Consider the following 56,133-nt stretch of genomic DNA (forward strand, 5'->3'; position numbering starts at 1 on the left):
CGGTTCGATGACCGATCCGCTGCCGGCCGCGTCGCTGGCCGGGATCGTGGCGTGGCAGTCTGTCATCCACCTGCCCGACGAGCTGCTCCCGGCTGTCCTCGCGAACTTCCGCCAAGCGCTGCGTCCCGGCGGATTGCTTCAACTGCTCTTCCACGTCGGCGACGAAACGCGGCTGAAAACCGAGGGCTACGGCGGCCACCCGATGAACGTCCAGGTGCACCGCCGCCCACGAGAACGCATGACGACATGGCTGCGCGACGCCGGGTTCACCGTCGAGGCCGAACTGCTCCTCAACCCGGAAACCCCGGCGCCGCAGGCACTTTTGACCGCCAGGAGCCGTTAGTGACCAGCCAGCAACTGCTCGAACGACACCGACGCGTACTCGTCGTCCGGCTTCGCCTCAGGCGCCGCTGCCACCAGCTGCGCCAGCTCGCGGCCAGCCCGCTCCACGCGCTGTTGCAACGCGCCCGTCGCCTCGACGCTGCCCCAGTCCGACGACGCCGCGTACACGCCTGTCGCAACCACGGTCGCGCGAAGGTAGGCGAAGAGCGGCCGCAGCGCGAAGTCGAGCGCGAGCGAATGCCGTTCGGTACCGCCCGTCGCGGCGAGCAGCACCGGCTTGCCGTCGAGCGCTTCCTTGTCCAGCACGTCGAAGAACGATTTGAACAGCCCGCTGTAGGAAGCGGTGAACACCGGCGTCACGGCGATCAAGCCGTCCGCGCGAGTCACGGTGTCGATCACTTCCCGCAGCTGGGGGCTGGGAAACCCGGTGAGCATGTTGTTGGTGATGTCCACCGCGATGTCGCGGAGTTCGAACACCTTCACCGTCACGTCGTCGTCGACGAGGGCGGCGCGGGCGGCCTCGGCCAGCCGGTCGGCCAGCAGCCGCGTCGACGACGGCTGGCTCAACCCCGCGGTGACCACGGCGATAGTGCGTGCAGTCATGACCTCTCCACTCGATCCGGGGTACCTGGGTCAGGCGTTGACAGCCTGGGCTGCCTTGAGCGATTCGTGCGTGGGCGCGTCCGGCACGTGCGCCGGGCGCTTCGCGTCCAGTTCCTTGCGCAGCACCGGCACGACCTCCTCGCCGAGCAGGTCGAGCTGCTCCAGCACGGTCTTCAGCGGCAGGCCGGCGTGGTCCATCAGGAACAGCTGGCGCTGGTAGTCGCCGAAGTGCTCGCGGAAGGTCAGCGTCTTGTCGATGACCTCCTGCGGGCTGCCGACGGTCAGCGGCGTCTGCTCGGTGAAGTCCTCCAGCGACGGGCCGTGCCCGTACACCGGCGCGTTGTCGAAGTACGGCCGGAACTCGTTCCACGCGTCCTGCGACTTCGGCCGGATGAACGCCTGCCCGCCGAGCCCGACGATGGCCTGGTCGGCCTTGCCGTGCCCGTAGTGCTCGAAGCGCTGCCGGTAGAACGCGATCAGCTGCTGGAAGTGCGAGGTCGGCCAGAAGATGTGGTTCGCGAAGAACCCGTCGCCGTAGTAGGCGGCCTGTTCGGCGATCTCCGGGCTGCGGATCGAACCGTGCCACACGAACGGCGGCACGCCGTCGAGCGGGCGCGGCGTCGAGGTGAAACCCTGCAGCGGGGTGCGGAACTTGCCCTGCCAGTCGACGACCTCCTCGCGCCAGAGCTGGTGCAGCAGCGCGTAGTTCTCGACGGCCAGCGGGATGCCCTCGCGGATGTCCTTGCCGAACCACGGGTAGACCGGGCCGGTGTTGCCGCGGCCCATCATGAGGTCGAGCCGCCCGTCGGCGAGGTGCTGCAGCATGGCGTAGTCCTCGGCCAGCCGCACCGGGTCGTTGGTGGTGATGAGGGTGGTCGACGTCGAGAGAACGATCTTCTCCGTCTGCGCCGCGATGTTCGAAAGCAGCACCGTCGGGTTCGCCGGCGCGGCGAACGGCGGGTTGTGGTGCTCTCCGACGGCGAAGACGTCGAGACCGACTTCTTCGGCCTTGAGCGCGATCTTGACCATCGCCTTGATGCGCTCGTGCTCCGAGGGCGTGGCGCCCGTGGTGGGGTCGGTCGTGACGTCGCCCACCGAGAAGATTCCGAACTGCATGACCGCTCCCTAGCCGGTTGCTTCGTACCTTGCTTGTCGGCACAACTACTCGCGTGGAAGATGTATTCCTACAGGACTATACCGGTGACCTGGGACACGCTTCCGGACGCCGTCGGAGGCGCAGCGGCCAGTTCCTGTCAGGGGGTGCGGATATCCTGCAGTACGGTGACGGCCCGGGGCCCCTGCTCCGGCCACCTGTTTGCCCACCGAACAGCACGCCTCGATCCGGGAGAACGACCTCGTGACCGCTGAGACTCTGTACGGGGCCGACGACCTGACCCACCTCGAGGGACTCGAGGCGGTCCGCAAGCGCCCCGGGATGTACATCGGCTCCACCGACAGCCGAGGCATCAACCACCTCTTCTCCGAGGTCGTCGACAACTCCACCGACGAGGGCGTGGCCGGCCACGCCTCGCGCATCGTCGTCACGCTGCACGCCGACGGCAGCGTCCAGGTGGACGACGACGGCCGCGGCATCCCCACCGGCGTCCACGCCAAATCCGGCCTTTCCGGCGTCGAACTGGTGCTGACCCGGCTGCACGCGGGCGGCAAGTTCGGCGGCTCCGGGTACAAGACGTCCGGCGGCCTGCACGGCGTCGGCGCTTCGGCGGTCAACGCCCTGTCGCACCGCTTCGACGTCACGGTGAAGCAGGACGGCAAGGTGCACCAGATGTCGTTCGCGCACGGCGTGCCCGGCGTGTTCGACGGCCCCGGCCCGAAGGCGAAGTTCACCCGCCGCTCCGGCCTCAACCTCGTCGGCAAGATGAAGCGCGGCGAACGCAGCGGCACGTCGATCCGCTACTGGTACGACGCGCGGTACTTCGAAACCGGCGCGGCGCTGGACGTCGAGGGCGTGCGCACGAAGCTGCGCAACACCGCGTTCCTCGTGCCGGGCGTCACGTACGTGCTGCGCACCACGTTCGAGGACACCATCAACGAGGAGACCTTCCACTTCCCGAACGGGCTGGCGGACATGGTCGACTTCCTCGCCCCGGACAGCGAAAAACCCGTCTGCGGCACGCTGATGATCACCGGCGAGGGCACGTACAAGGAAAACGCGGCGGACGCCAACGGCGTCATGCAGTCCAATGTGGAGCGACACGCCGAGGTCGAGGTCGCGCTGCGCTGGGGCACCGGCTACGAGCGCACCGTGGAATGCTTCACCAACACGATCCGCAACGTGCACGGCGGCACGCACCGGCGCGGCTTCGACCGCGCGGTCACCCGAGCGCTGCAGGACGTGATCGGCAAGACGCGCGGGCTGCTCAAGGCGAAGGAGGACCCGCCGACCACCGAGGACGTGCTGGAGGGCATGACCGCGGTGATCCACGTCCGGCTGCCGGAGCCGCAGTTCACCTCGCAGACCAAGGACGAACTGTCCACGGCGGGCATCACGCGCGTCCTCCAGGGCATCGTCGACAAGCAGGTGCGCGCCTGGACCGAGGACCGGAAAACCAAGTCCGAGGCCAAGATCGTGCTGCAGAAGGTGGTCGACGCGGCACGCGTGCGGCTCACCCAGAAACAGCAGAAGGACGCCGCCCGGCGCAAAACCGCGCTCGAGGGCGCGGCGATGCCGCCGAAGCTGGTCGACTGCCGCACCACCGGCGTCTCGCGCAGCGAACTGTTCCTGGTCGAGGGCGACAGCGCACTCGGCTCGGCGCGGATGGCGCGGGTGTCGGAATACCAGGCGCTGCTGCCGTTGCGCGGCAAGATCCTCAACGTGCAGAAGGCGTCGCTGGGCGACACGCTGAAGAACGCCGAGATCGCGTCGATCGTGCAGGTGCTCGGCGCGGGCACCGGCCGCACGTTCGACCTGTCGACGATGCGCTACGGCCGCGTGATCCTGATGGCGGACGCGGATGTCGACGGTTCGCACATCCGCACGCTGCTGATCACGCTGTTCGCGAAGTACATGCGCCCGGTGATCGAGGACGGCAGGCTGTACGCGGCCATGCCGCCGCTGCACAAGATCACCACCAAGGGCCGCGGTTCGGAGACCGTCTTCACCTTCACCCAGCGCGAGATGGAGCAGAAGGTCGCCGAACTCGAAGCGGCGGGCAAGACGGTCGTCACGCCGGTGCCGCGGTTCAAGGGCCTCGGCGAGATGGACGCCGACGAGCTGTGGGAAACCACGATGAACCCGGCGACGCGCTCGGTCCGGCGGATCACGCTCCAGGACGTCGAGGCCGCGGAGCTGGCGCTGGAACTGCTGATGGGCGAGAAGGTCGAGCCGCGGCGCAACTGGCTGGTCGAATCGTCCGACCGCGTCGACCGCGACGCCATCGACGTCTGAGTTTTCCGTTCGTTCCCAAGGAGTTGTGAGCCATGGCTCGCCGTAGCAAGACCCCGGTGACCCGGGTCGACCCGAGCGCGTTCGACTCGCCGGGCGCACAGGTCTTCGACAACCCGCTGAAGACGGAGATCGAAGACTCGTACCTGGAGTACGCGTACTCGGTGATCCACTCCCGCGCCCTCCCGGACGCACGGGACGGCCTGAAACCGGTACACCGCCGAATCCTGTTCTCGATGAACGAGAACGGCTACCGCCCGACACACGCGTACGTGAAGTCGTCACGCGTGGTCGGCGACTGCTTCGTGCGCGGCGCGCTGGTGTCGACCCCGGAGGGTCTCCGGCCGATCGAATCCATCGAAATCGGCGACCAGGTGCTGGACAGCCACGGCAAAGCCGTGCCGGTCGCCGAGGTTTACGAGAACCCGCCGGACGAACTCGTCCGCATCACCTGGTCGAACGGCCACACCATGACCGTCACCCCGGGACAGCGGTTCCGTACCGTGGCGGACGACTCGACGCTGGACTGGACGGCTGCGCGCGACCTGACCGGACGGCTAACCGTCGCCTACGGCGCCAGCCGGCGGGAATGCCTGCCGCGAGGCGGGGACCGGTACGCCTATCTGCTCGGCTTGATCACGGCCGAAGGGTTCGCCGTCGACCGGAATCGCCCCGCGGACGGGCGAGTCCGCATCCACATGTGCGACCTCGAACCGCTCGACGCCGTGCACGAGTGGGCGCAGGCCAACGGCGTGCGGGTGTCGCGCGGGAACCGGGCCGCGGCGAAACCGGAATGGCGCGACCAGCACATCCTCACCTTCGCCCGGCACGACGGCCTGCTCGCGGCGGGCGAACCGCTCAGCGACGCGAAGCACGTGCCCGCGGAAGTCCTCTCGGACCGGGCTTCCTGGGCTCCGTACCTCGCCGGTCTCTTCGACGGCGACGGCTACATCCGGAAGAACCACCGGGAGATCGTCTACGTCAGCACGAGCGAAAAGCTCGTCCGGCAGGTGTACGCGATGCTCGCGGACCTCGGCATCCACGGCCGCCACTGGAGCAACCCCAAGGAAACCGGTCACAAGACGCTCCTCGGCCTGTCCGTCAGCGGTTCTGACGCGGCGACGCTGTCCCGCATCTTGCTGCCGTGGATCACGATCGGCTACAAGAAGGACAGTCTCGAAAAGCTCGCCGAAATCGCTTACGAATACGGCGGAAAGCAAGGGAACGACCGGCTGCCCAACAAGGGAGTCATGGCCGAGTTCTCCGCCGCGCATCGCGGCGGCGGCTGGTTCCACGACACGTCCGGAACCGCGTTCCGGGCGTCGCTGTCGACGACGAGCGGTGCCGCGGTCCGCTACGGAAAGGACCGGCACGGCACCGCGCTGGCCGACCGTTCGTTCCGGCTTTCCCGGGCGCGGCAGGACGGCTGGATCGAGAAATTGCGCCGGATCGGTTCTCCGCTCGCCGAACGGCTCGACGCGCTGAACGGATTCTCGTTCCTGGAAGTGGTTTCCGTCGAGCCGGTCGAACCGGAAGCCACTTACGACATTCAGGTCGGCACGGACGAGCACGAATTCGCGGCCGAGGGTTTCGTCGTCCACAACTGCATGGGCAAGTACCACCCGCACGGCGACACGGCGATTTACGACGCCATGGTCCGGCTCGCCCAAGATTTCTCCTTGAACGCCCCGCTGATCGACGGGCACGGAAACTTCGGGAGCCCAGACGACGGACCGGCCGCTTCGCGATACACCGAAGCCCGGATGTCGAACGAAGCGATGCTGCTCGTCGGCGAACTCGGCGAGGACACCGTCGACTTCCGGCCGAACTACGACGGTTCGCTCGAGGAACCGTCGGTGCTGCCTGCGGCGTATCCGAACCTGCTGGTCAACGGCACGTCCGGGATCGCTGTCGGCATGGCGACCAACATGATCCCGCACAACCTCGGCGAGGTGATCGGCGCCGCGCGGTGGCTGATCAACCATCCGAACGCCACGCTCGACAAGCTGATGGAGTACGTCCCCGGCCCCGACCTGCCCACCGGCGGCAGCCTGCTGGGCCTGGACGAGGTCCGCAAGGCCTACGAAACCGGCCGCGGCGTGGTCCGGATGCGCGCGAACGTCGAGACCGGCCCGCTGGAAGGCAGCCGCGGCCGGCAGGCGATCACGGTCACCGAACTGCCGTACGGCGTCGGCCCGGAGAAGGTGATCGAGAAGATCACCGACGAGGTCAACAAATCCAAGCGGCTCACCGGAATCGCGGACGTCAAGGACCTCACCGACCGCGAGAACGGCACGCGGCTCGTCATCGAGTGCAAGGTGGGCGTCAACCCGCAGGCGCTGCTGGCGGATCTCTACCGCCTCACGCCGCTGGAGCAGTCGTTCGGCATCAACAACCTGGTGCTCGTCGACGGGCAGCCGCAGACGCTCGGCCTGAAGGCGCTGCTGGAAGTCTTCCTGAAGCACCGCTACGAGGTCGTCACGCAGCGCACGCGCTACCGCCGCCGCAAGCGCGAAGAGCGCCTGCACCTGGTGGACGGTCTGCTGATCGCGCTGCTGAACATCGACAAGGTCATCCGGCTGATCCGCGAAAGCGAAAACGCGGCCGCCGCGAAGGACGGCCTGATGACGAAGTTCAAGCTGTCCGAGATCCAGGCGACCTACATCCTGGACACCCCGCTGCGCCGCCTCACGAAGTACGACCGCCTGGAACTGGAAAACGAGCAGGACAAGCTGCGCGCGGAAATCGCCGAGCTGACCACGATCCTCGAGGACGAGTCGGTCCTGAAGAAGCTCGTGTCGACGGAACTGGCGAAGATCGCCAAGGACTTCCCCACCGACCGCCGCACCCGCCTGATCGACGGCGACCTGAAGGAAGTCCTGGCCGCGTCGAAGCCGTCCGGCCCGCTGGAGGTGGCGGACGACCCGTGCCAGGTGATCCTGTCGGCGACCGGCCTGGTCGCCCGCACCGCAGCGGAATCCGAAGAGGCGTCGGAAGTCCGCCGCCGAAACGGCCGCGTAAAACACGATGCCGTGTCAGCCGTCGTGCACACCACCGCACGCGGCCAGGTGCTGCTGGTGACCAGCCGAGGCCGCGCGTTCAAGACGGACGTGCTGCCCCTGCCAGTGCTCCCAGAACAAGCAGGCACAGTCTCGTTGCGCGGCGGTATGGCAGCGAAAGAGCTGGTACCGCTGGAAAAGGGTGAACGCGTCGTAGGAATCGCCCCGCTGGGCGAACAAGCAGGCGACTCACCAGGCCTGGCCATCGGCACCCGCGGCGGCGTAGTGAAGGTGTGTGCCCCGGATTGGCCCGTGCGCTCGGATGAATTCGAAGTCATCAGCCTCAAGGATGGTGACGAGATCGTAGGCGCGACCTGGCTGACCGACGGAAACGAAACCCTGGCGTTCATCTCGTCGGATTCCTCCCTGCTGCGCTTCGCCGCGAGCCTGATCCGCCCGCAAGGCACCAAGAGCGGCGGCATGGCGGGCGTGAAACTGTCCGCAAACGCCACCGCGATCTTCTTCGGCGCCATCCGCACCGACGACGAAGAACACGGCGAACCCATGGTCGTGACGGCAACGGGCCAGAGCGTCAAGGTGACACCCTTCAGCGAATACCCAGCGAAGGGCCGAGCCACCGGCGGCGTGCGAACCCACCGTTTCCTCAAGGGAGAAACCGAAGTCCAGGTCGCCTGGGTAGGCCCCCGCCCAGCAGGCGCGAGCCGCACCGGAGACCCAGTAGAACTCCCAGAAATCGACCTCCGCCGAGACGGCTCGGGCCACGCCCACCCAGGCCCAGAAGTAGTAGGCCACCTCATCGAACGCGGCTAACACCAGTACGTGAGGGGAACCCTGAGGGAATCAGAATTCCTCAGGGTTCCCCTCACTCACCCAGCCCACCCCAATTCGGCGGGGACAGGCACATTAATTTCTCTCAGCAGTTCGACAAGCAACGAATCCGCCGCGCCAGCATTCACCACAACAACGCAAAGCCCTAAACCGGCAGCGATGCACCCAACGAGCGAGGCACCCACCCCACCCCCAACCCCGATACGAAGCCAAAAACACGGCGCGGGGGTGCTTGTCAAGGCATCTTTCCCGCCTTGACAAGCACCCCCGCGCCGTAGTGACAATCAAACCTCGGGGTGCCCCACGCAACCACCACCCCCGAAGGGGGCGTCAGCCCCCGCCACTAAACGGACCTACCCGTCAGAAGCAGAAGCCCACAGCGTCGCAACTCACCAAATACCGAAGCCGCAACCACTCACCGATCCGACCGCAACGAAGCCGGATCAAAGTCCTCCCACTCATCCTCACCAGACTCAGCAGCAGCGGAAGCAGAAGCAGCGGCAGGAGCAGGAAACCGCCTCTCCCCAACCCTCTCCGCCCTCAACCGCTGAAACTCCTCCACCGTCATCCCAGGATCATCATCCGAAGACCGAGCCGGAGCCGCCCTCCCGGACAACGCCTCGACAAGCAACCCAGCCTCCTCCCCCAACAACAACCCCACGCGGTTGTAGCAATCCTGCTCAGCCTCAGCCATCGCAACCCGCACAACCTCAAGCACCAACGCCGAAATCCGAGAAGGATCCGCCGACGCCAACGAAGGCGCGAGCCACAACCGCTTCAACGCCCCCAACGCATCCACAGTCACCTCAACCGACCCATCCAACGCGTGAGCCGACCCCCGCGCCTCCCCCATCAACGAAGCGACCTGTCCCAAAGCAGCCTCGCGAGAACGAGCCAGCGAAATAAGCTCCCGAGTGTTCACAACACCACCGGCTCTTCGTCATAAAAATCGGGATCATCCTCAGCCAACGCCGCGTACCCCAACGCCGCCACAGCATCCGCCCCCAAAACCGGCGACAGCACCTGATACATCCGATCCCCGGCCCGTCGCTCAGCCCGCCGCGACAACTCCAGGATCTGCGCGGCGACAGCCTCCGACCCACCCCGCAACGCGGCCCGGGAAACCGTCAGCCCAGTCAGCAACCCGCCAGGCGCGACCTCGACGGAAACCCCGCCGGCAGCAGCCTTTCCGACCACCGGCCCAGCCCGCTCGAACCGAGCCGCGGCCGCCTCCCCGGTCCGGGAAGCCTCCTCCATCACCCGCGCCACCGCGCGATCCATGTCGAATTCAGCCACCACTCACCCCGTCGGCCGGTAAAACCCGATGAACTGCTGCCCGGCGTTGGTCGTCCGGATCTTGCTGATCTGCACCGGGTCCCCGGCCTCGACCATCTGCCCGTCGCCGATCACCATCGCGACGTGCCCGGACCACACCACCAAATCCCCGGGCAGCAACTGATCAATAGAAGGCACCTCGGCCCCGACTGTCTGCTGCTTCGCCGTCCGCGGCAACTGCAACCCAGCGTCCTGATAGGACGTCATGGTCAACCCGCTGCAGTCGAGCCCCTGCCCGCGCGCGGTCCCGCCCCACACATACGGCACGCCCAGCTGAGACAACGCCGCCCGCACCGCTTTGGCCGCGGTTTCGTTCGGCGCCATCACGGTTTTCCCGCCCGGCAGGTTGATCCCGACGCCGCTGCCCGGCTGCGGCGGAACGGCCACTGGCAACCGCGGCTTCCCGGCATACCCGCCGCCGCCTCCACCGCCGCCGCTGTCGCCGCCTCCGCCGCCACCGTGGCTGACGTGCGCGCCGTTGTTGTTGAACGCCTGCGGCACTGACGTCGTCGCGCTGCTCGCGGACGTCGACTCCGACCCGCCGAGCCGCTGCCCCAGTCCGGTCAGCTTTCCGAGCGTCTCCTCGGTGAACGTGGCCGCCTGCCCGGTCAGCTGGCCGATCTTCGTCTGCAGCTGCAGGAGAATCTGCCGAGCCGCGGCCGCCCGGCTCTCCGGCGGCTGAATCCCGTTGACCGCCGCCAGCGCCTTCATCGAAGACGCGATCTCCCGCAGGATCTGGTCCCGCACCTGGTCGTTGCGGATCTCGCCGACGTGCAGCGTCTCCGCCGCCTCCGCGACCGCCCGCTCGATTTCCGCGCTCTCGTCGAGAAGGTCCTGGACTTCCTTCTCCAGGTCCTTCGACGTCTGGACCGCGCGCTCCGAGGTCGCCCCGGAACTGGCGTGCGCCAGATTCACCCGCTGCGCGCCGGCGTGCTGATTGGCCTGGCCGACGGACGTCTGCAGCGCGACATGCCCGTCGCGCGCGCCGTGGATCGCCGACGGGTCGTGCTTCAGCTTCGCGGCGAACTGATTCGTGGTGTCCAGCCCGTTGCGGACCAGATGATCGACGGGAGCGTTCACGAAAGCCTGCGCATCGCGTCGCCGTGTTCCTGCTCGACCGCGGCGTAGTTGCCCTGCGTGCGCCGAGCGGCCTCGCCGACGTTGTGCCAGCCGCCGCCGAGCGCGTGCATCCGCTCCTCCAATGCCCGCATCCGCGCGCCGTACGCGCCGGCGAACCCGGACTCGTCCCCGATCGCGGAGAACCCGTCGCCGGACAGCGTCACGTGCGGACCGATGTGCGCTTTCGCCGCGGAACGCACCTCGTCGCCGAGTGGGTCGACCTGCTTCGCGTAGTTCTCGTACGCGCCGTCGTCGACATGAAAACCGGACACAACCCGCCCCTCCCCTGAACCCTGCGGCCCAGGTTAGCGGACGAGTTGTGCCCGGACAGGCGAATTGACCGGATCAGGTCAGCCGTTGAGAATCTTCGTCAGCCAGTCGCCCTGAGCCGGAACGGCCTTGCCGTCGACCGCGACGGTCGGCGTGCCGAAGCCGATCTGGCCGTTGCCGAAGTCCTGCTGCAGTTTCGGGTCGTTCTGGATCTGCTGGAACGCCGCCTGCAGCTGCTGGTCGTAGGCGCCGGAGTTGACCGCCTGCGCGAACTTCGGGTCGCTGATCCCGAGGTCCTGGCCGAGCTTGATCAGCTGGGCCTTGTCGTACCCGCGCCCGCCTTCCTGCGGCTGGTTCTTGAACAGCGCGTCGTGGAAGGCGGTGAACTTCTGCTGGTCGGCGGCGGCGAGCGCGGCGTTCGCCGAGTCGAGCGAGTAGCCCGGCGGGTCCGAGTTCTTGTTGAGCAGGATCACCATGTGGTAGCGCACGGTGAGCTGGCCGTCGTTGATCGCCTTCTCCATCCGCGGCCCGAAGTCCTGCTGCAGCTTCGCGCAGTACGGGCACAGGAAGTCGGCGTAGAGGTCCATGGTCTTCGGCGCGCCCGGCTTGCCGACGGTCACGACGGCCCCGTCGCGCTTCTCGACCACGCCCGGTCCGAGCGCCGAGGTCGTGCCCGGCTGGATCGCGCTGTCCTGCGTCGCGTTCTTGCTCGAGTTGATCCAGAGCACGCCGCCGATCACGAGCGCGGCGACCACCACGACGGCGACTGCGATCGCGATGATCTTGTTCCGGTCGCTCTTCGAGCCCCGCGCCTGGGCGACCGACCTCGCGGCCGCCGCCTGCTGACGGCTTTTCCGCGCGTTGCGCGCAGCTCCACCCACTGTTCCTAATTCCCTTCCGCGATGCCCTTGGGGTAGTCGTCCGAGGCCTCGCCCGAGTTCCCGGCGTTCCTGCCTTTGCCCCAGCCGAGCCAGCCGTCGACCGAAAGCCACGTGCGCGGCCGGACGAGCAGCCACACCGCGAGCAGGGCGAAACCGGTGTCGCGCAGGATCTCCTGCGGGTATTCGGTCTGCCCGGCGTCCACGCGCCCGCCGCCGCCGAAGCAGCCGCAGTCGATGCTCAGCCCGCGCGCCCACGACTGCGCGATGCCCGCGACGAGCACGGCCAGCAGCAGCAGCGACGCTCCCGCGACCCAGCGCGTGGCCAGCCCGGCGAGCAGCAGCAGCCCGAGCACCAGTTCCAGCAGCGGCAGCCCGGTGGCGACCGGGCGCACCAGCGCGTGCGGGAGCACGTCGTAGGCCTGCACGGCGATGTACGTCTGCCCCGGATCGGCGATCTTCAAGCCGCCGGACACGAGCCACACGGCAGCCAGCCCGAGCCGGGCGAGGGTGCCGATGGTGTCGAGTACAGGTTGGGGCAGTCGGCGCACGCGCTTAGGCTAGCCGTCTGACCTGAGAACCATGTGAGCAGCCAACCGGCGAAGCGGAGGCACCGATGCGGTTACGCGCAGCGTTCGCCGCCGTGTTTCTGCTGGTCAGCTGCGTCTCGTGCGGGTCGTCGGAGGTATCGAAGGACGATCCGCTTCCCACCCGGGCGCGTGACGGCAACCACCTGACCATCGGAATCCGGTTCGACGCGCCCGGGCTTTCGCAGCGGACCGTCGACGGCAGGCTCGCCGGTTTCGACGTCGATGTCGCTACTTTCGTCGCACGCGAACTGGGGGTCGAACCGGACCACATCACCTGGCACGAGACCACCCCGGCGCGCCGCGAAACGGACCTCACCTCGGGCGCGGTCGACCTGGTCGTGGCCACCTATTCGATCACCGACAAGCGGAAACAGCAGGTGGGCTTCGCCGGCCCGTACTTCGTCACCGGCCAGGACCTGCTGGTGCGGCTCACCTCGCCGGACATCACCGGCCCGGAAAGCCTCAACGGCAAGCGGCTCTGCTCGGTCACCGGCTCGACTCCCGCGCAGACGGTGAAGGACAAGTTCGCGCAGATGGTGAAGCTGGTCGAGTACCCGCGCTATCCGGACTGCGTGACCGCGCTGCTGGCGAACCAGGTCGACGCGGTCACCACGGACGCGGTGATCCTCGCCGGGTACGCCGCGCAGAACCCGGAGCTGCTGAAGGTGGTCGGCCGTCCATTCTCCACTGAGCGGTACGGCATCGGCCTGCGCAAGGGCGACACCGAGGGCCAGCACGCGGTCGACGATGCCATCCGGAAGATGGTGTCGACCGGGGCCTGGCGGAAGTCGCTGGAGACGAACATCGGGCCGTCGAACTACCCGTTGCCGAATCCACCGGAGATCACCGAGCAGTGACCGACCTAGCCTCGCTGCCGGACCTGCCCGTCCGCGCGGTGCTGCCGTCTGTGCTGAGTGCGCTCGACGACCACGGCGCCGCGGTGCTCGTCGCCCCGCCCGGCACCGGCAAGACCACTCTCGTGCCGCTCGCGCTGAACCGGGGCGAAGGACGCGTCGTGGTCGCCGAACCGCGTCGGCTGGCTGCCCGGGCCGCGGCCGGGCGGATGGCCGCGCTGCTGGGCGAACCGGTCGGCGAGACGGTCGGGTACGCCGTGCGCGGCGACCGGAAGGTGTCGTCGCGCACGCGGATCGAGGTGGTCACGTCGGGGCTGCTGGTGCGGCGGGTGCAGCACGATCCCGAGCTGGCCGGGGTGTCGACGGTCCTGCTGGACGAATGCCACGAACGCCATCTCGACGCTGACCTGCTGCTCGCCCTGCTCCTCGACGTCCGCGCCGGATTGCGCGACGACCTGCGGCTGCTCGCGACCTCGGCGACGGTCGCGTCCGGACGGCTGGCCGAACTGCTCGGCGACGCCCCGGTGATCACCGCGCACGCGCGCACGTATCCGGTCGAGCTGAGCTACCGCGCTCCGGCGCGCGGGGAAAGCCCGGAAGCCGCAGTCGCTTCGGCGGTCCGGAAAGCCCTCTCCGAAGGAGACGGCGACGTGCTCGCGTTCCTCCCGGGTGCCGGCGAAATCGCGCGTACGTCAGCGTTGCTGAGTTCGCTGGACGCGGACGTGCTGCCGCTGCACGGGCGGCTTTCCGCTGCCCGGCAAGACGAAGCATTGCGGCCACGAGACCGCCGCCGGGTAGTTCTCGCGACCGCCGTCGCCGAGTCGAGTCTGACCGTTCCCGGCGTTCGCGCGGTCGTGGACTCGGGTCTCGCACGCGTTCCGCGGGTGGACCATCGACGTGGTCTCGCCGGGCTCGCCACGGTGCGGGTTTCGGCAGCGGTGGCGGAACAACGCGCTGGTCGTGCGGGTCGCGAAGCGCCTGGCCGCGCTTACCGCTGCTGGCCGGAGCACGAGCAAGCGACGCTGCCCGCGTATCCGGAGCCGGAGATCCGTACCGCCGAGCTGGCACGGTTCGCGTTGGAACTCGCCTGCTGGTCCACTCCGGACGGAACCGGCCTCGCTTGGTGGGATCCGCCGGGTGAAGGTGCGCTCGCCGCCGCGCGAAGCCTGCTCGTCACGCTCGGCGCGACCACCTCGGAAGGCGCTGTCACGCCGCGCGGGCAGAAGATGGCCGACCTCGGTCTGCATCCCCGGCTGGCGCGCGCGTTGCTGGACGGCGCCGAGGCAGTCGGAGCCAGGGCCGCCGCGGAAGTGGTCGCGCTGCTCGATACCGGAGCGACGCTGACCGATGTCGAGGCCGAACTGCGCCGCCTCCGTTCCGCACACGACGACGCGGCCCGCCGATGGCAGCGGGACGCGAAACGGTTGGCCGCACTGGTCAATTCCCCGGCCAAAGCAGACCCGGACGCCGCGTTGGTCGTCGCCCTCGCCCATCCGGAACGCTTGGCGCGGCGGCGCGCGGGATCGGCCCCGGTGTATCTGATGGCCAGCGGCACCGCGGCGGAACTGCCCAGCGGCAGCGGTTTGGGCGACGCCGAATGGCTGGCCGTCGCCGAAGCCACCCGCGACCCAGGCCGCGTGCACGGCACCATCCGCCTCGCCGCGACCGCCGACGAAGCATTGGCGACCCGAGCCGCGCCGACCCTGGTGTCCGAAGTGGACGAAGTGCATTGGGACGGCGATGTCGTCGCCCGGCACGTCCATCGCCTGGGTGCGATCGTTCTGTCGGAAAAGCCGCTACGCAACCCAGATCCGCAGCTAGTCCACGACGCAATCGTCACCGGGCTCCGCGCCGAAGGCCTCGGTTTGCTCCGCTGGAGCCAGGACGGCACCCGCCTCCGCGACCGCCTTGCCTTCCTGCACCGGGTACTCGGCGATCCGTGGCCTTCGGTGGACGACGAGGCGCTGCTGTCCGAAGTAGACACTTGGCTGGACCTGTCGAGAGTCCGCCGCCGAGCCGATCTGGCGAACGTCGACGCCGGAACTGCCTTGCGCGGCCTGCTCCCCTGGCCCGAAGCCGCGCGGCTCGACGAACTCGCGCCGGACCGGCTCGAAGTCCCGTCCGGTTCGCACTACCGGGTGGACTACCACGGCGACCAGCCGGTGCTCGCGGTGAAGCTGCAGGAGACGTTCGGCTGGACCGAGACGCCGTCGCTCGCCGACGGCCGCGTCCCGGTGGTGCTGCACCTGCTTTCGCCCGCCGGCCGCCCGGCCGCGGTCACCGCCGATCTCGAATCCTTCTGGCGCACCGGATACGCCGCCGTCCGCGCGGACCTTCGCGGCCGCTATCCGAAACACCCGTGGCCGGAGGACCCCGCGACCGCCACCCCGACCCGGCACACCACCCGCAGGTCGCGCTGACCCCCTGCCGAAAGTCGGGGTCGGTCCGGGACGGTCGGCTGATGTCCGCGCACCCCGCGCGGGCGCAGACTTCGCCCTATGATCACGTTTCGCGGATTGACGAAGCGCTACGGCCAGAAGACAGTGGTCAACGGCCTCACCTCGGTCATCGAGCCGGGCACGGTGACCGGGTTCCTCGGCCCGAACGGCGCGGGCAAGTCCACCACCATGCGGATGACCGTCGGGCTCGACCGGCCGGACTCCGGCGACGCGCTGATCCGCGGCAAACCGTACGCAGAACTACGGTTTCCACTGCGGGAAGTCGGCGCACTGCTGGATGCGAAAGCCATGCATCCCGGCCGCAGTGCGGGCAAACACCTGCTCGCGATGGCGCACAGCAACGGAATCGCCGCGAGCCGCGTCGAGGAAGTGCTCGCGACGGTCGGGCTGAGCGACGTCGCGGGCAAGCGCGCCGGGACGTTCTCGCTCGGCATGAGCCAGCGGCTCGGCATCGCCGGCGCGCTCCTCGGCGACCCCGGCGTGCTGATGTTCGACGAGCCGGTCAACGGACTCGACCCGGACGGCGTCCGCTGGGTGCGGCAGCTGATGCGTTCGCTCGCCGCCGAAGGACGCACTGTGTTCGTGTCCAGCCATCTGATGAGCGAAATGCAGCTGACCGCGGACCGGCTGCTGGTCATCGGCAAGGGCTCGATCCTCGCCGACGCGGCGATCGGCGACTTCATCGCGGGCAACTCGAGCCGGTCGGTCGCGGTCCTCGCGCCGGATCCGGTGGAGCGCGCGAAACTCGCGGACTGGCTTCGGGGGAACGGCCGGTCGGTGCTGCCCGGGGAGGGCAGCGAACTGCTCGTCGACGAGGCGTCCGCGGCCGAGATCGGGGACCTGGCTTACGAACTGGGCGTCCGGTTGCACGGACTTGCCGAGCGGACCGCTTCGCTCGAGCAGGCGTACATGGAACTGACCGCCGGATCGGTGGAATACGGGGTTACGGCATGACGAAGCTGGCGATTTCGGCGGAGTGGACCAAGTTCTGGTCAGTGCGGGCGACGTGGTGGTCGCTGATCGGCGGAGTGCTGCTGATGGCGTTCTACTCCGTCGTCACCGGGATCTCGCAGCACGCGGGCGGCGAACGGCAGCAGACCGCGCACGGCATCGTCAACAGCGGTGCGATCTATCTGGTCGAGTTCTGCGTGCTCGCGGTCGCGACGCTGTTCGTGACCAGCGAGTACACCAGCGGGTCGATTCGCTCGACGCTGCAATGGGTTCCGGTGCGGGCGAGGGTCACCGCCGCCAAGGCCGCGGTGCTGGTGCCGGTGCTGTTCGTCTACGGCGTGGTCGTCGCCGTGCTGGGCATGGGGGTCGCCTCGGTGCTGATGCGTGGGGCTGGGGGTTCCACGTCGCTGTCGCAAGGGGCGGTCACCGCGCTGGGCATGGGTGCGTATTTCGCGCTGCTCGGCGTGCTGTGCCTGGGGATTTCGTTCGTGCTGCGCAGTGCGGCGGGCACGTTGGTGGTGGTGATCGTGCTGCTGCTGCCGATGCCGATGCTGATGTCGTCGTACGTGTTCCCTCCGGCGATGAACTACTTCCCGGCCTTCGCGGGCATGAACGCGATGGTGCCGCCTGGCGACCCGAACCCGTTGCTGGGCAGCCTGCCGCCGTACGGGCCTTGGGTCGGCGTGCTGGTCTGCCTCGCCTGGGCGGCCGCCGGGATCGCCGCGGGAACCGCGCTGCTGAACCGCCGCGACGCCTGATCAGGCGTGCGGCAGCCCCAATCCGGCGAGCACGGCACGGGCTCCGGCAACCAGTTCGGCCTCGGTCGGCGGGTTGACGGAGCCGGTGCCTGCCAGCGCGTCGAAGATCGATCCGTCGAGCCACCCGATGAGCACGCGAGTGTGGTCCTCGGGAGTCGGAGAACCGGCCGCGGCAAGCACTTCCGCGCACCGGCGGCGCAATTCCAGCCCGCCGGCGTCGTACCGAGCGCGCAACTCCGGCCGTCGGGTCGATTCGAGCGCGAATTCGTAGCGCGCGAGCATTCTGGTGCGCCCGGCGGTGATCGAGCGGTGGACCGTCGCGCCCAGGAACTCCGCGAGTTTCCCTTCCGGCGGGACGATTTCGGCCTGGTCCAGCGCGACCATCCGGTCCGCGGCCAGCGCCAGCAACGCGACGCGGGTGCGTGCGTAGTACGACGTCGAACCCGCGGGCAGCCCGGCCGCCCGATCGACGGCGCGGTGCGTCAGCCCGCGCATGCCCTCGGCCGCGATGACCTCGATGGCTGCGTCGCCGATCACAGCTGTCCGTTCCACCCTCGGCACACTACAGGTGTAGAGTCCTCTACAGACGTAGAGGAGGTCGGCATGGCTTCGCACCGCGCGGTCGTGGTCGGGGGCGGCATCGGCGGACTGGCCGCGGCGATCGGTTTGCGCCGGGTCGGCTGGGAGGTCACGGTGCTCGAACGGGCACCGGAGCTGACCGCCATCGGCGCGGGAATCTCGTTGTGGCCCAACGCGCAGCGGGCGCTGGCCGAACTCGGTGTCGAGCCGCGGATCTCCGCGCAGCGCGGTGGTGGCTTGGTCGACTGGCGCGGACGTCGGCTGGCGAGTTGGGACGCGGACCTCTTCGTCCGCAGTCACGGGCTGCCGCTGGGCGCGATCCACCGGGCGAATCTGATCGAAACGCTGCGGTCGGCACTGCCGGGCGAATACCTTAAGACCGGGGTCGAGGTGACGAGCGTCGAGCAGAACGGCGTGGTGCACCACGATTCCGGCTCGGTCGAGGCGGACCTGGTCGTGGCGGCCGACGGAATCAACAGCCCGATCCGGCAGGCGCTCTTCCCGGCCGCACGCGTGGAGTACAGCGGTGGCGCGGCGTTCCGCGGGATCGCCAAGCTGCCGCTGAAACCCACGTTGAGCACGACGTGGGCGGCGGGAATCGAAATCGGCGTCCTGCCGTTGCTGGACGACGAGGTCTACTGGTGGGTTTCCGAAGCTCGTCCGGCCGGGATCCGGCACGACGACATCCGCGCGTACCTGAGCGCGAAGTACGCCCGCTGGCACGACCCGATTCCACAGCTCATCGACGCCACGCCGGAAATCTTGCTGCACGACACGCATCACCTCGCCACGCCGCTGCCCAGCTACACCCGGGGCCGTATCGCGCTGCTCGGGGACGCCGCGCACGCCATGCCGCCGTTCCTCGGGCAAGGCGGCTGCCAGGCGTTGGAGGACGCGGTGGTGCTGGCCTCGCACGTCCAGAAGTCCACAGTGGACGAAGCGCTCCGATGTTATGACGCGGAACGCCGACCGCGCACGCAGAAGGTCGCGAAGGCGTCGATCCAGGCCGGTGCCAGCGGTCCGCTTCTCCGCAACCCGGCGGCGGTCGCACTGCGAGCGGCTTTCACCCGGCTGCTGCCCGCAGCGGTCACCACTCGCGTCGGAGCCGGCATCAGTCGCTGGCAACCGCCGAGGCTCACACCAGTCCAGCCTCGAACGCCGTGATCGCGGCCTGCACCCGGTTCCGTACGTCCAACCGGGTCAGGATCGTGCTCACGTGCGCCTTCACCGTGCCTTCCACCACGAACATCCGCGCCGCGATGTCCGCATTGGACAGTCCTTCGGCGAGCAGCACCAGCACCTCCCGCTCGCGGTTCGTCAAGACGCTCACCCGCTCGCGCGCGGTCGCGGCCCGGCTGAACCGGCTGCCGGACAAGCGCGTGATCACGCGGTGCGCGACCTTCGGCGAAAGGAACGCCGCGCCGTCTGCCACCGCGTGCACCCCGGCGAGCAGTTCGCGCGGATCGCCCGCCTTGAGCAGGAATCCGCTCGCGCCGAGGCCGAGCGCGCGTTCGATGTACTCGTCCTCCCCGAACGTCGTCAGCATGAGAACGCCGGTGTCCGGCAGCAGTTTGCGGATTTCCTCCGCCGCGGCCAGCCCGTCGAGCCCGGGCATGCGAATGTCGAGCAGCGCGACGTCCGGCCGGTTCGCACGCGCCAGTTCGACCGCCGCGCGTCCGTCCGCGGCCTCGGCCACCACCTCGATTTCCTTGTCCGAGGCCAGAATCGCGGCCACGCCGGCGCGGATCATCGCTTCGTCGTCGGCCAGCAGTACGCGAATCACGGTTCGTCCTCACTGTAAAGATCCTTGCTCGCCACTCGATCGTCCACAAAGCACAGTCGATAGACGGCATAGTTGAAGTTGAGCCAGCTCCGGCCGGCTCCGTAGTACTCGCAGGTGCTCCGGTAAGGCTGCGGCGGCACATTGATCGACGGCAGCGTCGTGCGCTGGCGGGCGGGCAGCAGCGGTTCGACGGCCGAGTGCGGCATGCCGATCTGGATCCGCGCGTACGAGTCCGGCGGCAGCTCCGACGACGACCACTGCACCAGGAAGGTCACGCCCGCCCCGCCGATGACCACTCCGAACAGCGCCAGCGGCACCACGATCGCCTGCACCAGGCTCGACCGCACGGCGCGACGGGCACGCTCCAGCTCGCGCGCGGCCTGTCCGATCCCGTCGTCCTGCTCCGGCGCGGGCGCCGAATCGTGCGGCAGACGGGCCGCCACCTCGAACCCGCCGTCCGCCGGGCCCGCGGTCAGGCTCCCGCCGACCAGCCGCACCCGCTCCTGCAGGCCGATCAACCCCCGCTGCCCGGACCGGCCGGGCAACGGTCCGGCGGGCGGCGGCGCGTTCCGGACCCGGACGTCGGTCGACTCATTGTTGCTGGTCACGACCACCGTGACGGCCGCGCCGGGCGCGTACTTCGCCGCGTTCGTGAGCCCTTCCTGCACCACGCGGTAGACCGCCCGCGCGACCATCGGCGGTGCGCCGTCCAGCTTGTCGATCCGCGCGCCGATCTCGATCCCAGACGCCCGCGCGCGGTCGATCAGCTCCCCCAGATCGCCCTGCACCGGCTCGATCGGCGCGGCGTCCTCGCGCAGCACGCCGATGATCTCGCGCAGCCGTTCCGTCGCCGTCGCCGCGCCCGCCCGAAGCTGTCCGGCGGCCTCGCGTTGCGCTTCGCCAAGCTCGCTGTCGACCTCCAGAGCCGCCGCGCGCACCGCGATCAGGCTCAGCTCGTGGCCGAGCGAATCGTGCATGTCGCTGGCGATCCGGGCCCGCTCCCGCAGCCGCGCCTCCTGCGCGACCAGCCGGTGCCTGCTCTCCATCTCCTCCGCGCGCCGCCACCCGTCCTGCGCGAGCTCGCGCCGCAGCCGCACGTGCCGGCCGAGCAGACACGGCGCGACCCCGGCGAACGCGAGCGTGCCGAGCACCGCGCCCCACGCGTCGAAGCCCGCCGTCGGCAGGAAAGCCAGCGGGATCCCGGCCACCGCGATGGCGAAGAAGCAGATCATCGCCACGCGTGCCCTGGCCAGTCGCAGCCCGGCCAGGTACGAGATCACGACGATCAGGAAGAACTCCCACACCGCCACCCGGCCGCCCCAGCCGAACGCGATGACGAGCGCCGTCGCCATCGCCACCGCCAGCGCGAACGCCGGGTAGACGCGGGCGGTGGCCATCGCCAGGGTGACCGACACCAGGCCGTAGACGAGTTCCCAGACGTTCGGGTCGAGCGGGCCGTCGAGCACGACGAACCCGCACAACGCGGCCCAGAGCAGCACGTCGAACGTCACGCGCCAGCGGACTCGCGTCGCCTCCTTCATTCCGCTGACGCTACAAGGGCCGCCCGATTCGTCACCACTGCCGAAAGTCAAGGTCGAGATCGTGAGGCATGATGGGTCACCATGGCTGAACGCACCCTGGCCGAGCAGCTCGGCGCTCCCTTGCCGGACGGCATCGAATCCCTGCCTGAGCAGCACAAACAGGATCTGTCGGCGGCCTTGCGGGACGCCCGGCACCGGCAGGCGCAGGCGCTCGCCCGCGCGGGTGAGGAAAGCCTGAAGTACGTGCCCGCGCTGCTGCGCGGCGCGGTGCGGAAAGCGGTCGGCCTGTGAACCCGGAAATCCTCAAACTCGCCCGGGTCCTCGACGTCGACCCCGCCCGGCTCGACTACCTCGCCGACGTCGACCAGGGCGAGGTCCGGCTGCTGCGCGAGCAGATGACGACCACGCTGTTCGACGCGAACCTCGTCGTGCTGGAGCGGATGGCGCTGGCGAGCAAACTGCTGCCGGCCGGGGTGACCGCGAAGATCGCGGAGAAGGTGTTCGGCCCGCTGCTGTGCGCGCGGATCGCCGGACTGGTCGACGTGTCACGCGGCGTCGACGTCGCGAAACGGCTGTCGCCGAAGTTCCTCGCCTCGGTCGCGGCGGAACTGGACCCGCGGCGGGCCACTTCGATCATCACCCGGATCCCGGTAACAACCGTCGTGGCGGTCGCCGAGGAACTGACCCGCCGCGAAGACTGGATCACGCTGGGCCGCTTCGTCGGCCACCTGCCGGACGACACGGTCCGCCGCTGCGTAGGCCTGCTGGACGATGCCGGTCTCCTGCACACCGCGTACGTGCTGGACGACCGGAGCCGGATCGACCACGTACTCAGCCTGGTCGGCGAGGACCGCCTGCCCGCACTGGTCCGCACCGCCGCGGCAAACGAGTCGCTGTGGGCCCCGGCGCTGGACGTCCTGGCCCACCTGAACGAAGCCCGCCGAGCGACGGTCCGACCGCTGCTCGACGAACTTCCGGAAGAACTGCGAACCCGCGCCGAGGCGGCACTCGCCTAAGCCACGATCAGATAGATCCCGTACCCGACCACCGCGGCACAAACCGCGAAACACACCACCACACCGGTCAGCTGAACCGTGCCACTGCCGCCGTGCGCCCGCGCCGTCACCCGCTCCGAGAGGCCGCGCACGCCGTACGCGAACAGCCCGGTCAGCACAACCGCCGCGGCCAGCGCCACCACGAAAACGATGCCCAGGGCACCCCAGTTGATCGCCATGTCGTGCTCCCTCAGGCCGCGACCGGGGCGGCCTCGGCGGCCTCCGGCTCGTTGTTGACGGTGGCCAGCGTGACCGGGTTGCGCCGCGACGCGAGCCAGATGCCCAGCGCGAGCAGCACTCCGACGCCGCCGACGAGGACGGTTCCCCAACTGCCCCGGGTGGAGACCGCGGCGGCGACGGCCCCGACGATCGCGGCGGCGGGCAGCGTGAGCGCCCAGGCGATCACCATCTTGCCCGCGACGCCCCAGCGGACCTCGGCGAGTTTCCGGCCGAGCCCGGAGCCGATGATGCCGCCCGAGGTGACGTGCGTGGTCGACAGCGCGAAGCCGAGGTGCGACGAGGCCAGGATGACCGCCGCGGAACTCGTCTCGGCGGCAAAGCCTTGCGGCGTCTGGATTTCGGTGAGCTTCTTGCCCATCGTCTGGATGATCCGCCAGCCGCCGAAGTAGGTGCCCAGCGCGATCGCCGCGCCGGAGGCGAGGATGACCCACACCGGCGGGTTCGACCCCGGCGCGAGCGAACCGCCCGCGATCAGCGCGAGCGTGATGACGCCCATCGTCTTCTGCGCGTCGTTGGTGCCGTGCGCGAGCGACACCAGGCTCGCCGAAAGCACCTGACCGGTCTTGAACCCCTTGCCGACCACGTCTTGCCGGGCCTTGGCGGTGATCCGGTAAACGAGGAAGGTGCCGACGATCGCGACGATTCCCGCCACCACCGGCGACGCGATCGCCGGGATCAGCACCTTTTCGACGACCTTCGCGAAGTGCACGGCGTCCGCGCCGGACGCGATCCAGGTCGCCCCGATCAGCCCGCCGAACAACGCGTGCGACGAGCTCGACGGCAGCCCGACCAGCCACGTCACGAGATTCCAGACGATGGCCCCGACCAATCCGGCGAAAATCACCACCGGCGTGACTTTGGTGTCGTCGACGATCCCGCCGGAAATGGTTTTCGCGACCTCGATCGAAAGGAACGCGCCGACGAGATTCAGCACCGCCGAGATCGCGACCGCGACCCGGGGCTTCAGCGCGCCGGTGGCGATCGAGGTGGCCATCGCGTTGGCCGTGTCGTGGAACCCGTTGGTGAAGTCGAAGGCCAGCGCCGCGACGATCACCACCAGGACGATGAGAGAAAAGTCCATGCCCGCTCTCCAGTCCGGAGTGTCCTGCGGGAGTGACGGTACCTACGCGGGCGGGGTCTCCAGATCCCTCAGCGAATGGCCAGTAGTTGAACTCTGAATGAACGAGATCTTGCCGACGCCGCCGGTTTTCCGCCGTTCACCTGCTGGTCCTTTTTCATCGTCGCCGTTGAGCTTCCGGACTGCGCGCGGGGCTGGGCGCGGGAGCAGGAACTCTGCCCCCGTACCCGGTCAGGAAAAGGACGCCGAAAACATTTCCGGCAAGGGGTTCTGCCCCAGATGCTGCGCCCCGTTCGCGGCGGATTCCCGGACCGCGGCGAAGCCATACCGGCGCATTTCCGCCTCGTATTCCCCGATCGCATCCGCCGAACCGCTGCTCAACGCGGCAGCGAGCGCGGCACCGTCGCGCATCGCGGTGTTGGCGCCCGCCCCGGCTGCCGGGCTCATCGCGTGGATCGCGTCGCCGACCAGGCACACCCGCGACGGCTCCCAGGGCCCGATCGGCACGCTGGTCCGGATCGAAACGAGGAACGGCGAGTCCGGAAGCCAGCTTTCGACCATCCGGCGAACGCGCGGGTTCCAATCCGCGACCCGGTCGAGCACGAGCTGCTGCATCTCGTCCGCGGACAGCGCGCGGAGTTCGTCGTCCGTCCGCCCGAAGACTTCCTGGCGCGCACCGAAAGCGCAGGTCATGTACGGCTCGTCCGGGCTGAGCCGGACCTGCGGCGCGAGCCGCGCGCAGGCGTCGGCGATCGGCTCCGGGTAGTCGACCGGCGCGAACCCGATCATCTGCTTGTGCGGCCCGGAAACGATGCTGAACACGGCGAACATCTCCGAGTCGAACAGTTCCCGGGTCGCCTCGGTGAGCGGGATCTTCGCGTACAGCTGGCGCAATCCGGTGTCGACGACCCGCGCGTGCGGGAGATATTGGCGGCGCACCGGCGAATTCACCCCGTCCGCGCCGACGAGAACCGCGCCGTGCGCCTGCGTGCCATCGGCGAAGTGCGCGATCACGCCGTTGTCGTGCTTCTCGTACCGGACGAACTCTTTGCCGAAATGGACGTTGTCGAGGCCCTCGAACAGAATCTGCCGCAGGGTGAACCGGTTGACGTTGCGCTGGACCTCGCCGTCGTCCAGCACGAACTCGGTGCGTGGCGTCAGCTGGCTGTCGTAGATCGTGGTGGCGTTGCGCGGCTGGCCCGAGGTAGCGAGGAACAACTCGTGCAGGTGCGGCGGCAGGACTTGCCGCAACGCCTGGTCGCCGCGGGAATCGATGTGCAGCCGATACCCCTGCCGACGCGCGTCCAGCGCGGAATCGCGTTCGTAGACCTCGCACGGGATCCCGGCTTTGCGCAGGCCCTGCGCGAGACACAACCCGCCGAGCCCGGCCCCGATCACGAGCACAGTGTTGTCCGCGTCGTTCACGTTATTCGCCATCAGCGAAGTCCCTTCCGTACCAACGTTCTGGTTCGAGAGGGACGCACTGGGCTCGGCCCGCCTTAGCCGGGCGCTCGGAAACAGAGCGAATGAGTCGTCCGGCCTAACCCATACCGGACAATGGTCTTTCGCGCGTCCTGTTCCCTTTCACGTTAGCGCAGCCGCGGACGCCGTCGCCACCGATTAACGCACCCTTGCCCCTTTCCGCCACACCGAGTGGGTCAACGGGACCCCGGGCCGATAAGCGAGATGCGTAGTCGACGGCGCGTCGAGTACGTGCACATCCGCCCGCGCACCCGGGCGCAAGTAGCCGACGTCGTCGCGGCGAAGTGCCCGCGCCCCGCCGGCGGTCGCCGACCACACCGCCTCGTCGACAGTCATCCGCAGCTGAAGCACGGCCGTCGTCACGCAGAACGCCACCGACGTGGTGTACGAGCTGCCGGGATTGGCGTTGCTGGCCAATGCGACCGTCGCGCCGGCGTCCAGCAGTCGACGCGCCGGTGCCAGCGCTTGCCTGGTGGACAGATCGCACGCGGGCAGGATCGTCGCGACCGTGTTGGACGACGCGAGCGCCTCGACGTCGGCATCACTCAGGTACGTGCAGTGGTCGACACTCGCCGCGTCCAGCTCCACCGCCAGCCGCACGCCCGGCCCTTCGCCGAGCTGATTGCCGTGCACCCGCAGCCCAAGCCCGCGCTCCGCCGCCGCTTTGAGCACGCGCGCCGACTGTGCCTCGTCGAACGCCCCGGTTTCGCAGAACACATCGGCCCACCGCACGTGCGGCGCGACCGCGTCCAGCATCTCGCCGCAGACCAAGTCCACATAGGACTCCGCGTCGGCACCCGGCGGCACTAGATGCGCTCCCAGGAAGGTCACCTCGTCCGCGACCTCGCCCGCGATCCGCGCCGACCGTGCCTCATCAGCGACCGTGAGGCCGTATCCCGTCTTCGTCTCCAGGCAGGTCGTGCCCTGTGCAGCCGCTTCCTCGACATGTCGACGCAGATTCGCCGCCAGCTGCTCGTCCGAAGCCGCCCGCGTCGCATCAACGGTGACCGCGATTCCGCCTGCCGCGTAAGCCTGTCCGGCCATCCGCGCCTCGAACTCGGCGGTACGGTCGCCCGCGAACACGAGATGGGTGTGGCTGTCGACCCATCCGGGCAGAACGGCGCGACCCTCGACGTCAACGCGCTCGTCGGCGTCCGGTGCCTGCGCAGCCGGACCCGCCCACGCGACGGTCTCGCCGTCGAGCACCAGCGCGGCGTCGCGGAGCTTGCCCAGCTCCGGGTCGTTCGTGGTGAGCTCCCCGATTCCGGTGATCAGAACTGCCACAGCGCCTCGATCTCCTTGGCCAGTAAGGTTTCCGGTCGTTCGATCAGCACGTGCGCACCGTCGCGCACCACTTCCCGTCCGGCCACCAGCACGGTACGGACGTCCGCGGCCGCGGCGGCGAACAGCACGCCGGACGGTTCGATCCCGGCCGTGCGCACCGTGTCCGTCGCGACCGTGACCAGGTCGGCTCCAGCACCAGCCGCGAGAGTGCCGGTCTCCGGCCAGCCCGCGGAGATGTGCTCGGTGCCGGCGGCGAGCAGTTCTTCCGCGGTGAACCGGCCGCGCTCCTCGCTGGCGAGCCGATCGTCCAGCTCCAGCGCCCGGGTCTCCTCGAACGCGTCGACCACCGCGTTGCTGTCGCTCCCGATGCCGAGCCGCGCGCCCGCGTCCAGCAGGCTCCGGGCCGGGCCGATGCCGTCGCCGAGGTCCCGTTCGGTGGTCGGGCAGAAGCACGCACCGCTTCGGGAATCACCCAGCCACTTGATGTCCTGCTCGGTCAGATGCGTCGCATGCACCGCGGTGAGCCGTTCGCCGAGCACGCCGTAATCCCAGAGCAACCCGGTCGGCGTCCAGCGATACGCGGCCTCGCACTGCTCGTTCTCCGCACGCTGTTCGGACAGGTGGATGTGCAACGGCCGGTCCTTCGGCACCGCGCTGTCCACCTTCGGCAGCTCGTACTCCGGCACCGCACGCACCGAGTGGATCGCCCCGCCAACGCGGAACAGGTCGTCTTCCTTCAGCAGCGCAACGCGTTCCGCCCACTTCTCGGCGGAACCGTCCGAAAACCGCTGCTGCACCTCGTCCGGCCGCACGCCGATGCCGCCCGCGAGATAACAGGTGTCGAGCAGAGTCATCCGGATCCCGGCGTCCCGCGCGGCCTGCCGCAACGCGTCGCCCATCGCGTTGGGCGACGCGTACGGCTTGCCGCCCGGACCGTGGTGCAGATAGTGGAACTCGGCGACGCTCGTGTACCCCGCCAGCACCATCTCGGCGTAAACGCCCCGGGCGAGCCGGTAGTACGAATCCGGATCGAGCCGGGCGGCAAGCGAGTACATCCGCTCCCGCCACGTCCAGAACGTGCCCCGCTCGTGGTGCGTCCGGCCCCGCAACGCGCGGTGGAACGCGTGCGAATGCCCGTTGGCGAACCCGGGGAGCGTCAGTCCATTGAGGATGGTCCCGGTCTTCTCCGCATTGGCGGTCACCGAAACGATCCGGCCGTCGGCGATCTCGATCCGGACCGCTTCCGCGACCCCGTCGGGCAGCCAGGCCCGTTCGCACCAGTACGTGGTCATCTCGCGAGCCGCTCCAGCACCTCGGCGAGCGCCCGCGCACCGGCCTCGACGTCGTCCGCCTCAGCGAATTCCTCCGGCGCGTGGCTGATCCCGGTCGGATTGCGGACGTACAACATCCCGGACGGCACGAATCCCGACAGGATCGCCGCGTCGTGCCCGGCACCGGTGGGCAGCTCGGGCGGATTGCCCAGCCACTCCCCCAGCGACCGCCGCAGCGTCTCGTCGAACACCACGTCGTCGGAGTACGACTCTCGTGTGACCGCCAGCTCGCACCCTTCCGCCTCGGCAGCGGCCCGCGCCGCCTGAGTGATCTCCTCGACCAGCGCCGGCGTCGCAGTGCCCGGAACGCGTGCGTCCAGCCACATGTCCACAGTGGACGCGATCACGTTCGTCCCGCCCGGCGTGGGCACCAGCCGTCCCACAGTCGCCCGCGCGTCCGACGTCTTCCGCGCCAGCCGCCGCACCGCGACCACGGTCTCCGCGGCGGGCAGCATCGGGTCGACCCGGTCCGCGAGCAAGGTCGCACCCGCGTGGTTTCCCTGTCCGGCAAAGGAGAATCGCCACCGGCCGTGCGCGATCACCGTGTTGCCGACCGCCACCGGCGACCCGAGGTCGATCAGCCCCCTGCCCTGTTCGACGTGCAGTTCCAGGAACTGCCCGATCATCCCGAGCCGGTCCGGATCCGCGCCGACCCGGTCCACGTCCAGCCCGGACTTCGCCGCGGCCTCGGCGAACGTGACGCCGGACGGATCCCGCAGCGCCCGCGCCCGGTCCGCGTCGATCGTCCCGGTAAGCAGCCGCGAACCGAGACACGGCACGCCGAAGCGCCCGCCCTCCTCTTCGGCGAAGACCACCACCGCGAACGGTTTGGCCGGACGGAAACCCTTGGCCTGCAACGCTTCCACCGCCGCCAGCGCACTCACCACGCCGAGCGGACCGTCGAACGCGCCGCCGCCCGGCACCGAGTCCAGATGGCTGCCGGTGACGACCGCGTCCGCACCAGGAGCGCCCCACCACGCCCACAGGTTGCCGTTGCGATCGGTCTCGACGTCGAGGCCCAGTTGCTGCGCCCGTTCGACGAACCACGTGCGCAGGTCGTGTTCCGGCGCATCGAACGCGTGCCGCGAGTAACCGCCGCGCCGGGCGTCGCGCCCGACGTCGGCGATCTCGCCGAGCAGCCCGGATGCGGTCACGCCTGCTCCCGCATCGGCACCCGCACGCCACGCTCGTCGGCGACCTCGGCCGCGCGGTCGTATCCGGCGTCGACGTGCCGGATGACGCCCATGCCCGGGTCGTTCGTGAGCACCCGCTCCAGCTTCTGCGCCGCCAGCGGCGTGCCGTCCGCGACGCTCACCTGCCCGGCGTGGATGGACCGGCCCATGCCGACCCCGCCGCCGTGGTGGATGGACACCCAGCTCGCCCCGGACGAGGTGTTGACCAGCGCGTTGAGCAGCGGCCAGTCGGCGATCGCGTCGGAGCCGTCGGCCATGCCCTCGGTCTCGCGGTACGGCGAGGCGACGCTGCCCGAGTCGAGGTGGTCGCGGCCGATCACGACCGGGGCCTTCAGCTCGCCGCTGGCCACCATCTCGTTGAAGCGCAGACCGGCCAGGTGCCGTTCGCCGTAGCCGAGCCAGCAGATCCGGGCGGGCAGGCCCTGGAACGCCACGCGCTCGCCGGCCATCTTGATCCAGCGGGCCAGCGATTCGTTCTCCGGGAACAGTTCGAGCATCGCGCGGTCGGTCGCGGCGATGTCCTCCGGGTCGCCAGAGAGCGCGGCCCAGCGGAACGGCCCGTTGCCCTCGCAGAACAGCGGCCGGATGTAGGCGGGCACGAAGCCCGGGAAGTCGAACGCGCGCTCGCAGCCGCCGAGTTTCGCCTCACCGCGCAGGGAGTTGCCGTAGTCGAAAACCTCGGCGCCGCGGTCGAGGAACCCGAGCATCGCGTCGACGTGCTCGGCCATCGACTCGCGCGCCCGGTCGGTGAACTCGTCCGGCTTCTTGGCCGCGTAGTCCTGCCAGTCGTCCACGCTGATGCCCTTGGGCAGGTAGGACAGCGGGTCGTGCGCCGACGTCTGGTCGGTGACGATGTCCACCTCGACGTCGCGGCGCAGCAGCTCCGGCAGCACCTCGGCGGCGTTGCCGACCACGCCGACCGACAGCGGCCGCCGCTCCTTCTTCGCCGCGGTGACCCGCCGGATCGCGTCGTCCAGGTCGTCGGCCACCTCGTCGAGGTAGCGGTGCTCGACGCGGCGGTGCGCGCGCTGGGCGTCGACCTCGATGCACAACGCCACGCCGTCGTTCATCGTGACCGCGAGCGGCTGCGCGCCGCCCATGCCGCCGAGCCCGGCGGTGACGGTGAGCGTGCCGCGCAAGGTTCCGCCGAAGCGCTTCTTCGCGACCGCGGCGAACGTCTCGTAGGTGCCCTGCAGAATGCCTTGCGTGCCAATGTAAATCCACGAACCGGCGGTCATCTGCCCGTACATGGTGAGGCCCTGCTGCTCGAGCCTGCGGAACTCCGGCCAGGTCGCCCAGTCGCCCACCAGGTTCGAGTTCGCGATCAGCACCCGCGGCGCCCATTCGTGCGTGCGGAACACGCCGACCGGCTTGCCGGACTGGACCAGCAGCGTCTCGTCCTGCTCCAGCGCGGTCAGCTCGCGGGTGATCGCGTCGAAGCTCGCCCAGTTGCGCGCGGCGCGGCCGGTGCCGCCGTAGACGACCAGGTCCTCGGGCCGCTCGGCGACCTCGGGGTCGAGGTTGTTGTGGAACATCCGCAGCGCGGCCTCGGTCTGCCAGTTCTTCGCGGTCAGCGAGGTGCCGCGGGCGGCGCGGACGGTACGGGCGGTGCTAGTCATGCTCAGGCCTCCAGTTCGGCCGCGGCCAGGACAGCGCCCGACCGCACGAGTTCTTCGGCGGCCGCGATCTCGGGCGCCAGGTGACGGTCGGGGCCAGGACCCTCGACCTTGGTGCGCAGCAGGTCCCGGACGCGTCCGGTGACCGGCGAGGGCTGCAGCGGCGCGCGGAAATCGAGCGCGCGGGCAGCGGTGAGCAGTTCGACGGCGAGCACGGTGGTCAGGCCGTCGACCGCCTTGCGCAGCTTGCGCGCGGCGGACCAGCCCATGGACACGTGGTCCTCCTGCATCGCGCTGCTCGGGATCGAGTCGACCGAGGCGGGCACCGCGAGCCGCTTCAGCTCGCTGACCACGGCGGCCTGCGTGTACTGCGCGATCATGTGCCCGGAGTCGACGCCGGGGTCGTGCGCGAGGAACGGCGGCAGCCCGTGCGAACGCGCCTGGTCGAGCATCCGGTCGGTGCGGCGTTCGGCGATGCTCGCCACGTCCGCCACCGGCACCGCGAGGAAGTCGAGCACGTACGCGACCGGCGCGCCGTGGAAGTTGCCGTTCGACTCCACCCGGCCGTCGGCCAGCACCACCGGGTTGTCCACCGCGGACCAGAGTTCCCGCTCCGCGACCAGTTCCGCGTGCGTCAGCGTGTCCCGCGCGGCGCCGTGCACCTGCGGCGCGCACCGCAGCGAGTACGCGTCCTGCACGCGGTTGCAGTCCGGGCCGCGGTGGCTCTCCACGATCTTCGACCCCTGCAACGCCGCGAACATCCGCGCCGCGCTGGTCGCCTGGCCGGGATGCGGGCGCAGCGCCTGCAGATCGGCGGCGAACGCGCGGTCGGTGCCCAACAGCGCCTCGACGCTCATCGCCGCGGTGAGGTCGGCGACGTCCAGCAGCCGGTGCAGGTCGGCGGCGGCGAGCAGCAGCATTCCGAGCATGCCGTCGGTGCCGTTGGTGAGCGCGAGGCCCTCCTTCTCGGCCAGCACGAGCGGCGTGATCCCGGCCGCCCGCAACGCGTCCGCGGCGGGCTTCCGCTCGCCCGCGTGGAACACCTCGCCCTCGCCCATCAACGCGAGCGCGACCGCGGCCAGCGGCGCGAGGTCGCCGGAGCAGCCGAGCGAACCGTACTCGTGCACGACCGGCGTGATGTCCGCGTTGAGCAGCGCCGCAAGCGTTTGCGCCGTCTGCGGGCGCACCCCGGTGTAACCGCTGGCCAGCGTGCGCAGGCGCAGCAGCATCAGGGCGCGCACCACCTCCGGCTCCACCGCGGGCCCGGCGCCCGCGGCGTGCGAACGGATCAGGCTGCGCTGCAGCGCGGTACGGCTCTCGACGGGAATGTGGCGCGTGGCGAGCGCGCCGAACCCGGTCGAGACCCCGTAGGTCGGCGACGTGGCGTCGGCGAGGTCTTCGATGTGCTGGCGGGTGGCGGCGAGGTTCTTCTCGACCGTCTCGGCGAGCCCGACGTGCGCGTGCCCACGGACGATGTCGACAACCTGCGCCGCGGTCATCGGCTTCGAGCTCAGGAGGACTGGTTCCGGCATGTCGCCATTGCACCTCCCGGCGGGCCCGCGCGACAGAGCGGAGTTCGCGGTAGTGTCTGGTATTCAAGACAACACGTGGCGAGAGCCTCGACCACCGGCGCGAAGGGACCCCTCATACTCCGTTCGGGCAGTGCGAGGGGTCCCCTCGCGCCACTTCCGGAGGAGGCCCAGTGAGCAGTTCCGACGTTCCCGCCCTGCGCAACGGCCTCTCCGTGCTGCGCCTGCTCGCCGGCCACGCGGGCCCGGTCTCGGCCGCGGCCATCGCGCGCGACCTGGAGTTGCCTCGGTCGACGACGTATCACCTGCTCAACGAACTGACTGCGGCCGGTTTCGTCACCCATCTGCCCGCCGAACGCCGCTACGGCCTCGGCATCGCCGCCTTCGAACTCGGCTCGGCCTACCTGCGCCACGACCCGCTGGAGCGCTTGGCCGGACCGCTGCTGCGCAAACTCGTCGACCGCATCGGCCACACCGCGCATTTGGGCGTCCTGCACGGCAACGAATCGCTGTACCTGATCAAGGAACGCCCAGCCCGCCCGGAAACCCTCGTCACCGATGTCGGCGTGCGACTGCCCGCGCACCTGACCGCGTCCGGCCGCGCGATGCTGCAACACCTGCCAGCCGCACACGTCCGCGCCCTGTTCCCGGCCGCCACGTCGTTCGTCCTGCGCACTCCGCGCGGCCCCAATTCGCTGGCCGCACTACGCCGCACCTTGGCGACCGAACGCCGCCTCGGCTGGTCAGTAGAAGACGGTCACGTGACAGCGGGCTTCGCCTCTGTCGCCGCCCCAGTGTTCGACCACGGCTCCAGGCCGATGGCCGCGATCAGCGTGACACTGCGCCACCTCTGCCCAGACGAGGGCCCTTGCGAAGAGACCTTCCCCGACCTAGCCGAAGCCGTCGCCGCAACAGCCGCAACCCTAACCACACACATCGGCGGCACCCGCCCAAAATGAGATCCGAGCTCCGCTCGCACGGCAACCGGTGGCACAGAAAGCTTCCCGCGATACTGAGGGCCGGTGCCGGACACCCATTCCGCCTAGGCAACCGCTTCCTTGATGCCGTCGGCCAACGCGGAAATAAGGTCCGGTGCCCGAACGAGGCGAACATCGTTGGCCAACCGGCCCAGCACGTCGTCATCGCCGACGATGTCGAGCAATACCTCAACCCCTTCGGCATCTAGCAGACCAGGCAAGTGCGTTCCCAAAAGCCAGGCTCCCGCGAGAGCGGGGTCGTAGTCCTGCCGTTCGAGGGCTTTGTTTTCCTCTCCATAGAGCCGTTCCAGATATGGCCCCGACGAGTACCAGCCGATCATCGTCCCGAGGTCGATGGCGTCGCGGGTGGTCTCGAAGCGACGATCCCACCAGGTCAGGAGCTTGAGCAAGGCCAACGCGGGCACTGCGGGAATCTTGACGACGAGCCCGCCGGGCAGCAGCACCTGCTCGGCCGACGCAACGGCTTCGCTCAGCCCCCGGACGTTCATCCGATGGTCGTCGGGCCAGAGTATGGTCCGGCCTTCCTCCTCGATGCCTCCGTAGGGCACCACGTCGACTTCGACGCCCTCTACCAGAAAAGAATGGACGCTTCTGCCACGCCGTTTCAGCCTGGCCGCAAATCGTTCGAAATCGTCCCAGTTGCCCATTGCAGCGGCGATGTCGATGTCCCGGGTGGCCCGTTCAGGCGGGCTGCCGACCAGTCCGACCGACAAGATCGTGCGTGCCGTTGCCCCGACCACGAGATAATCGACTTTCACCGCCTTGGCGACGGCGTCCACCCGAGTCAGTACTTTCGCGGCGAGATGAAGATCAGGTTCGGTCGATGCGCTTAAGTCGATCATCACTGCTCCGAATACGGTCTGCGTGCTCGCGCTGGCGCGGATCTCCGGAGGCAAGCATGTCGGCGTAGATCAGGGGAGAGGGCACGATCCAGGACTCCGACCACGGCTGGGGCGCGGGCTCCTTCCAGAACCGGGTCCGGATGTGCACGTTGCCGTCTTTTTCCGCCCGTGCCATGCGATGCTGACCGATGAGCCGGACAGGCAAGCTTTCGACGTAAAGCGTGAGTGAGGCGGGCCGCAAATGCGGATCGAGAAGGCTGGCCCCCGCTTCCCCGCCTACTTGGGCTTGCAGGGAAAAAAGTGCTTCCTGCGAATTCCGCCACCACGAAAGGTCTGCTGCCTCGAATTCGCCGAGGGCCAGCGCAGGTTCCAGAGTGATCGTGTACGCCTCCGACCACCGGTCAAGCAGTTCGGCTCCGCGGGCAAGCCGTCGCTTGTCTCCTGCCTGGTACAAGTAACCGGCATTAGTGAGTTCGTCGATGACCGTCTTGACCGTACCGAGCGACACACCGCTCAGCGCAGCCAGCAAACGGTAGGAAAAGCCAGTCACCTCCGGCCAGCTGAGCAGGACGAACAGAACCTGAAGGCCAGCTCGGCCAAAGGCTCCCGCGCCTCGCATCGAGGCTCGCCCTGCAGACGCGGCAGGCTTGCGGCGGCCTCGTACGTCGATCAGAACGTCATCCCACGCGAGGTGGGCATTGCCCGCAGTGTCCACGTAGTCGATCCCCCGGGCACGCAGCCGTTCGGCGACCGGATCACCGAGGTGCGCGGTGAACAACAGCGGCGGAAGCGCCGACGGGAAATGGACCGCCGTGGCCAGCTCCGCGGTCATCCGCCGCTTGATCTCGACCCCGTACGTCCGGACGGCACCAGACTCCGTGGTGAGCCGCACGACGGCATCCATCTGACGTCCGCGCGGGCCATCGGGAGCCGATGCCTCGGCGTCGAGCACCTCGACCCGCAAGCCAAGTTCCTCGAGCCTGGCTCGCACCTCAGCAGGCCAGCCCATCGCGTTCAGCAAACCCGCATGTTCATCTGAACTGAACATGCTCATATTTTGAACACACCCAACCCTCCCCGCAACCCACGCACCCAACCCACCCAACGCACCCAGCCCACGCAACGCAACCACCACGATGGGGGTCCAGGGGGCGCAGCCCCCTGGCGGGGGTTTGGGGGTCCGACCCCCAAAGGCAAGGACGAAGAAGAGCCCTGGCCAACGCGCAAGCGTTGGCAGGGCTCTCCCGCGAATCGAGTGGAGGTGCCGGGAATTGAACCCGGGTCCTCTAGCGCCTCCTCAAGGCTTCTCCGTGCGCAGTCCGCTATGTCTCTGCTTGGCCCCTTCAGTCACGCGAACAAGCTGAAGTGACGAGCCCAGCCACTGTTTGCTTCCCTACCGGGCCCCGTGGCCGGGACCGGCGGTAAGCCTCCTAGCTGATGCCGGCGACCGGGTCGGAGGCGACCCCGGGCCGACAGACTTGCTCTACTGCGATCAGGCAGCGAGAGCGAAGTCGCGCTGGCTATTGGCCTTGGCGCTTATTAGGTTGCGATGACGCTTACGGTGGTCTCTCGCCTGCACCGGCACGCTTCCCTTGATTCAACGTCCAGAGTCGAAACCGTTCACCCCCTTGTAGGTGCTTGTAACCTCACCATCATAACCCGCCCGGCAACCCGATAATTCCGGCACGGGGTAGGGCTGTCCCCACCTCGAAGATGCCCGCTCGCCCCCTGGTTGCCCGGTGCCGGTCCGGCCATGCTGAGCAGGTCAGTTTCCGCAGTGAGGGAGCCCCGCCATGGTCACCGTGCCCGCCGGTCGCAGTTTTGGGCGCCGCACTCCGCCGTTGGGCGGGGCGCTGGCGTATCTCCTGCTCAACCTGCCTATCGGGATCCTCTCGTTCACGCTGATCGTGACGCTGGGGTCGGCCGGGCTGGGGACGATCGTCGTGTGGCTCGGCGTTCCGCTGCTCGCGCTGCTGGTCTTGTTCGCGCGGACCGCGGGGCGGGTCGAGCGGGGGCGGGTGTTCGCGCTGCTCGACGTGTACATCGACGATCCGTATCTGCCGTTGCCGCCGTCGGGGCAGAAGCAGCGCTGGCTGACCCGGCTGAAGGACCCGGCGACCTGGCGCGACCTGTCCTACCTCTTCCTGCTCTTCCCGCTCGGCCTGGTGGAGTTCGTGCTGGTCGTGACGGTGTGGGCGGTCAGTCTCGGCCTGGTGACGCTGCCGATCTACTACCGCTTCCTTCCGGACGGGGTGTACGCCTTCCCGAGCTACGATGTGCAGTGGTTCGTCGTCGACTCGACGGTGGCCGCGCTGCCTTGGGCGGCGCTGGGGGTGCTGTTCGCCGCGATCGCCGTGGCCCTCACCAAGGGGCTGGCGGCCCTGCACGCCGCGTTCGCGGCCGGGTTCCTGCGGCCGACGGTCGCTCAGCGGCGGCGCATGGAGCGCTCCTGGAACGAGATCGACGGGATCACGGTGGCCGGATGACTGCGCAAGACCCGCCTCCGGAGCACCCTCGTCCGCATCCGGCTCGCACGATCGGGTACATGATTCCGACGTTCGTGCTGCGTCTGCTGCAGTTCATCCTGATCGTGGTCGGCGCGACCGTCGGCACGGCGACGCTGATCATCTGGGTCGGCTTCCCGATCCTGCTGGCCGTCACCGGCTTCATCCGCTGGTCCGGCGACCTCGAACGGCGCTGGGCCCGCCGGATGCTCGGCACCCCGCTGGGCCCGGTCGAGCGGCTGCCGCTGGAAGGGCAGCCGATGACCCGCCGCTGGCTCACCCGGCTGTCCGACCCGACGACCTGGCGCGACCTGGCTTATCTCCTGGCCGCGTTCCCGCTGTCGATCGTCGAGCTGCCGATCGCGCTCGCGTCGATCGTGTTGCTGCCGATGGCGATCTGGGTGACGCCGTGGCTGGGCTGGCTGCACGGCAACCTGGCGCTGTCGCTGCTGGGCCCGAACCGCACGAAGAAGCTGGAAAAGAAGGCCGAGCACCTGCAGGCGTCGCGGGCTCGGGGCGTGGACGCCGCGGAGGCCGAGCGCCGCCGGATCGAGCGCGACCTGCACGACGGCGCTCAGCAGCGGCTCGTGGCGGTCGCGATGAGCCTCGGCCGGGCGAAGTCGAAGTTCGACAACGACCCGAACGCGGTGCGCGACCTGATCGACGAGGCGCATTCGGACGCCAAGCTCGCCGTTTCCGAACTGCGCGACCTCGCCCGCGGCATCTACCCCGCCGTGCTGGGCGACCGCGGTCTCGACGCGGCTTTGTCCGCACAGGCCGCGAAATCGCCGATCCCGGTGGACGTGCACGTCGACGTCGAGCCCCGCCCGCCGGCCGCGGTCGAGACCACCGCGTACTTCATCGTCGGCGAGACCCTCACCAACATCGCCAAGCACTCCGGTGCGACCGAGGCGATGGTGAAGGTGTGGCGCTCGGACACGCACGTCATCACCGAAATCACCGACAATGGCCACGGCGGAGCCGAGGTACGCCCCGGCGGCGGGCTCGCCGGGCTGGCCGACCGAGCAGCGACCATCGACGGCGTGATCACCGTCGTGAGCCCGGTCGGCGGGCCGACGGTCATCAGGGCGGACCTGCCGTGTCAATGGTGACCCGTCCGTGAGTGAATAGCCTCCGGGAGCTTTTCACTCACGGACCTGGGGGCCTTGATGCGAGTAGTGATCGCCGAAGACGCCGTGTTGCTTCGGGCCGGGGTCACCCGGTTGCTCGCCGACGAGGGCATTGAGACCGTCGCCGCGGTCGACAACGGCGACGATCTGCTCGGCGCGATCACCGAACACCGTCCTGACCTGGCGATTGTCGACGTCCGGATGCCGCCGACGTTCACCGACGAGGGCTTGCGCGCAGCGTTGGCGGCCCGCAAGGAGATCGCCGGTCTGCCGGTGCTCGTGCTGTCCCAGTACGTCGAGGAAAGCTACGCGGTCGAGCTGCTGTCCGGTGGCGCCGGAGGCGTCGGCTACCTGCTGAAAGAGCGCGTCGCCGACGTGGACGAGTTCCTGGACGCGGTCCGTCGCGTCGCGGACGGCGGCACCGCCATCGACCCCGACGTCATCGCCCAATTGATGGCTCGCGGCCGCCGCAACCCTCTGGATGCGCTCACCGCGCGTGAGTCCGAGGTGCTCGGCCTGATGGCACAGGGCCTGTCGAACAACGCCATCGCGAACTCGCTGGTCGTGTCGCACGGAGCGGTCGAAAAGCACATCGGCAACATCTTCTCGAAGCTCGGTCTCGAGGCCAGTTCCGAGGAACATCGCCGGGTTCGCGCGGTGCTCACCTACCTCGGCCGCTGAAACCCCTCACTCGAACTGACGGCAGCCCCGGCGGCGGTCCCTCGCCTACCATGGACTGATGCCGAGCGAGGAGAACCCGATGTCCGACCGCAGCGTCCGCTTCTTCGGCGGCCCGCTCGACGGCCGGGTGCAGGAACTCGCCGACGAGGAACCGGTTCCGGGCACCGTCGTGCGGCACATTCATCTGCACGGCGGCCCGAAAATCGAGACGCGGTACGAACTCGGCCTCACCGAGGACGGCTGGGCGTACCGGGTGCAGGCGCACGAATCCGAACCGGAGCCGGACACCCTGTCCTAGCCCGGTAGGGCAAACCCCACCTTTCGCCTACTGCTGACCCAACCCCGTTTTCGGTGGTCTGCACCGCTGTCTCGGAGCCCGGAAACCGACAGGCTCTTCAGCATGACGACGAGCCAGCTGCAGACCCGCGGCACCAGGGCGACCCGGGACAAATTTCTCGACGTGGTACGCGCCGGAGCGATCCTCGCGGTGGTCGCGCAGCACTGGACGATGCCGGTGCTTTCCTTCTCCGGCAACACTCTCGCCACCGGAAACGCCCTCGCGACGCCTGGCTGGTGGATCATCACCTGGGCCTCGCAAGTAATGCCTCGCCGGTAGTCGTTTAGGCGTGGCCTGCCGGAACCTGGTGCCTGCCAACGGAAACGGCACCGCGGCAGCCCGCGAAGGGTGCCGCCCGCCCCAGGGTAGGAGGCCCAATGTCGTCACGCACCACTGCCTTGCCCACGCACGGACAGCAGCGTCCTCGTAACACCACCGTTGATCAGCGCGATTTGTCGGGTTGGGTCGAGGTGAGGGAGGACGCCACCATGAACGCGCGCAGACTATCGAGACCGTTGCTCGTCGTCCTCCTGGTCCTCGTCGGCGTGCTCGCCGCCGTTGCCCTCTTCGTCCACTCCGCACCGACGCACGAGGACGCGCACCCCGCGCCCAGCGAAGCAGCTCTGCCAGCGTCCGCGCAGGATGACGCTCGGCCAGCGTGGTGTTCGTATCCTGATTCGGCCGGCGCGGCCGCGCTCATGGACGAGGTCGACAAGCACGTGGAAACGATCGCGCGGTACTCGCCGGGCCAGCCCGTCGACCGGTTCACGCTGCAGCTCGACCTGATGACCCAATGCGCGACCGACGGCGACGTGGCGCGGTAGCTCAGCGCGACGCGCCGGAGTGCCGCATCTCTTCGTACGCGTCGCGCAGGTCGCGCGCCTCGCTCATCTTCCGCGCCTCGACCTGGTCCACCACTTCCTCGGCCCGCCAGTAGTTCGAGGGGACCACGCGGCCGGACGCCAGCGCTGAACGCGTCGCGCCGACCGCTTCGTCTAGCCGGTCCGTCGAGATCAGTGCCAGCGCCAGGTCGAGGTTCGCCGAGGCGACGCGCCGCGGCCATTTCCCGTCCGGAGTCTGGCGCTCTAGCCGTTTGATGATCTCGCGCGCGAAGGTCTCGGCGGCCGGGTCGCCAGCCCACGCGAGCGTCGTGGCCATGTAGGCGACGGACTTGTTCGGGTCGTACCGGTAGTGGTGCTCCGGCCGGTCCGGCACCTTCAGCGGCGACACGAGCGTGGCGACTCGGCTCAGCACGGTGTACATCTCGCGCCGGTCGCCGAGCCGCGCCAGCGCGCGCCCCTCCTGCGCGGACGCCTGGATCTCGATCGAGCTTCCGCGCGGCGCGAAGGCCTGCGCCTGCCGGGACAGGTCGAGCGCACCGACGTAGTCCTTGTCGGTGAGGAGGTGCCATGCCTCCGTCTCGTATCCCCACGCGCGGATCTCGTCGTGACCCGCGTCTTTGGCGAAATCGTGCGCGTTGCGGAGCCTCGCCCGCGCCGCCGCGGTTCGGTTGAGGTCGATGTTCACCGTCGCGGACAGCAGCGAGAACCAACCGCCGACAACGAGCAATCGCCGGTGCTCGGACAAGGTCATCCGGGCGTCCAGGAGCCGGGTCACGTAGTCGATGTAGCCGCGGATCCGCGGCGCGAGCAGCGACGGCGACGTGGTCGCGTAGGCGATCGCGACATCGTCCACGATGGCCTCCAGCTGGCACAGCGTCGCATTGCCGACGTCGCTCGCCGCGACGCGTTGCGACAGCTCCAGCGCGGATGCCTCGTCGTCCTCGGCGGAGCTGCCGCCGGGCCGCAGCGCGGAAGCGCTCGGCAACAGCTCGCGCGAAACCGGCACGCTGTCGCCGTTGATGTGCGACTCAAGCTCTGCCCGGGAGATCCCCAGTTCCTTCGCGAGCCGAGTCCGCACATGCAGCGCCGGAGCCGACTCTCCGCTTTCCCAGTAGCGCACGGTCCGCTCGGAGACCCGCACGCGCTCGGCCAGCTGCTCTTGCGTGATGCTCCTCGCTTCGCGCGCCCGCCGCAGGCCCGGCCGCCCCTCCGCCATGCGTAGTCCAATCGTGCGACATCTGCCCGCTTCTGCCCGCAACGTAACTGCTGGTCAAGCGTACCAATTGCCGATGGTTTGCCGGTCTTTGCCGGACTGATTCCTGGTCAATCTGCCGAGCGCGCCGCAAGGTCATCCGAGCTGTACGGGCCAGCCCCGTACGACTGACCTGGGGAGAAGGTGACGGCGCAGTGGAAGCGTGGACAGTGCAGCGACGCCACGGGCCGCATACGTCGGAGCTGGCGTTGCGGGTGCACTCCGACCCGACCGCCGGGAACCGGAAAACGACGCACCGCTACTGGAAGCGGGAGCTTGCCGACCCGTCGGTCCAGTGGCTGATCCCGTGGTGCTCGTTCGGCAACCCCTACCCGGAACGCCACGAGCGCAGCGAGATCGACATGAGCGGGTTCGTAGACGCCGAATGGTGCACCGGCTGCACAGGGTTGGCCGCGCAATGACCGCGGCAACGCCACAACGCCGAAGCAACGTCTACCGGCGCCGCCACCACGCGGACGACGAATGCGGGATCAATCCTCTGTTCCTCTTCGCGGACTGGCTGCGTCAAGCGCCGGGTTTCGCTCGGCCGGGCCCGCCGCGCCGGCCGACGCGGATACGCCTCACCTGCAAAGCGTGCCGAGCGACCGCCACGGCGACAGACCGCCGGTGCGGCGAATGCGGCGAGCCTTTCTGGGCCTGCGGCAAATAGACCCCCCGATGCCGCGACGGTAATCCCCCGACACGCCGCGGCACCGGGTGCGCCCCTGCCGGACGGGGCGCGGGGGCGGTGGCCTCTCCCGAAGACCACCGCCCCCATCCAACAGACTGCGAGGACAGGGACACCGGATGGAAACGCCGGACGAGGCGCGCGCGAAACGGATCGAGCGAAACCGCCGGATGATCGAATCCTGGCGTGCCGGTGAGTCGATCACTGAGATTGCTCGGGAGCACGGGCTGTCGCTGAGCTGGACCGGGCGGCTGCTGCGCCAAGAGGGCGCGGTGCTGCCGCCGATCCGTCAGGGCGTCAGGCGTGCCGACTTGCCTGTCGCGGAGATCATCCGTGAGTACGACAAGGGCGCTTCGATGCAGGCGCTAGCCGACAAAAACGGCGCGTCGTACGGCACCATCCGCCGCCTGCTGCTCCGCAACAAGGTGAGGATCCGGCCGCACGGCGGCCAGAACGCCATCGAGCTCTCGCCCCTGCTAACTCCTCGATCCCGCGGATAACAACCGTGACCCCATGCCGCCCGGCGGCGCGCTTCCCTCGACGAGGCGCGACGACCGGGCTATCGGGCTGCCCACTTTTCCACGACGGAATGAGGACAGTCAGATGGCGAAGGATCAGCCGCGCAACACCGCGGGCAAGAGCCCGACGAGTCAGGTATCGGGCAAGGATCACCGGTCGACCAACCCAACGGAGAAGAACCGCTCTCCGCAACCCAGGGCCATACAGCCCGATCGCCCCGACCCGAAGCGGAAGCAGTAGGCATGCCTGACCGCCGCGACGTGCGCAGCTGCCTGGCGGCCGGGCGGGAAGGCAATCGGGTCTACGGGTCTCCAGCGAGCCACCCGCCACGGCAGCCGACCGGGCCGAGCAGGCCCGGCGGTGGTTACCGGTCGACCCGGTTCAGGTGGATTCCAGACCCGCCGCCACCGGACGACGACGAGTAGAATCGCGGCCATGCGGACAGCTCGGGAGATGGACAAGCTGGCGAAGACGTTCCTCATCGGAGGCACCGACGCCCGCTTCACCGCTGCGGCCCTCCGGCAGGACACCGGGCTGCGCAGTTCCCGCATGCTGCCGCTGCTGGACGAGATGAAGAGGCTCGGTTGGATCGCCACCGAGTGGCCTGAAACCGACCCGACCCGGGCGCAGTGCTGGTACATGCTGACCGATCGCGGCCGGGAAGAACTGTCGGACTGGTAGCCAGCACAGCCGCCGCCCCGCCACGCGTCCCCTCCCTCAGGGCGCGCGTGGCGGGGCGGTTTCATGCCAGGGGATAGTCCTGGTCGAGCTTGGCGACCGGCACGACGCGGCGGCGGACGAGCACGCTGCTCGCGACGGACAGGACAGCGCCGACCGCGGACACGATCACGTTGATGGTCTGGTCCGGGATCACCCACCACCCAATGGCGACGACGGCGACGAGGACCAGGCGCACAGCCTCGGCGACGCTCACCGGCTCAGTGCCGACGCGCCTCGGCTGCTCCGGGGCGGTCACTGCGCGACCGCCGGTTTCGCGCCGAGCCGAGCGGCGATCGCCGCCACGATCTCGTCGGCCTGCTCGGCATTGTCCTCGCCGAGCACCGCCACGACGTCCGCGCGCAGCTGCGCGCGGAAATCGTCCAGTCCCGCGCCGACGGCCTTCTCGACGGCGGCCGTGATCGCGGTCTGGTCGACGCCGGAGCCGTACGCCGCTTTGGCGACCATCGACAGGATCGACGGCATCGGGCTGCCGTCCGGTGCCGCGATGTAGTTCGACGGGAAGAACAGCATCCCGTACACGTTGGCCAGCATGTCGTTGAGCGGCTTGGCGTTCGAGCGCGGGGCGATGCCATCCGCGTTCTTCGGCCCGATCTCCAGCGAAAGCGGGCTAAGCCAGGAATGCAGCTCGGCCAGCTGCCGGGCTTGGGTGGCGTCCATGTCGGGTACCTCCTGTGTCTGGGGGACGCGGTAAATTTCGTTGATGTCGCAGGGAACTCCCGCGACATTGATCACGGTGGGCGGCCTGTTGCGCTGCCATAAGTTGACCCACGCCCGCCGCGGATCGTTCTGCGCCAGCTCGGAACCGCAGAGCCAGTACCAACAACCGATCCCGGCGTCGTGCACAACGCCAAGCGTTTCGGAGAAGCCATAGACGCCACAACGGCCCTGCCCCACCACGTCACGGAAACCGCTGGCGTAGCGGACAACGTCATCAAGCTGAAACGCCTGCGCGTGCGCGTCGGCGGCGCACGCGAGACCAGCCCAATCCGGCACGCCCGCAGCTCGTGCGTCGGCCAGCGCGATCCGGCCGTACGCGACGCCACGGGCGTAGTCGTCGTCGGTGTCGGTGCCCCACGCGTCGGCGGTCCCGGCCTCGGCGACGAGCAGCACGTTGGCCGCGCCGAACTCGCCGACCAGGTCCCGATATTCGGCGGCAGTGAGCTGCTTCCCTTCGCGGCCAAGTCCGATGTACCTGACCACGCCGGAGAACCCGGCCCGGCGCAGCGCGGCACCGGACGGGCGTCCGGCGGAATAGTCGGCCCAGCGAGCCATGGTCAGCCTCCGATGATGAACGTCGCGAGCGCGCCAGCGGCACCGCCGAGCGTTGTTCCGCCGCCGAGTGCCATCCACACTTTCCTTTCCAGGGAACGGATTCGGGCCTCGTGGTCTAGGTCGCGGGTTTCGATTGCTTCGATTTTCTGCACGAGCTTTTCGGTGAGCGCCTTGGTTTGCAGCACCTGGTCGTAGATCTCCCGGTTGGTGATGGTGACGCCGTCGGCGCGGTGGTCGTCGTCGTGCGCGTTCATCCGTTCTCCCCCGCAACACGCACGAGGATCTGGCGCGCTGCGTCGCCTGCGCCCTTGACCGTCCAGGTTCCGCCGCCGTTCCCGGGCGTGATGAACGCGCACACGCGGACCGTCGCCGTCCCGGAACTAAGGCCCATTGCCGCGAGGTCGCTGCCCTTCACAGGGCAATTCACTTGCATGTAATGGAACTTCCCGGAACCCCAGACCGGCACCAGGTAGGTACGGATAATCGGGCTGCTGGTGTCCGCAGAGCTTCCGCTAGCGATCCGGAACCGGACGTTGAAATACGGATTCGGTGCCGACGCAACAACATTCGCCTGCCACTCGAACTCATATCGTTGGTTGACGTTGAGCTCGAACGTCTGCGCGTCGGCCGCAACCTCGGTAGCGCTGCCGGTCGCCCCGTCGTTCGTATAGAACGTCTGCGCCACGATGCCGCCCCGGAGCGCGTTCAGCTCCGACGCGCGAACCTTCTGCCCTGCGGTGAACACCATTCGTCTCCTCCTTTCCTCACAGCCCCAGCACGGGCGGGTCCCACACGTCCACCGCGGTCCCGGCCGGTTTGCTCACCGGCAACGGGTCGACGGTGAACGTCTGCTCTTGATCAGGTCCGGGCGCCGGCGCGGTGCACGCGGTCGCGCGCACCCGGAGCCCGCCGACGTCGAGCGCCAGCGGGTAGTCGTCGGGCCGGGTCGTCCACGGTGGGATCCCGCCGGGCGACTGCACGGCAAGGCTGGTGGTGCCCGCGGGCACGTCGCCCGCGGAAAAGATCACGATCGCGCCGCGGGACACGGCCGGGGATCCGCCGTTGACCTTGAACGAGTCGGGGAACACCTGCCCAGTGCCGCGGTCGGTCGCGACGACGTACACCCACGTGAAACCGAAACCCGGCGTGCCCTCTGTCGCGGCCTGCCCGATGTCCACGCATCCCGGGACGGGCTGGACACCGCTCCAGTCGGCGGCTTTCCAGCCCAGCGCCAGCAGCAGGGCCGGAGCTTCGTAGCGGTCGACGCCGGGCCATGCGATGTCCTGCGTCGAGGCGTTGGCCTGGTCGGTCCACGACTGCAGTGCGCCGACGTGACGGAACGCGCCGATCCGCGCGCCGAGCCCGGCACCGGTCGTCATGCCGGTGAACGCGACCGACGGCGCGGACTCGCCGCCGCCGAGCGTCTTGGAGTACAGGCGCATGTTCGGGGCCGGGCCGGACAGCAGCGTCCAGCCCGCCGGGGTAGCCGGTGAGCCGGTGCCGCTCCAGGCGACGAACAGCAACAGCGTGTCCCCGGCCGCGGCTGCTTCAGGGATCGCCGGTGACAGCGTGATGTCGGGCTCTTGCGTCGTGCCGAAAACCACCGTGCCGTCGACGTACGAGGGCAGTGGCAGCTTGCTGCCGTCGCTCCGGAGCCGGAACACGGTCGGGTCGGTGTCGCCGGTCTCGTCGGCGACGGTGGCGATATTCCAGGGCGCGGCCGGGCTGCATCGGCCGGTGAATATCCAGCTGCGCGGCGAGATCACGTGCTCGGTGCCTTCGACGAGCACGCCGACCGTGTCGTCCGGCAGTCCGGCGATGGTGTCGGCGACGTTGGCGACGGTCAGGTGGGCCGACGGCCGAAGCTCGAGGATTTGGCCGGCGAGCGCGGGCGCGGCTCGAAGGTTGACCGCGAGCGACGGATACCGGTAGCCCTCGACGGTGCCGAGGTGCACGGCCCAGCTGGCGTAGTCGCGCACCAGGCTCAGGTCATGGATGTTCACGTCGATGCTGTCGTCGTAGACGCCGATAGCGGCGGTGCCGAGCGGCCCTGTGCTGTCCTCGTGCGTGTACTTCGAGGACGCGCCGGTGATGCTCGCGGTCACGCGGTTGCGGTTGCGCTGGTCGTCGTCTGTCGGCTCGAACGGCGGGTAGAGCTGGTCCGCGGTGAGCGCCAGGTCCACCGGCGCGTTTTCCCGTTCGCCGCGCGTGATGTAGGTGAGCCCGGCGTCCAGGCCGTCGAGCAGCACGCCTTGGTCCGCGGTTTCGCACTCGCGCAGCAGTTCCACGACCGACTTCGGCTGCTGTGGGCCCATCTGCGCGCCGACTGTGCCGACCACGTTGACGTTGAACCCCTGCTCCGTGCCAAGCCGGATCATCCGCAGTCCGGCGTTCTCTCCGGCGTAGGCGTAGATCGCCTGCGCGTACTCGGCACCGAAAATCGGGTCGTGGTCCCAGATCGCGACGTGCCCGACCGTGACCGGGTCCTCGGTGTGGCCCGGGTCGGGACTGGAGTCGAACCGGATTTCGGACGGCACTCCGCGGGGCAGGAACGGGCTTTGGATCGTGAGCGCCAGCTGTCCGTTGCGGAAGATGTTCCATGTCGTGTTCGGGTTCGTCTGGTCCACAGTGATCTGCCACGAGTGCCAAACGTCGTCCCAGTAAACGAAATCGCCCTGCGACAGCGTGCCCCACTTGACGTCCGACACCCCGGGTTGAGTGACAAACACGTCCACCGAGCCGTCGGTGTAGAACTGCAGCGCGATGCCGAACCGGTTCGCACCGACCGTCTGAATGAACACGCGCGCACCGGAAATCGAGGTGTAGCGCATCAGCCACGACGCTGCCCAGATACCCGAATCGCCGCCGGGGAACTTCGACGGGTCCGCCACCTTGCAGTAGAGCGACGCACCAGCGGAGAACTTCACGGCGCGCGCTGTCGCGACGTTGTCCGTGTCGCCGCCCCAGTCCGATTTCCCGTAGCTCACACCGCCGGACACAAGCGGCACGATCCAGGCCGGAACCCCGCCGGTCTCCGAAATCCCGGCGGACGCGGTCTTGTCCTCTTCCAGCGGCCAGTACTCCACTGGCTTGTAGAGGATCGCGAGCGTGTGCCACCGGTACAGCGCGCTCCGGAGCGGGTCGGAGCCTTGCAGCAGCCGCCGCAGCAGCCCGGACGCGGACAGGCTCACGATTGGAATGCGGCCGGTGCCGTCGCGCCACTCCGGCGAGAATCCGTCCGCGTAGCCCTGCGCCACGGTCCGGAATCCTTTGCCGTCGGCCAGATCTATGCTCACCCGCACTGGCACGTTGCGCCGGACGTTCGGACTGTTCGGCGAGATCCCGCCGAGACTGTAGCGGTTCGCGCGGTTGTCCAGCTTGAGCTTGATCGACGTCGGTTGACTCGTGGATGCCTCGTCGTTGCGGCCGCTGGTCGTGGTGATGCCCTCGTCAAACAGAACGTCTTCGGTGACGTCGGACCACTGCCAGGAAAACCCGTTGTAGTCCAGCATGAGCGCACCCCACGCGATTTCCACGCGCACCTGCGAGCCGGGAATCTCCGGCAGAAAGTCAACGGCCATCACGACACCTGGATTGCGCCGGTTCGCACCAGGCGCATGAACGCCGACGCGAACGCACTGTCAGTGTTGCCGCGGAAGGACACTGTCGCACCGCTGCTGCGCACCGAACCGCCCGCCGGGATCACGGTTTCACCGGCCTGCAGAATCGCGAGCATTTCGGAACCCGGCGCGCCGGGAACCACGCCGCCGGTGTGGAATTTCGGGATGTAAGGAATGTCCGGGATCCCCGGAATCCCGACAATGCCCGTGACCTTGTTGACGCCGTGGATCAGGCCGTTAAGCAGCCGTACTCCGTCGTTCAGGCGATCGATCACCCAATTCAGGGCAGCTTTCGCACCGGTCTTCACGCCGTCCCACATTCCGCCGAGGAAATTTCCGATCTTCTCCGCGATCCCGCCAATCCAGCCGGTCGCGTCACGCCAGCGGGCCACGATCCAGTCGACCACGATCCCGACGACCTGCTTCACCTTGTCCCAGTGGGTGATCATCAGCACGATCGCCGCGATCAGCGCGGCGATCCCGATCACTACCCACGTGATCGGGTTCGCGAGCAGCGCGGCCGTGAAAGACCAGACCGCGGGAATGGCGCTGGTGAACAGCGACAGCCCGATTCCCTTGAACGCCAATGCCATCATGCCGATGTTCGAGGCCATGTCGAGCGCGGGCTGCCCGAACGCGACGAGCCCGCCCGCGATGTCGCCGAGCGGGCCGCGCGTGGACACGAGGTCATTGGTCCAGTTCTGGAAACCTCGTTGCAGCGCAGTGATTTTGTTCTGCGCGGTATCGTTCAGCGTGTCGTTCACCTGCTGTGCCGCGCCCTTCACGTTGCCCATCGCCGCAACGGCGCTCGACGGATCGAGCGCAAAGAGGGCGTTCCCGAGGTCTTCGGCCTGCGTGCCGAACAGCTCGACCGCGATCCTGGTTCGCTCGGCCGGATCCTGCACCGCGCGCAGCTTGTCCAGCAGCTGGTCGAGCGCACCAGACGCGGCCTGCCCGCCTTGCGCGAACCGGTCCCGCATCTGGTCCGCGCCGAAACCGAGTGACGTGAAAGCGTCCACAGTGGTCTTGCTGCCGTCGACCGCGCGGATGGACAGCTCTTTGAGCGCGTCGGCCACGATGTCAGCGTCACGCGCACCGGCTGAAAGCCCTTGCGACATAAGGCCAGTAGCGGCCGTCGCGTCCAAACCCAGCTTGCGGAACTGCGTCCCGTATTCGTTGAGCGTGTCCAGGAAGTCCCCGCCCTTGTCGACCCCCTGCTGGAAACCGCGGGTGATCACGTCCATGGCGGTCTCGGCGTCCGGCGCGAGCCCCGTGCGCATCAGCTGCGCGACGGCGTTCATCGAGCCCTGCACGTCGACGCCGAAGGCCTTCGACAGCGACAGCGCGTTGCCGGTGATTGACTGAATCTGCTCGTTCGAGGCGTCTTCCATCACCGCGCCGGACTGCAGCACGATCTTGACCGCGTCGTTCACCGACTCCAGGCTGTCGCCGTAGGCGTCGGCGTACAGGCTCCCGGCGATCTGCCCGGCGTCGGCCGCCATCTGGCTGCCCGCGCCGATCTGCGCTTCCAGCTTCGCGTTCGCTGCGCCGATGTCGAGGTTTTGCTCGAACGCGCTCGCGAGCCCGAGCGCGGCCGCGCCGCCCGCGACGGCGAGGCCGGCGCTTTTCAAGCTGAACTGCTTGACCATCTTGTCGCCGGAGTTGCCGACTTGCTCCATGGTCTTGTCGAGCTGCGACGCGTCCCCGGCGAACACCAGCTTGACCGTAGGCCCGAGGTTTCCCATTACTGCACCCCGATTCCGGCGCCCTCGACCACGCTCCGGAGCGCGTCATCGAGCTTCTGCGCCACCCGCTCTTGCTGGTCGGCGTAGCTCTTCCACAGGTACCGGCCGGTCTTCATGAACGGCCGCGACACGGCTTTCTTCCGGCCGACCTTCCCGCCGAAGTCCAACCACGGGTAGTAGGGATACTTCGCGCCGCCGCCCTGCACGCGCGCCGCGGTGCGAGTGGACGCGGCTTTGATCGAGGACGAGGCGTGCCCGCCCTTGCCGGGCCCGACCGGCACCCGCGGTTTCGCCTCGTTCACGACCAGCTGCGCGGCGGAGTTCGCGGCGAGCCGCAGCCCTTTCGGCAGCTCGGTGTTCACGCGCCGCAGCGAGCGGGACAGCTCCCGCCAGCCCTCGACCCGGATCGGTTCCTCGGCCACGACGCGCTCACCTCCGTTTCGCCGACTTCATCGCCATTTCCTGCCGCTGCGCTTTCCGTCCGAAGTAGACGCCCCACTCCATAAATTCCTTCTGCGACAGCGATTCCCGCAACTCCGCGACCGTCCGGCCGAGCCGGTCGGCGAGGTAGAACTCGAACTCGGCTTCGGAGTCAGTCTCCAGCCTCAGCCACGTCGCTTTTAGCCGCCTCCTTGTTCATGCCGGACAGGTCGAGGATCACCTCTTGCACCGTGTTCAGCTCTCCGGCGGGGGCGGCTTCCTGCCACTGCTTGACCTCGTCCTCGGTCAACCGCGGGTGCACCATCGCCAGGCTCAGCAACACGCGCTCCATCTTCACCGCGCCCATTTCCTTGCCGCGCAACGAGAGTGCTTCGGCACGCGACAGGCTCCGGACGCGGACAGTGCCGACTCCGGGGACGTCGACGTCCCGCTCTTCCAGACGCTTCGCGAACAGTGCTTGCTTGTCCATCATGGACAGTCCTTTCAGGGTCAGGCGGACTGATTGCTGGTCGCGAACGTGTCGGACAGCTGCAGCTCGGCCTTCCACGTGATCATGTCGGCGACCGGAGTGGTTTCCTCGTACGAGGTCACCACCGCGTCGCCGGACTGCTGCGGCTTGCCCGAGCCCGTTCCCTCCGGCTGGTAGACGAAATCGACGGTCTGGCCGAGCACGCTCTCCAGCGCGGTTTTCGGTCCGGTCGCGCCGCTCTCATAAAACCCTTCGAGCGACGCCGTTCCGTCCAGCAGCCCGCCCTGATACGTGTGGGCGCTCTTGCCGAACGTCGTGGTGTCGTGGGAGTCCGCGGATCGCTTGGACGACACCGAGTTGCAGTACTGGCTGATATCCGTCGTGTTGATCTTCACGACAGCGTTCTTGCCGTGCACAGCCATCAGGTACCTCCGGGTCCAATCACATCGGTCTGGAAAATCGCGCCGAGGTACTCGACCCCGGCCAGCGTCAAGGCGTCCACGGTCGCCTCGGTGACGCGCACCGAGTCGCACGAGGTGAACTCGTGGCGCTCCAGCACCGCCTTGACGCTGCGCTCGTCGGCGCCGTCGAGGTAGGCGGCGAGCCGGTTCCGCGCCGACAGCGCCTCGACGTTGCCGACGACCACGTACAGCGGGAACGTGAACCGGTCTTTGCCGCGCTGCATCGCCGCGTCGTAGGTGAGCGGATCCGGCCAGCCCACGATCGCCGCGGGCGGGGTGATCCGCTTCGCGCTGAAGGGGAACACGTTCAGGCCGTCGAGCGCGGCGAGCGCCTGGCCCATCTCGTCCATGACGGTCGCGAGGTTCACGCCCTCACCCCGTCTGCTTCGCGGTGCGGCGGTACGCGGCCACCATCACCTCGACGTCCGGATCGAGCCTCGCCAGCAGCCGCAGCTCCGAGCCGACGTCCGGCGAACCGGCCACGCCGAACGGGCTGTCTCGCCGGGCGAGCAGCCGCGACCCTTGCAGCAACGTCGCCTCTTTGATCGTGTCCGGCACCGCGACCCACCCGAACCGCGCAGTCACCCGCACCCCGTCCGGCGGAACCGCGTCCACCGTGCTCGGCAACTGCAGCCGCGTCCACGGCCGCCCTTCGGCCGGCGCGTTGGCGTCCAACAGCCGCGGGTTCGGCACGACCGACCAGACATCGCCTCCGGCGTTGGTCGCGACCTCGTCCGGCGCCACCATCACGTCGTCAATGCGGACCAGCCACGTGTCCCGGTAGGCCGACCACCGAGCGCTGTAGAACCGCGGCTCGACGGCATCGGACTGGCCGAACTGCCTGTGCGTGAACCGGTCGACCGCGCGGGAGGCAGCGTGGACGGCGAGCGCCAGCTGTGCGTCGTCCGCGACTTCGCCCGTGCCGGTGCGCACGTACTCCGCCAGCTCGGCCGCCGTCGCGTAATCCGGTTTCCACGCCATCCCCGCTCACCTCCCCTCTTACTTCTGCTGCCGCAGCGCGTGCTCCGGCACCCATCCGTCGTCCGTCGGCACCATCCACTCGGGACCCGGCGGCGGAGCCGCGGGCAGAGTGTCGGGATCCGACGGCGGTTCGTCGCTGGCGCCCGGCTCGACGGCCGCCGGTGGCGTCGCCGCGGCCGGTTCGACCGTCGCCGAGGCCTCGACGGCGGCCGGGTTCGCTGCCGCCGGTTCCTCGGCGGCGGGCACCGCCGCCGAGGACTGCTTCCGCGCGGACATCAGGCGGCCGTGGTGTCGTAGGCGATGCGGCGCACGCCGTCCACGCGGGTGCAGGCGAGCGCCTTGTAGCCCCACACGCCGATGTCGACGTACGCCACGCGGTACTCGAAGTCGAGCCGCTGCGGCGCGCTGGCCCAGCCGTGGACGTCCTCGCGGTCGTACAGGTACGAATTGCTCGGCGACCCGGCGGTGTACGGCAGGGCCCACGACGGAACGCCAGCGAGCCCGGCGATCGACAGCGCGGCGAACAACGGGGACGCGGTGCCGTCGGCGTTCTGCGCGTTGAGGATCGGGTACAGGGGACGGCCGTTGTCGTCCTTCGCGTCCGCGAGGTTGGTGTACAGGCCCTGCTCCAGCTTGAAATCCCGGAACCGGAACCCGCCGCGCACGAACTGCAGCGCCGCCAGCGCCTTCTTGACCTCCGACCCCAGCGCCTTGTCGACGGCACCAGCGGTCAGCGTGATCGTGGCAGGGGCGAGCGACTGCAGCAGCGCCGCCGACGCCTCTTCCAAAGCCTCGTAGTACTTCCGCACGATCTGCCGCCACAGAATGACCGACAGCTGCGGGTTGCCGCCCTGGTCCCACGCCTCCCGCGTGATCTCCACCTTGCCCGACACGGCGGACGGGGTGATGGTCTGCGAGGTGGTGGTGAACGTGCCGGTCGTGGGCTCGACGCCTTCGGTGTGGTCGTCGACCAGGTTCCCGGAGGCGGCGAACTTCGGGAGCACGAACGGGGTGTTGTCGTCCAGCGTGCCCTTGTTGATCGAGTCCCACAGCGGCGTCGGGTACTGCAGCTCGTCCACGTACAGGTCGGGCCGCTGGCGCGCCGGGTTCAGCGAACCGACGTCGCTCGACTTCACGAACGCGGCCGACGGCGCGAAGTTGTCCTTGATCCAGTCGACCACGCGCGCCTCTGCCTCGTGGTCCTTTTTCGACATGGCGATGACGTCGGTCGAGAAATCGTGCTCGCCGCGCGAGCCGTCGAACCGGTACAGCGGAGCCTCGTTCACGTGGAACTGCGCGGTCCGCTTCGTCGGGTCGATGACTTCGGGCCGCTCGCCGCCCTGCTGCTGCTCGACCAGGTTCGCGATCGCGTCGGCGAACTTGCCGTTCTGGTTGGTGAACGCCTCGACAGCGGCGGTGAAAGCCGCGACCGTCGCGGCATCCGGCGCGGCAGCCGGGGTCTCCTGCTTGCCCTTCGGCTCGCCAGTCATCTCGGTTCCCTTCCTGCTTGCTGCGACGCTCGTGACTCGGGCGTCATCGAATGCGGGGGCCGCGGTGATCGCCGTGCCCACCAGGCGCGCGCTCGACACGAGCCGCACCATGTCGTCGTCGGGGTCGCGCCCCCACGAGCCGTCCTCGAAATCGGCCTCGATCGAGAACCCGTCGAGCACCTTGTCCTCGGCCAGCGACAGCACTTCGTCACCGGCCGCGCCGCGTGCGATCTTGAACGTGCCCACCAAGCCCTCGTCGGTGGATTCGAGCTTGAGCGCGTAGCCGACGGCCTGCGCGCGGTCGTGCTCCCGGTTCAGCTTCACCCGGGACGCATCCGTCCACTTCAGACTGTCCTTCGAAAACGACCACTTGGCGTAGTTCGACCACGCCGTCTTGCTCCAGGGCACGAGCAGCCCGGACACCGTGCGCTTCTCCGCATCGACCGAGAACCGCGCCTCGGCGGCGGACACGTCGAACGTGATCCGCGTCGTGCCGCGATCTTCGTTGAAATGCGCGGTGATGCGCTCGCGGTTGACGTACTCGTCGATGCCTTTGGGGTAGGTGAGGGACATGCCGGTCTCCTGTGTCTCCTGCGGCGGTTGTGTCCTCTGTGGACTCGGTGCGGGCTCGACCGGAACAGCCGGAAGCCCCTCCATTTCGCGGACCTCCGGCACCGACAGCACGTGGTTCGCCAGCCCGGTCTGATAGGTGGCCCACCGTTCGGTCGGGTTCGACTTGAGGTAGTTGTCCAGGTCGAACGCGACCGTCTGGCCGCGCCGCGTGACGTCGTTCATCGTCAGCCGGTCCGTGATCGCGAGCATGTACGGCGCCAGCACGTCATTGATCCGGTCGCGGCGACGGTCGATGACGTTCGCGTACGACCGGCTGGTGGTCGACACCTGCAAGTCCTCGCTGTCCAGCCCGAACGCATTCGCGATCTCGACCGTCACCTGGCGCTGCAGCTCGACCAGCTGCAAGTCGGCAGGCGTCGGCGACTGGACAACCGAGTACGACAGCGCGGCCGGAACATAGGCGGTGGTGCGCGTCCGCCTCGCTTCCTGCCACTCCGACAGAAGTTCCTCGACCTCGTCGTCTTCGATCGGGTCCGCGCCGTCGGCCGGGGTGAAATAGTCGCTCGGCCGGGGGTCATTGGCGTACATCGCGGCGGCCTGCTCCAGCAGGATCGCGCGCCGGATCGCGCGCGCCGCGGCGACCAGGAACGGCGGGTTCGGCGAGTCGAACCGGATCACGTCCCGTCCGGACACCGCCTCGCCGTTGACCCACACCACCCCGCCCGGCAAGTGGACGCCGGACGGCAGGGTCCGGTCGAGCCGCGGGAACCCGGGCGGCGGCTGCATCGACACCGTGTCGTGGTCGAGGTGCACCGCCGAGCGCGGGAATCCGGCCGGGGTCCGGTCGAGGACCCGCCACCAGCTGATGCCCTCGAACACCAGGTCTTCGACCGTCTGCGCGAGCGTGACGACGTTCGCGGTGGCCGGGTCGATCTGCTCGAGCAACTGGGACCGGACCAGTCCGCGGTTCTTGTCGCGCGTCACCAGCGGCAGCGTCCCGATCGAACACAGCAGGTTCCGGCCGCGCAGCACGGCAGGCACCGACAGCGCCCGCGCCCGGCCCACCGGAGCCGACAGCCCGTCGACGCGCCGGAGCAGCGAGTCCAGCGGTGCCTTGGGGTCGATGGGCACCGAGAACCGCACCGCGGTCTCGTTCCGGTCCAGTGTCGGCGCTTGCGCCGCCCGGAACAGCGTTCGCCACCATCCCACGTCGCGCAGCCTATATGAACGCTTGCGTATATACGCAAGCGTGCAGGTTTACGTCGTGTCGCGCCTCGCCGTCAGCAGCCGCGGCTTGCCCACCGGCGGCGGCAGCGTGCGGGCCAAATGCACGGCGCCGGCCGCGGCGTAGACCCCGTCGCAATGGCCGGTGCCGCGCCGGACGAACACCCACGTGTCGCCGCGCCTCTGCCGCTCCGCCGAGACGGCGTGCGCGTTCAGCAGCGGGTCGTCCGAGTGCGCGATCTCGCCCGAGGTGACCTGCTCCGCGAAGCCCATGCACACCGCCGCGACCTCGCGCCGGATCGCCTCGACCGCCACGCCGGGCGGCGGCCATCCCTTGCGCTCGCCCAAATCGGCCGCCACGGACGCGGCGGGCCCGTCCGGGAACCACCCGACCTTGCGCGGCTTGATCCGCCGCACGAGCGCGGGCAGCTTCTGCCGCAGCGTCGCCGTGTCCGTCCACGTGTCCACGACCTCGATGCGCACCCGGCCGTCGGGCAGCACCCCCGCAGCGACGAGCGTCGCGTGCTTCCCGTCCTCCGACAGTTCCAGGCACAGCGCGATGTTCGAGCGCACGTCGGCGAGGTCGCCCGGGTCGTTGCACGCTGTCCACTCGTCCAGGTCGATCGCGGGGTCGAGCATGGGCACGCGCATGCACAGGATCTCGGTGAGGAACTGCGCCAGCTCCTCGCCGCCGTTGCGCTTCGCTCGGCGCGCGTCGGCCAGCAGCGAGCGCAGCCCGATGCCGCGGCGGCCGAGGTTCGGGTTTGCCGCGGCGAGCGCGTGCGGGTCGTCGGCCTCCGACCCGGGCGGCGCGGACCACTCGAACAGCCCCAGCTCGGGGTCGGCGTCCGGCCGCATCCGCTCGATGCCGTTCACCAACTCGACAGCGTCATTCCGCAGCGAGATCAGCACCACGGCGGTGTCGTCGCCCTGGTTGGTGATCGCGAACGCCTGCGCGGCCGCGATGGCGTTCATCGCGTTGTACGCGGCGTTCCACGCCTCCCACGACCGATGTTCCCGCAACTCGTCCAGGATCAGCCGCCAGACACTGAGCGACCGGCCGCCTTTCCGGTTGCTGGCAGCGATTTTGTACCGGCTCTTGTAGACCGTCCGGAGCGCCTGCTCGCCGTTCGTCCGGCGGATGGTGCGCACGTCCTCGTCGAGCTCGTCGATTTCCTCGATGAGTTCGACGGCCTTTT

General features: G+C 68.9%; 55 protein-coding genes, 1 other RNA gene and 1 pseudogene (2 of these 57 running past the window's edge). 20 read left to right on the forward strand and 37 right to left on the reverse strand.

The features are described from left to right. Positions 1–343, forward strand: partial view of a trans-aconitate 2-methyltransferase gene (locus tag FKO37_RS43310; RefSeq protein ID WP_238608139.1) — the 3' portion only. 278 nt of this gene lie to the left of the window's left edge; 343 of the gene's 621 nt are visible here — the last part of the coding sequence; its start codon lies beyond the left edge, outside the window; the stop codon is at positions 341–343. Here the strand turns inward: FKO37_RS43310 and FKO37_RS43315 are convergent. Together FKO37_RS43315 and FKO37_RS43320 are read right to left on the reverse strand one after the other, a co-directional pair. After that, entirely contained in the window at positions 340–945 is a 606-nt protein-coding gene (locus FKO37_RS43315; RefSeq protein WP_134663377.1) for an FMN reductase, read from the reverse strand. The two genes, FKO37_RS43310 and FKO37_RS43315, sit on opposite strands and share 4 nt — an antisense overlap. A gap of 30 nt (positions 946–975) precedes the next feature. Next, positions 976–2,061 (reverse strand): LLM class flavin-dependent oxidoreductase, encoded by a 1,086-nt coding sequence (locus FKO37_RS43320; protein WP_037818326.1) that lies wholly within the window; start codon positions 2,059–2,061, stop codon positions 976–978. Positions 2,062–2,302: 241 nt separating this feature from the next. Between FKO37_RS43320 and FKO37_RS43325 the strand changes: the two genes are divergently transcribed. Further along, entirely contained in the window at positions 2,303–4,354 is a 2,052-nt protein-coding gene (locus FKO37_RS43325) for a type IIA DNA topoisomerase subunit B (RefSeq protein ID WP_037818420.1), read from the forward strand. A 32-nt stretch (positions 4,355–4,386) separates the two neighbouring features. Then, the gene (locus tag FKO37_RS43330; RefSeq protein WP_238608140.1) at positions 4,387–8,181 is read left to right on the forward strand and encodes a DNA topoisomerase (ATP-hydrolyzing); all 3,795 of its coding nucleotides are present in this window, start codon (positions 4,387–4,389) and stop codon (positions 8,179–8,181) included. Positions 8,182–8,614: 433 nt separating this feature from the next. Here the strand turns inward: FKO37_RS43330 and FKO37_RS43335 are convergent, their stop codons facing one another. The 6 genes from FKO37_RS43335 to FKO37_RS43360 all read right to left on the reverse strand — a co-directional run bounded on the left by FKO37_RS43335 (position 8,615) and on the right by FKO37_RS43360 (position 12,319). Next, positions 8,615–9,121 carry a YbaB/EbfC family nucleoid-associated protein gene (locus FKO37_RS43335; RefSeq protein WP_238608141.1) on the reverse strand — a complete coding sequence of 169 codons (507 nt, stop codon included), beginning with the start codon at positions 9,119–9,121 and terminating at the stop codon, positions 8,615–8,617. Continuing rightward, complete coding sequence (locus tag FKO37_RS43340) at positions 9,118–9,498, reverse strand: hypothetical protein (protein ID WP_107051186.1); 381 nt, start codon at positions 9,496–9,498, stop codon at positions 9,118–9,120. Before FKO37_RS43340 ends, FKO37_RS43335 begins: the two co-directional genes overlap by 4 nt. Continuing rightward, complete coding sequence (locus FKO37_RS43345; RefSeq protein WP_043832359.1) at positions 9,499–10,614, reverse strand: C40 family peptidase; 1,116 nt, start codon at positions 10,612–10,614, stop codon at positions 9,499–9,501. Beyond that, entirely contained in the window at positions 10,611–10,925 is a 315-nt protein-coding gene (locus FKO37_RS43350; RefSeq protein WP_238608142.1) for a hypothetical protein, read from the reverse strand. The genes FKO37_RS43345 and FKO37_RS43350 overlap by 4 nt, the downstream gene beginning before the upstream one ends. A 78-nt stretch (positions 10,926–11,003) precedes the next feature. Further along, positions 11,004–11,804 (reverse strand): thioredoxin domain-containing protein, encoded by an 801-nt coding sequence (locus FKO37_RS43355; RefSeq protein WP_037818321.1) that lies wholly within the window; start codon positions 11,802–11,804, stop codon positions 11,004–11,006. A 5-nt stretch (positions 11,805–11,809) separates the two neighbouring features. After that, the gene (locus tag FKO37_RS43360) at positions 11,810–12,319 is read right to left on the reverse strand and encodes a MauE/DoxX family redox-associated membrane protein (RefSeq protein ID WP_037818418.1); all 510 of its coding nucleotides are present in this window, start codon (positions 12,317–12,319) and stop codon (positions 11,810–11,812) included. Between the two features lie 98 nt (positions 12,320–12,417). Here FKO37_RS43360 and FKO37_RS43365 point away from each other — a divergent pair, with 98 nt between their 5' ends. The 4 genes from FKO37_RS43365 (at position 12,418) to FKO37_RS43380 (ending at position 17,413) form a co-directional block, all read left to right on the forward strand. Beyond that, positions 12,418–13,248 (forward strand): glutamate ABC transporter substrate-binding protein, encoded by an 831-nt coding sequence (locus FKO37_RS43365; RefSeq protein ID WP_134732798.1) that lies wholly within the window; start codon positions 12,418–12,420, stop codon positions 13,246–13,248. Next, positions 13,245–15,665, forward strand: coding sequence for an ATP-dependent helicase HrpB (gene hrpB, locus FKO37_RS43370; RefSeq protein ID WP_238608143.1), 2,421 nt, complete (start codon positions 13,245–13,247; stop codon positions 15,663–15,665). The genes FKO37_RS43365 and hrpB overlap by 4 nt, the downstream gene beginning before the upstream one ends. Positions 15,666–15,743: 78 nt before the next feature. Next, complete coding sequence (locus FKO37_RS43375; protein WP_238608144.1) at positions 15,744–16,658, forward strand: ATP-binding cassette domain-containing protein; 915 nt, start codon at positions 15,744–15,746, stop codon at positions 16,656–16,658. After that, positions 16,655–17,413, forward strand: a complete 759-nt coding sequence (locus tag FKO37_RS43380; RefSeq protein WP_238608145.1) for an ABC transporter permease — start codon at positions 16,655–16,657, stop codon at positions 17,411–17,413. The genes FKO37_RS43375 and FKO37_RS43380 overlap by 4 nt, the downstream gene beginning before the upstream one ends. On the opposite strand, the gene FKO37_RS43385 is transcribed toward FKO37_RS43380, so the two are convergent. Then, the gene (locus FKO37_RS43385) at positions 17,414–17,908 is read right to left on the reverse strand and encodes a TetR/AcrR family transcriptional regulator (RefSeq protein ID WP_240016119.1); all 495 of its coding nucleotides are present in this window, start codon (positions 17,906–17,908) and stop codon (positions 17,414–17,416) included. Between the two features lie 108 nt (positions 17,909–18,016). Here FKO37_RS43385 and FKO37_RS43390 point away from each other — a divergent pair, with 108 nt between their 5' ends. Continuing rightward, positions 18,017–19,156, forward strand: a complete 1,140-nt coding sequence (locus tag FKO37_RS43390) for an FAD-dependent monooxygenase (protein ID WP_238608147.1) — start codon at positions 18,017–18,019, stop codon at positions 19,154–19,156. On the opposite strand, the gene FKO37_RS43395 is transcribed toward FKO37_RS43390, so the two are convergent. Then, complete coding sequence (locus tag FKO37_RS43395) at positions 19,128–19,775, reverse strand: response regulator transcription factor (protein WP_037818314.1); 648 nt, start codon at positions 19,773–19,775, stop codon at positions 19,128–19,130. The genes FKO37_RS43390 and FKO37_RS43395 overlap by 29 nt on opposite strands. Further along, positions 19,772–21,316 (reverse strand): sensor histidine kinase, encoded by a 1,545-nt coding sequence (locus FKO37_RS43400; RefSeq protein ID WP_238608148.1) that lies wholly within the window; start codon positions 21,314–21,316, stop codon positions 19,772–19,774. Before FKO37_RS43400 ends, FKO37_RS43395 begins: the two co-directional genes overlap by 4 nt. An 81-nt stretch (positions 21,317–21,397) precedes the next feature. Between FKO37_RS43400 and FKO37_RS43405 the strand changes: the two genes are divergently transcribed. Together FKO37_RS43405 and FKO37_RS43410 are read left to right on the forward strand one after the other, a co-directional pair. Next, on the forward strand, positions 21,398–21,607 hold the full coding sequence (locus tag FKO37_RS43405; protein WP_037818312.1) for a hypothetical protein: 210 nt from the start codon (positions 21,398–21,400) through the stop codon (positions 21,605–21,607). Next, on the forward strand, positions 21,604–22,332 hold the full coding sequence (locus tag FKO37_RS43410; RefSeq protein ID WP_037818311.1) for a hypothetical protein: 729 nt from the start codon (positions 21,604–21,606) through the stop codon (positions 22,330–22,332). Before FKO37_RS43405 ends, FKO37_RS43410 begins: the two co-directional genes overlap by 4 nt. On the opposite strand, the gene FKO37_RS43415 is transcribed toward FKO37_RS43410, so the two are convergent. The 8 genes from FKO37_RS43415 to hutH form a co-directional block, all read right to left on the reverse strand. Next, positions 22,329–22,550: a hypothetical protein gene (locus tag FKO37_RS43415; RefSeq protein ID WP_037818310.1), complete on the reverse strand. Its 222-nt coding sequence runs from the start codon at positions 22,548–22,550 to the stop codon at positions 22,329–22,331. The two genes, FKO37_RS43410 and FKO37_RS43415, sit on opposite strands and share 4 nt — an antisense overlap. A gap of 11 nt (positions 22,551–22,561) precedes the next feature. After that, the gene (locus FKO37_RS43420; protein WP_037818309.1) at positions 22,562–23,692 is read right to left on the reverse strand and encodes an inorganic phosphate transporter; all 1,131 of its coding nucleotides are present in this window, start codon (positions 23,690–23,692) and stop codon (positions 22,562–22,564) included. Positions 23,693–23,920: 228 nt separating this feature from the next. Continuing rightward, entirely contained in the window at positions 23,921–25,126 is a 1,206-nt protein-coding gene (locus FKO37_RS43425) for an NAD(P)/FAD-dependent oxidoreductase (protein ID WP_107051184.1), read from the reverse strand. Positions 25,127–25,309: 183 nt separating this feature from the next. Beyond that, positions 25,310–26,455 carry an imidazolonepropionase gene (gene hutI / locus FKO37_RS43430; RefSeq protein WP_037818308.1) on the reverse strand — a complete coding sequence of 382 codons (1,146 nt, stop codon included), beginning with the start codon at positions 26,453–26,455 and terminating at the stop codon, positions 25,310–25,312. After that, positions 26,443–27,747 (reverse strand): formimidoylglutamate deiminase, encoded by a 1,305-nt coding sequence (locus FKO37_RS43435; RefSeq protein WP_238608149.1) that lies wholly within the window; start codon positions 27,745–27,747, stop codon positions 26,443–26,445. The genes hutI and FKO37_RS43435 overlap by 13 nt, the downstream gene beginning before the upstream one ends. Next, positions 27,744–28,940 (reverse strand): allantoate amidohydrolase, encoded by a 1,197-nt coding sequence (locus tag FKO37_RS43440; protein WP_238608150.1) that lies wholly within the window; start codon positions 28,938–28,940, stop codon positions 27,744–27,746. The genes FKO37_RS43435 and FKO37_RS43440 overlap by 4 nt, the downstream gene beginning before the upstream one ends. Continuing rightward, positions 28,937–30,598: a urocanate hydratase gene (hutU, locus tag FKO37_RS43445; RefSeq protein ID WP_043832335.1), complete on the reverse strand. Its 1,662-nt coding sequence runs from the start codon at positions 30,596–30,598 to the stop codon at positions 28,937–28,939. Before hutU ends, FKO37_RS43440 begins: the two co-directional genes overlap by 4 nt. Positions 30,599–30,600: 2 nt before the next feature. Continuing rightward, complete coding sequence (gene hutH / locus FKO37_RS43450) at positions 30,601–32,127, reverse strand: histidine ammonia-lyase (protein WP_037818304.1); 1,527 nt, start codon at positions 32,125–32,127, stop codon at positions 30,601–30,603. Between the two features lie 170 nt (positions 32,128–32,297). Here hutH and FKO37_RS43455 point away from each other — a divergent pair, with 170 nt between their 5' ends. Continuing rightward, positions 32,298–33,083, forward strand: coding sequence for an IclR family transcriptional regulator (locus FKO37_RS43455; RefSeq protein ID WP_238608151.1), 786 nt, complete (start codon positions 32,298–32,300; stop codon positions 33,081–33,083). Positions 33,084–33,166: 83 nt separating this feature from the next. Here FKO37_RS43455 and FKO37_RS43460 read toward each other — a convergent pair whose 3' ends face one another. The 3 genes from FKO37_RS43460 to ssrA all read right to left on the reverse strand — a co-directional run bounded on the left by FKO37_RS43460 (position 33,167) and on the right by ssrA (position 35,592). Continuing rightward, on the reverse strand, positions 33,167–33,964 hold the full coding sequence (locus FKO37_RS43460) for a hypothetical protein (RefSeq protein WP_238608152.1): 798 nt from the start codon (positions 33,962–33,964) through the stop codon (positions 33,167–33,169). Continuing rightward, a complete protein-coding gene (locus FKO37_RS43465; RefSeq protein ID WP_238608153.1) occupies positions 33,933–35,012 on the reverse strand; it encodes a type IV toxin-antitoxin system AbiEi family antitoxin in 1,080 nt (359 codons plus the stop codon). The genes FKO37_RS43460 and FKO37_RS43465 overlap by 32 nt, the downstream gene beginning before the upstream one ends. A gap of 205 nt (positions 35,013–35,217) precedes the next feature. Further along, positions 35,218–35,592, reverse strand: a transfer-messenger RNA (tmRNA) gene (ssrA, locus tag FKO37_RS43470). A 165-nt stretch (positions 35,593–35,757) separates the two neighbouring features. Between ssrA and FKO37_RS43475 the strand changes: the two genes are divergently transcribed. The 6 genes and pseudogenes from FKO37_RS43475 (at position 35,758) to FKO37_RS43500 (ending at position 39,440) form a co-directional block, all read left to right on the forward strand. Beyond that, a complete protein-coding gene (locus tag FKO37_RS43475; RefSeq protein ID WP_238608154.1) occupies positions 35,758–36,450 on the forward strand; it encodes a sensor domain-containing protein in 693 nt (230 codons plus the stop codon). Then, a complete protein-coding gene (locus FKO37_RS43480; RefSeq protein WP_037818300.1) occupies positions 36,447–37,580 on the forward strand; it encodes a sensor histidine kinase in 1,134 nt (377 codons plus the stop codon). The genes FKO37_RS43475 and FKO37_RS43480 overlap by 4 nt, the downstream gene beginning before the upstream one ends. Positions 37,581–37,637: 57 nt before the next feature. Beyond that, complete coding sequence (locus tag FKO37_RS43485) at positions 37,638–38,279, forward strand: response regulator transcription factor (protein ID WP_037818299.1); 642 nt, start codon at positions 37,638–37,640, stop codon at positions 38,277–38,279. Positions 38,280–38,358: 79 nt separating this feature from the next. Then, entirely contained in the window at positions 38,359–38,577 is a 219-nt protein-coding gene (locus FKO37_RS43490) for a hypothetical protein (RefSeq protein WP_037818298.1), read from the forward strand. A gap of 102 nt (positions 38,578–38,679) precedes the next feature. After that, positions 38,680–38,886 (forward strand): annotated as a pseudogene (locus FKO37_RS43495) (acyltransferase); the annotation flags it as partial. 218 nt (positions 38,887–39,104) lie between these two features. Further along, positions 39,105–39,440: a hypothetical protein gene (locus tag FKO37_RS43500; RefSeq protein ID WP_238608155.1), complete on the forward strand. Its 336-nt coding sequence runs from the start codon at positions 39,105–39,107 to the stop codon at positions 39,438–39,440. A 1-nt stretch (position 39,441) separates the two neighbouring features. Here the strand turns inward: FKO37_RS43500 and FKO37_RS43505 are convergent, their stop codons facing one another. Beyond that, complete coding sequence (locus tag FKO37_RS43505; protein WP_238608156.1) at positions 39,442–40,674, reverse strand: helix-turn-helix transcriptional regulator; 1,233 nt, start codon at positions 40,672–40,674, stop codon at positions 39,442–39,444. A 191-nt stretch (positions 40,675–40,865) separates the two neighbouring features. On the opposite strand from FKO37_RS43505, the gene FKO37_RS43510 reads away from it, so the two are divergent. The 3 genes from FKO37_RS43510 to FKO37_RS43520 all read left to right on the forward strand — a co-directional run bounded on the left by FKO37_RS43510 (position 40,866) and on the right by FKO37_RS43520 (position 42,598). Next, positions 40,866–41,132 carry a hypothetical protein gene (locus FKO37_RS43510; protein WP_238608157.1) on the forward strand — a complete coding sequence of 89 codons (267 nt, stop codon included), beginning with the start codon at positions 40,866–40,868 and terminating at the stop codon, positions 41,130–41,132. Positions 41,133–41,517: 385 nt separating this feature from the next. Next, a complete protein-coding gene (locus FKO37_RS43515; RefSeq protein ID WP_238608158.1) occupies positions 41,518–41,898 on the forward strand; it encodes a helix-turn-helix domain-containing protein in 381 nt (126 codons plus the stop codon). 454 nt (positions 41,899–42,352) lie between these two features. Continuing rightward, on the forward strand, positions 42,353–42,598 hold the full coding sequence (locus FKO37_RS43520; RefSeq protein WP_238608159.1) for a helix-turn-helix transcriptional regulator: 246 nt from the start codon (positions 42,353–42,355) through the stop codon (positions 42,596–42,598). 61 nt (positions 42,599–42,659) lie between these two features. Here the strand turns inward: FKO37_RS43520 and FKO37_RS43525 are convergent, their stop codons facing one another. The 14 genes from FKO37_RS43525 to FKO37_RS43590 all read right to left on the reverse strand — a co-directional run. Next, positions 42,660–42,893 (reverse strand): hypothetical protein, encoded by a 234-nt coding sequence (locus tag FKO37_RS43525; RefSeq protein ID WP_238608160.1) that lies wholly within the window; start codon positions 42,891–42,893, stop codon positions 42,660–42,662. Beyond that, positions 42,890–43,930 (reverse strand): glycoside hydrolase domain-containing protein, encoded by a 1,041-nt coding sequence (locus tag FKO37_RS43530; protein WP_238608161.1) that lies wholly within the window; start codon positions 43,928–43,930, stop codon positions 42,890–42,892. The genes FKO37_RS43525 and FKO37_RS43530 overlap by 4 nt, the downstream gene beginning before the upstream one ends. 2 nt (positions 43,931–43,932) lie before the next feature. Continuing rightward, the gene (locus tag FKO37_RS43535) at positions 43,933–44,184 is read right to left on the reverse strand and encodes a hypothetical protein (RefSeq protein WP_238608162.1); all 252 of its coding nucleotides are present in this window, start codon (positions 44,182–44,184) and stop codon (positions 43,933–43,935) included. Beyond that, the gene (locus FKO37_RS43540; protein ID WP_238608163.1) at positions 44,181–44,678 is read right to left on the reverse strand and encodes a hypothetical protein; all 498 of its coding nucleotides are present in this window, start codon (positions 44,676–44,678) and stop codon (positions 44,181–44,183) included. Before FKO37_RS43540 ends, FKO37_RS43535 begins: the two co-directional genes overlap by 4 nt. A gap of 16 nt (positions 44,679–44,694) precedes the next feature. Then, on the reverse strand, positions 44,695–47,511 hold the full coding sequence (locus FKO37_RS43545) for a hypothetical protein (protein WP_238608164.1): 2,817 nt from the start codon (positions 47,509–47,511) through the stop codon (positions 44,695–44,697). Next, positions 47,511–49,295, reverse strand: coding sequence for a phage tail tape measure protein (locus FKO37_RS43550; RefSeq protein WP_238608165.1), 1,785 nt, complete (start codon positions 49,293–49,295; stop codon positions 47,511–47,513). The genes FKO37_RS43545 and FKO37_RS43550 overlap by 1 nt, the downstream gene beginning before the upstream one ends. Then, positions 49,295–49,717, reverse strand: coding sequence for a hypothetical protein (locus FKO37_RS43555; protein ID WP_238608166.1), 423 nt, complete (start codon positions 49,715–49,717; stop codon positions 49,295–49,297). The genes FKO37_RS43550 and FKO37_RS43555 overlap by 1 nt, the downstream gene beginning before the upstream one ends. A 170-nt stretch (positions 49,718–49,887) precedes the next feature. After that, a complete protein-coding gene (locus FKO37_RS43560) occupies positions 49,888–50,208 on the reverse strand; it encodes a hypothetical protein (protein WP_238608167.1) in 321 nt (106 codons plus the stop codon). Positions 50,209–50,225: 17 nt separating this feature from the next. Then, positions 50,226–50,627: a hypothetical protein gene (locus tag FKO37_RS43565; protein WP_238608168.1), complete on the reverse strand. Its 402-nt coding sequence runs from the start codon at positions 50,625–50,627 to the stop codon at positions 50,226–50,228. Continuing rightward, a complete protein-coding gene (locus FKO37_RS43570) occupies positions 50,627–51,034 on the reverse strand; it encodes a hypothetical protein (protein ID WP_238608169.1) in 408 nt (135 codons plus the stop codon). The genes FKO37_RS43565 and FKO37_RS43570 overlap by 1 nt, the downstream gene beginning before the upstream one ends. Before the next feature lie 4 nt (positions 51,035–51,038). After that, positions 51,039–51,647 carry a hypothetical protein gene (locus FKO37_RS43575; protein ID WP_238608170.1) on the reverse strand — a complete coding sequence of 203 codons (609 nt, stop codon included), beginning with the start codon at positions 51,645–51,647 and terminating at the stop codon, positions 51,039–51,041. A gap of 18 nt (positions 51,648–51,665) precedes the next feature. Continuing rightward, positions 51,666–51,923, reverse strand: a complete 258-nt coding sequence (locus FKO37_RS43580; RefSeq protein ID WP_238608171.1) for a hypothetical protein — start codon at positions 51,921–51,923, stop codon at positions 51,666–51,668. Then, complete coding sequence (locus FKO37_RS43585; RefSeq protein ID WP_238608172.1) at positions 51,923–54,919, reverse strand: phage portal protein; 2,997 nt, start codon at positions 54,917–54,919, stop codon at positions 51,923–51,925. Before FKO37_RS43585 ends, FKO37_RS43580 begins: the two co-directional genes overlap by 1 nt. 48 nt (positions 54,920–54,967) lie before the next feature. After that, on the reverse strand, positions 54,968–56,133 hold the 3' portion of the coding sequence (locus FKO37_RS43590) for a terminase (protein ID WP_238608173.1). 424 nt of this gene lie beyond the right edge of the window; only the last 1,166 of its 1,590 coding nucleotides appear in the window; its start codon lies off the right edge, out of view; the stop codon is at positions 54,968–54,970.

It is taken from the genome of Amycolatopsis sp. Poz14, from assembly GCF_006704225.1.
Taxonomy (GTDB): Bacteria; Actinomycetota; Actinomycetes; order Mycobacteriales; family Pseudonocardiaceae; genus Amycolatopsis; species Amycolatopsis nivea.

Bases quoted from the DNA above. Each gene is read 5' to 3' on its own strand.
- FKO37_RS43315 (WP_134663377.1), bottom strand. From the start codon at position 945: ATGACTGCACGCACTATCGCCGTGGTCACCGCGGGGTTGAGCCAGCCG.
- FKO37_RS43320 (WP_037818326.1), bottom strand. From the start codon at position 2,061: ATGCAGTTCGGAATCTTCTCGGTGGGCGACGTCACGACCGACCCCACC.
- FKO37_RS43330 (WP_238608140.1), top strand. From the start codon at position 4,387: ATGGCTCGCCGTAGCAAGACCCCGGTGACCCGGGTCGACCCGAGCGCG.
- FKO37_RS43365 (WP_134732798.1), top strand. From the start codon at position 12,418: ATGCGGTTACGCGCAGCGTTCGCCGCCGTGTTTCTGCTGGTCAGCTGC.
- FKO37_RS43375 (WP_238608144.1), top strand. From the start codon at position 15,744: ATGATCACGTTTCGCGGATTGACGAAGCGCTACGGCCAGAAGACAGTG.
- FKO37_RS43380 (WP_238608145.1), top strand. From the start codon at position 16,655: ATGACGAAGCTGGCGATTTCGGCGGAGTGGACCAAGTTCTGGTCAGTG.
- FKO37_RS43385 (WP_240016119.1), bottom strand. From the start codon at position 17,908: ATGCGCGGGCTGACGCACCGCGCCGTCGATCGGGCGGCCGGGCTGCCC.
- FKO37_RS43390 (WP_238608147.1), top strand. From the start codon at position 18,017: ATGGCTTCGCACCGCGCGGTCGTGGTCGGGGGCGGCATCGGCGGACTG.
- FKO37_RS43400 (WP_238608148.1), bottom strand. From the start codon at position 21,316: ATGAAGGAGGCGACGCGAGTCCGCTGGCGCGTGACGTTCGACGTGCTG.
- FKO37_RS43405 (WP_037818312.1), top strand. From the start codon at position 21,398: ATGGCTGAACGCACCCTGGCCGAGCAGCTCGGCGCTCCCTTGCCGGAC.
- FKO37_RS43415 (WP_037818310.1), bottom strand. From the start codon at position 22,550: ATGGCGATCAACTGGGGTGCCCTGGGCATCGTTTTCGTGGTGGCGCTG.
- FKO37_RS43420 (WP_037818309.1), bottom strand. From the start codon at position 23,692: ATGGACTTTTCTCTCATCGTCCTGGTGGTGATCGTCGCGGCGCTGGCC.
- FKO37_RS43425 (WP_107051184.1), bottom strand. From the start codon at position 25,126: ATGGCGAATAACGTGAACGACGCGGACAACACTGTGCTCGTGATCGGG.
- FKO37_RS43435 (WP_238608149.1), bottom strand. From the start codon at position 27,747: ATGACCACGTACTGGTGCGAACGGGCCTGGCTGCCCGACGGGGTCGCG.
- hutU (WP_043832335.1), bottom strand. From the start codon at position 30,598: ATGACTAGCACCGCCCGTACCGTCCGCGCCGCCCGCGGCACCTCGCTG.
- hutH (WP_037818304.1), bottom strand. From the start codon at position 32,127: ATGCCGGAACCAGTCCTCCTGAGCTCGAAGCCGATGACCGCGGCGCAG.
- FKO37_RS43460 (WP_238608152.1), bottom strand. From the start codon at position 33,964: ATGATCGACTTAAGCGCATCGACCGAACCTGATCTTCATCTCGCCGCG.
- FKO37_RS43465 (WP_238608153.1), bottom strand. From the start codon at position 35,012: ATGTTCAGTTCAGATGAACATGCGGGTTTGCTGAACGCGATGGGCTGG.
- FKO37_RS43475 (WP_238608154.1), top strand. From the start codon at position 35,758: ATGGTCACCGTGCCCGCCGGTCGCAGTTTTGGGCGCCGCACTCCGCCG.
- FKO37_RS43480 (WP_037818300.1), top strand. From the start codon at position 36,447: ATGACTGCGCAAGACCCGCCTCCGGAGCACCCTCGTCCGCATCCGGCT.
- FKO37_RS43485 (WP_037818299.1), top strand. From the start codon at position 37,638: ATGCGAGTAGTGATCGCCGAAGACGCCGTGTTGCTTCGGGCCGGGGTC.
- FKO37_RS43490 (WP_037818298.1), top strand. From the start codon at position 38,359: ATGTCCGACCGCAGCGTCCGCTTCTTCGGCGGCCCGCTCGACGGCCGG.
- FKO37_RS43500 (WP_238608155.1), top strand. From the start codon at position 39,105: ATGAACGCGCGCAGACTATCGAGACCGTTGCTCGTCGTCCTCCTGGTC.
- FKO37_RS43505 (WP_238608156.1), bottom strand. From the start codon at position 40,674: ATGGCGGAGGGGCGGCCGGGCCTGCGGCGGGCGCGCGAAGCGAGGAGC.
- FKO37_RS43515 (WP_238608158.1), top strand. From the start codon at position 41,518: ATGGAAACGCCGGACGAGGCGCGCGCGAAACGGATCGAGCGAAACCGC.
- FKO37_RS43520 (WP_238608159.1), top strand. From the start codon at position 42,353: ATGCGGACAGCTCGGGAGATGGACAAGCTGGCGAAGACGTTCCTCATC.
- FKO37_RS43530 (WP_238608161.1), bottom strand. From the start codon at position 43,930: ATGGCTCGCTGGGCCGACTATTCCGCCGGACGCCCGTCCGGTGCCGCG.
- FKO37_RS43535 (WP_238608162.1), bottom strand. From the start codon at position 44,184: ATGAACGCGCACGACGACGACCACCGCGCCGACGGCGTCACCATCACC.
- FKO37_RS43540 (WP_238608163.1), bottom strand. From the start codon at position 44,678: ATGGTGTTCACCGCAGGGCAGAAGGTTCGCGCGTCGGAGCTGAACGCG.
- FKO37_RS43545 (WP_238608164.1), bottom strand. From the start codon at position 47,511: ATGGCCGTTGACTTTCTGCCGGAGATTCCCGGCTCGCAGGTGCGCGTG.
- FKO37_RS43550 (WP_238608165.1), bottom strand. From the start codon at position 49,295: ATGGGAAACCTCGGGCCTACGGTCAAGCTGGTGTTCGCCGGGGACGCG.
- FKO37_RS43560 (WP_238608167.1), bottom strand. From the start codon at position 50,208: ATGATGGACAAGCAAGCACTGTTCGCGAAGCGTCTGGAAGAGCGGGAC.
- FKO37_RS43565 (WP_238608168.1), bottom strand. From the start codon at position 50,627: ATGGCTGTGCACGGCAAGAACGCTGTCGTGAAGATCAACACGACGGAT.
- FKO37_RS43575 (WP_238608170.1), bottom strand. From the start codon at position 51,647: ATGGCGTGGAAACCGGATTACGCGACGGCGGCCGAGCTGGCGGAGTAC.
- FKO37_RS43580 (WP_238608171.1), bottom strand. From the start codon at position 51,923: ATGTCCGCGCGGAAGCAGTCCTCGGCGGCGGTGCCCGCCGCCGAGGAA.